Raw genomic sequence first — 57671 nt, 5'->3', positions numbered from 1 at the left:
GGGCATCACCCCAGAAATGGCAGCCGCGACCTCCAAGCTGATGCGCATGCAGGACCTGATCCTCGTGGGCGCCAAATGTGAAGTCGTGACTCGTTTCAGGAACACCATCGGCCTGCCCGGCACCTTTTCCGTACGCCTGCAGCCCAACCACCCCACCGACGACATGAAAGGCATTGCGGCATCCACTCTTGACGGGCTGATGTATGGCTGCGGAGACGCTGTCATCGGCATCAACCCCGCCACCGACAATCTCGATAACATCACCAAGCTGCTCTGGATGCTGGATTCGGTGGTGCAGAAGCACGAAATCCCCACCCAAACCTGCGTCCTGACCCACGTGACAACAACCATGGAAGCCATTGAAAACGGCGCGCCTGTGGACCTTTGCTTCCAATCCATCGCTGGCACCGAGCAAGCCAACGCCAGCTTCGGCATCAACCTCAGCCTGCTCAAGGATGCCCATCAGGCCACCCTGTCCCTGAACCGTGGGACCGTGGGCAACAACTGCATGTATTTCGAAACAGGTCAGGGCAGCGCCCTGTCCGCCAACGCCAACCACGGCGTGGATCAGCAGACCATCGAGGCCAGAGCTTATGCCGTAGCGCGGGCCTTCGACCCGCTGCTGGTCAACACGGTTGTCGGCTTCATTGGCCCGGAATATCTGTACAATGGCAAACAAATCATGCGCGCCGGGCTGGAAGATCATTTCTGCGGCAAACTCATGGGTCTGCCCATGGGTGTAGACATCTGCTACACCAACCATGCCGAGGCCGACCAGGATGACATGGATGTTCTACTGACCCTGCTGGGAACAGCGGGTTGCAAATTTGTCATGGGGATTCCCGGCGCCGACGACATCATGCTCAACTACCAGTCGACCTCGTTCCACGACGCTGCGTATCTACGCAAATTGCTGAATCTGAAACCGGCTCCTGAATTCGCCACATGGCTTGAATCCGTTGGTGTTCATGACCGGGAAGGGCAACTCCTGCCCATTTTGAAATCCAACAACCTTCTAGGCCTGTCGGACGGTCTGAAATGAGCACCAGGAAAACACCTGCAACAACACAAAAGTCGACGGACAGCAGCCAATTCGTCACCGCCGATCCCTGGACCGAGCTGAAATGCTTCACCGATGCCCGCATCGGACTCGGACGCTGTGGAACAAGTTTGCCACTGTCCGAGAGCCTCTCCTTCAAGCTGGCTCATGCACAGGCCAGGGATGCCGTTCACCAACCCTTCAAAATTGACGAGTTGGCGCACGGACTCGAAATCGCAGGGATACGGCATCTGCGCCTAAATAGTGCTGTTGCAGACCGGGAGGAGTACCTGACTCGCCCGGACAAGGGCAGAAAACTCAGCACGGTCTCACGCGAATTTCTGGAGACGCAGGTCAAGGACTTCGACCTCTGCCTGGTCATCGCGGACGGTCTGTCTTCCCGCGCCATCCACGAAAACGCTCTCAGCTTTGCACGTGGCTTTCTGGGGCTGACCAAACATGCCGCCCTCAGCGTCGCACCGGTCTGTCTGGTGGAAAACGGGCGTGTGGCCGTGGCCGACGAAATCGCCAGCATCCTTCAGGCCGAGGTGGTCGTGATCCTGATTGGTGAACGCCCGGGCCTCAGCTCCCCCAACTCGCTGGGGGTCTACATGACCTATAACGCCAAGCCGGGCACCACTGACGAAGCTCGCAACTGCATCTCCAACGTCCGTGAAGGCGGCCTCTCCATCAAGGACGGCGTGCAAAAACTGGCTTACCTCATGGAAGAAGCCCTGCGCATCAAGACCTCGGGCGTGGCTCTGAAAGATAAAATGCCTGCAAATCATCTGCCCTTCGGCATTGCCCTGACAGCCCTGACCAAGTCCGAGGACGCCCCTGCCTAATCGCACCGGAATCGAAGTGTCCACACTTGGCACGAGCTAGGCGCATCATTATCGCCCCTTTCAAGGCCCCGCGCGGGGCCTTTTTTTCGCCAGTTCCCAATCGGTGCCTAGGGCACTTATCGCTGCCTTCTTGCCCAAATGAAACCAACCCCCTATACAATGGGACAAGAACCCCAACACGGAGGATACACGATGAACAATTTCACTTTTCATATCCCCACACAGGTGCATTTCGGCGTTGGCCAGATTGCTGCCCTTCCTGAAGCCCTCAAAGCCCACGGCGCCACACGCGTGCTGCTGGCCTATGGCGGCGGCTCCATCAAGAAGTACGGCGTCTACGACGAGGTGGTGCGGGAATTGAACAACGCGGGGCTGCCCTTTGCGGAGCTGACAGGCATTCAGCCCAATCCGCGAGTGGAGAGCGTGCGCGAAGGGATCACCATGATCCGCGACCAGAATCTGGACTTCATCCTGGCTGTGGGCGGTGGATCGGTCATTGACTGCTGCAAGGCCATTGCCGCTGGTGCCCCATACTTGGACGGGGACGTCATGGACCTGCTCACGGGCAAGGCCATGGCTCAAACCACCGTCCCACTGGGTACGGTGCTGACCCTGGCTGCGACCGGATCAGAGCTGAACAACGGAGCGGTCATCACTGCTGGCGAGGACCACAAGAAACTCGTACTTTTCCATCCCGGACTCTTCCCGCGTTTCTCCATTCTGGACCCGGCTTACACCGCAACCCTCCCCCCCAAGCAGACTGCCGCGGGCGCTGCAGACATCCTGTGTCACCTGATGGAGCAGTACTTCAATCCCGCTCCGGGGACACAAGTGCAGGACCGCATGAATGAAGGCCTGATGCGCGTGGTGTTGGACAACGCCGAAACTGCGCTGGCTGAACCGGACAACCTTGAGGCACGCGCCAACCTGCTCTGGGCCAGTTCCATGGCTTTGGCAGGGCTGCAACTGATGTTGGGCAAGCCCATGGCCGGCTTTCCCATCCACTTCCTGGGGCACGAACTGTCCAGCCTGAACGACATGACCCACGGAGTTTCACTGGCCCTGTTGACCCCGGCCTGGATGCGCCTTGTCATGCGAGAAAACCCAGAAAATATCGCCCCGCTAGCCGCCTTTGCACGCAACGTCATGGACGTGACCGAATCCGATGACATGACTGCCGCACAGCAGGGCATCAAGCGTCTGGAAGACTGGTACAAGCGCATCAACATGCCCGCCAATCTGCGCGAAGCGGGCGTCCCCGAGGATAAACTCCGCTATCTGGCCGACAAAGTCATGGAAGGGCGCCAACCCTTTGGCCCGCTGACGCCCATTGATGCGAACCGTGCAGAGGTCATCTTCCGGGAGGCCTTCTAGGCCGCACAACCCGACAGCACGCATTCACTCATGGCGGCGAAGCATCTCATGCTTCGCCGCCATGTTCTTTCCATCACAAGACTCCTTTCTCCACTTTTTCTTTTTTCCTGCTCGGCGTATGCTGCTCGAAACTTTGATCTAACCCCAACGGGAAGAACGATATGAATATCGGTGAGTACACGTTCGAGGAGTTCAAGGAAAAAGCTCGCGAGTTCCATGGCTATCCGGCACCGGGACTGCTCATTGGCGGCTACATGGTAGAGGAAGCCAAGAAACGCCTGCCCAAGGACACACTGTTCGAGGCTATGGTGGAATCCGGCAAATGCCTGCCCGACGCCGTACAACTGCTGACATTATGTTCTGTGGGCAACAACTGGATGAAGGTCCTGAACCTGGGCCGCTATGCCGTATCGCTCTACGACAAATTTACGGGCGAGGGCTTTCGGGTGGCCGTGGATGCCAAGAAACTGGAGAATTGGCCCGAAATCCGCTCCTGGTTCCTGAAGCTGAAGCCCAAGGCCGAGCAGGACACCGAAAAACTGTTTGCGGAGATCGAAACCGCCGGCCCGTCCATCTGCTCCATCCAGCCCATCGTCATCGACAAGCGCTGGCTGGGACATGCCCACATGGGCGGTGTCCATGTCTGTCCGTCCTGCGGCGAGCCCTATCCCGGCAAGGACGGCGCCATCTGCCGAGGCTGCCAGGGTGAAGCGCCCTATCAGCTTACGGATGCCGCCATTCCCGAGCTTCCGTCACAGAGTGCTCCAGAGCTAGAAGCTGTCGCCGTTGAAGACGCCGTGGGCGGCAAGGCCCTGCACGACATGACCGAAATCAAGCCCGGCGAGACCAAGGAACCGGCCTTCAAGGCCGGGCAAGCCCTGACTGCAGGAGACGTCTGTCGCCTGCAGCAGATGGGCAAACACCATGTCTATGTGGAAGGGGAACACCCCGGCGACGAATGGGTGCATGAAAACGATGCGGTGGAGGCTTTTGCCAAGCGTATCGCCGGTGACGGCATCGCCTATGACCTCCCGGCCTCGGAAGGCAAGATCAATTTCCGCGCGGAGCATGGTGGGCTATTGTCCATTGATCTGGAAGCACTGACGCGTTTCAACATGGCGCCCGACGTGATGTGCGCCACCCGCCAGGGCGACCTGCTTGTCGAGGCAGGCAAAGACGTAGCGGGCAGCCGCGCCATCCCCCTCTATATCTCGCGCGACAACTACAGCCGCGCTCTTGCCGCACTGGGCGACGAGCCACTGCTCTCGGTGCTGCCCCTGCGCAAGGCAAAAGTTGGTATTCTGGTCACGGGAACCGAGGTCTTCCAGGGGTTGATCGAAGACAAATTCGCACCCATCATCACCAGCAAAATCGAGAAACTTGGCAGCGAGGTCCGAGGCAGCCTGCTCGTACCTGATGACCGGGAGAAGATCGCCGACGGTGTCCGACAACTGATCGTCCAGGGCGCAGACCTCATCGTGACTACAGCGGGCATGAGCGTGGACCCCGACGATGTCACCCGCCACGCCCTGGCTGACGCAGGAATGGCTGCCGACGCGCTCTACGGCATGCCGGTATTGCCCGGAACCATGACCCTCATCGGCCACATCGGCCCGGTGCAGGTGCTGGGCGTCCCGGCCTGTGCCCTGTTCTACAAGACTACCGGATTCGACCTGATCCTGCCGCGCCTGCTGGCGGGCAAGCGCATCACGCGCGCGGATCTGGCTCGCCTGGGCGAGGGTGGCTTCTGCCTGCAGTGCAAGGCCTGCACCTTCCCCAAGTGCCCCTTTGGCAAGTAAGCCCAACGTAGTCGGGCTACCGCTGGCGCGAATGATGAAAGTGCATCAGGAACGGTGAACCATTCAAGCGAAGAAGGACGTTATGGGCGCGGAGGAGAACCTGCATGATAGAAGGACTCAGTCATATCACGTTCATCGTGCGCGATCTTGAGCGGACGTCCAGATTCCTGACGACCGTATTCGACGCCGAGCAGGTTTACGCCAGTGGAGAGGAACTCCACTCCATCGCGCCGGAACGTTTTTTCATGGTCGGTGGTGTCTGGATAGCGATCATGGAGGGAGAACCTCTGCCTGAGCCTTCCTACAACCATGTCGCGTTCAAGGTTTCTGAAAATCTCCTGGAGACATACGCGCAACGAGTTCGTGGCATGGGACTTGAGGTTCATGCCGGTCGCCAGAGGATTCCGGGCGAAGCTCAGTCGCTGTACTTCCATGATTATGACGACCATCTCTTTGAGCTGCATACCGGAACTCTGGACCAACGGCTGAAGGCCTACAAATAATATTCATATCTTTAATTTCTGCCGCGGTGAGGAGTGGCTTTTGCACCCGCATGCACTCAAAAAGCATATACAAGGCCCGACAAACGCTACCCGAGCTAGACAAAAGCACATATTCCCAACAAAAAAGTACAACCATTGTTGGATCTCCTTTTATTATTCCTACGGCCGATGAGGACTCCGACTTGACTCAACCACCTTCCTGATTATATCCATTCAGACCCGCAACCGTTCGTTTGACGGAAAAAACAGCGGGCAGACCGTCATTGATGGAGGATTCATGGCCAAGGAAGAAGCAATTGAAGTTCAGGGCACAGTCGAAGAAGCGCTGCCTAACGCGACGTTCCGAGTCAAACTTGAGAACGATCACGAAGTGTTGGCACACATTTCCGGCAAGATGCGCAAGTTCCGCATCCGTGTGCTGCCCGGCGACAAGGTCACAGTGGAGCTTTCTCCCTACGACCTGACCCGTGGCCGCATCACCTACCGCCCGCGCTAATTAGCAACGACGCTTTCGATACATTTTTCAGGCTGCTAGCTGTTGATGAAGTCCTCATTCCAGACTGTTCAAGAATAGTGGGATGGGGGACGCAAAAAAGTTCAAGCTCGCCACGTATACGACATACGAAAGAGTTTGAACTTTTTGCAGCAACACAGCAGATGACTGTTCTTGGACAGTCAAAAGTGCAGCTTTGATGTGTTCGCAATACAAAAGCGCGCTCTGGATACACCAGAGCGCGCTTTGTTTGTTGATTCATTTCAAACTAGCCTACTGAAGGCTATCCAACCAGTCCGTCAAATCCATAATCTGACGATCCACTGATTCCGGACCGGTTCCACCAGGGGCCTCGCGGCGGGCCACGGCGGTTTCGTACTGAAGCGTCTCCATCACATCCTCTTCGATCAACTCCGAGAATGATCTGAGTTCGTCCAGAGTCAAATCCTCCAGCCCCTTGCCTGCGCGCTCGGCATAGCCTACGGCTGCGCCGGAGACATGGTGCGCGTCGCGGAACGGCAAGCCCTTGCCTACCAGATAGTCCGCCAGTTCGGTGGCATTCAGAAAGCCCTTGGACAGAGCCTCTCGCATGGGGTCCTCGTTGAAGCCCATCTCTTCCAGCATATCAGCCATGATGGACAACGAAGCGCGCACAGTCCGATCGGCATCAAAGAAAGGTTCCTTGTCTTCCTGCATGTCGCGGTTGTAGGCCAGCGGCAGTCCCTTGATCAAAGTCATCAGAGTGGTCAGGGCACCATAGACCCGCCCGGTCTTGCCGCGCATCAGTTCGGCCACGTCCGGGTTCTTCTTTTGCGGCATGATGGACGACCCGGTGGCAAAAGCATCGGGCAGATCCAGAAAACCAAAGGCAGGGTTGGCCCAAATGACGAACTCCTCGCACAGGCGAGAGAGATGGGCCATGGTCAACGAAGCGGTAAACACGGCCTCGATGGCGAAATCACGGTCGGACACGGCATCCAGCGAATTGGCAAAGGCACCGTTCATGCCCAGTTCCTCAGCCACGAAGGCCGGGTCCAGAGGATAGGTGGTGCCTGCCAGAGCTGCTGCTCCCAAAGGAGAGATGCGCGTGCGTCCGATACAACCCTCTACTCGCTGATGGTCACGCTTGAACATCTGAGCATAGGCCAGAAGATGATGAGCCAGAGACACGGGCTGTGCAGGTTGAAAATGCGTGCAGCCAGGCAGCAGCACCTCGCGATTATCATCGGCCTTGTCAGCCAGAACGGAAACCAGCGTTGCCAGCAGATCCTTCCACTCGTCCAGACGACGCGCCACGTATAGCCTGAAATCCAGGCAGACCTGATCATTACGCGAACGACCAGTGTGCAGCTTGCCGCCCAAGGGGCCGATCAGCTCGGTCAGGCGCGACTCGATGTTCATGTGCACGTCTTCCAGCTCGCGCTTCCAGACGAACTCGCCGGCCTCGATCTCGTCACGCACACGGCCAAGGCCCTGGACGATTTCTTCGGCTTCATCGGACGTGAGGATACCCTGGCGTGCCAACATGCGAGCGTGCGCCATGGACCCCTGGATATCCTCTTCGTACAGGACCCGATCGTAACTCTGGGATTCGGTATATTCTTCCACCGAGGCAGCAGTGCCCTCGGAGAAACGTCCGCCCCACATCTTCTTGTCGGCCATTTATTCTCCCTTGGTGCCGTAGCCGCGCAACCTGAGACCCTGCAGGGTGATAAACCCGGCGGCGTCGGCCTGATTGTAGACCTGATCCGTCTCAAAGGTCGCCAGTTCCTCACGATACAGCGAATATGGGGACTTGCGGCCCAGCGGAATGGCCTGCCCCTTGTAGAGCTTCAGGCGCACGGAGCCGGTAACGCGTTTCTGGGTGTCGTCCACCAGAGCCTGCAAGGCCACACGCTCGGGGGCAAACCAGAATCCGTTATAGACCATTTCGGAATAGCGAACGATCAAGCTGTCGCGCAGATGCATGACCTCGCGGTCCATGGTGATGCCTTCCAGATCACGCCGGGCCGAGAACAACACGGTTCCACCCGGGGTTTCGTACACGCCACGGGACTTCATGCCCACGAAGCGGTTTTCCACCATGTCCACACGGCCGATGCCGTGGCGTCCGCCCAGCTCGTTCAGTTTGATCATGATGGCAGCGGGGCTCATGCGCTCGTTGTTCACTGCAACAGGATCACCCTGCTCGAAATCGATGGTAATGATCTCGCCCTCGTCGGGGGCCTGCTCCACCGGCACACACATGGCGTAGGAAAATTCGCCGGGCTCGTTCCAGGGATCTTCCAACTCGCCGCCTTCGAAACTGCAATGTAGCAGGTTGCGGTCACAGCTGTAAGGCTTGGAATGCGAAACAGGGGCGTCGATGCCATTGGCTGCGGCGTACTCCAGGCAATCGGTGCGGGAGGTCAGATCCCATTCACGCCAGGGGGCGATAGTCTTCAGGCTGGGGTCAAGGGCCGCAGCGGCCAGTTCGAAACGCACCTGATCATTCCCCTTGCCGGTGGCGCCGTGGGCGATGGCCTGGCAACCTTCGGCATGGGCAATATCCACCAGACGCTTGGAGATCAGCGGGCGGGCTATGGAGGTTCCCAGCAGGTAACGGCCCTCGTACAGGGCTCCGGCACGCATCATGGGGAAAATGAAATCCCGGGCGAATTCTTCCTGCAGATCCTCGACATAGGCCTTGATCGCTCCGGTCTTGAGAGCCTTTTCCTCGATGCCGTTCAGCTCCTCGCCCTGGCCGAGGTCGGCAGTCAGAGTCACGACCTCGCAGTTGTAGGTGTTCTTGATCCAGGTCAGGATGACGGAGGTATCCAGGCCACCGGAGTAAGCCAGGACGACTTTTTTGATATCACTCATTACAAACCTCTAAATATTGAATGGTCTCCCGGCCACCCGGGGTGTTTTTTGATGTTGGCTCAACGCCATAAATCTACCAGCGTTTCGGACCCTTATTCAGGCCGTTCAATATGTGCTGGTGCGCGGCGCAAGGGAAATTCAAGACCGTCGCGCATATTCCAACAATTTATTACTCGCTGAAAATCCATTCCATGATGGCCTTCTGCATGTGCAGACGATTTTCCGCCTGATCGAAGACGATGGAACGTTCGCTCTCAAAGACCTCTTCAGAAATTTCCTCACCGCGATGGGCGGGCAGGCAGTGCATGACCTTCACTTCAGAGTCGGCAACAGCCAGCATATCATCATCGATCATGAAGCCAGCAAAGGCAGCCTCGCGCTGCTTCTGCTCCTCTTCCTGTCCCATGGACGCCCAGACATCGGTATTGACGTAATGCGCCCCTTCACAGGCCTCCTCAGGCGTGCGAACCAGAGTCACACGTGCACCCTCGGCCTTGGCGTGAGCCATCAGATTGGGATCGGGGTCATAGCCTTCGGGACAGGCCAGAACCAACTCGTACCCGAACAGGATCGCTGCATTGATGAACGAATGAGCCATATTGTTGCCGTCACCAACCCAGGCAACCTTGAGATTCGCCAGATCGGGAGTGCGTTCGTACATGGTCAGCATATCGCTCATCACCTGACAGGGATGATACATGTCCGTCAGGGCATTGATCACCGGGACCGAGGCATAATGCGACAGCTCGTCCACGATCTCCTGACCAAAGGTCCGCACCACCATTCCCGCGCAGTAGCGCGACAACACGCGCGAGGTGTCGGACAGGGGCTCGCTTCGGCCCAGCTGAGATTCCGCAGGGGTCATGAGCAGCGAGTTGCCGCCCAGATGATTGATGCCGACTTCGAAGGACACGCGGGTTCGCGTGGAAGCTTTCTCGAAAATCAGGGCAACGGTCTTGCCGGCCAGCAGATCACTATGAAAATCACACTCTTTCATCTCCTTGGCGCGTTTGACCAAGGCATGAGCGGTGTCTTTATCCAGATCCAGAATACTCAGAAAATGTCTGGGCATGGGAATGATCCCCTTGTTGTCGTTCAATTTGCCCCCTTCCAGCGGAGGAAAAACGAATAGTTAACCCCGAAGCACAAGGGTTGTAAAGATAATAGATGAGTGGAAAACGGGAGTAAAGACGCGAGTTCAGCGTACGCCTTGGGCATTGAGAAATGGCCCCAGAGGTTTGTCTGTGCCATTGATGTGATTCACCAGCCACTCGCGCAAAAATTTCAAGACCTCTACGGGACGATTTTCGTCATCATCGGGGGCAAAAGCCAAAGACATGGTCTTGTCGATAAACGCTTCATGCTCAGCCACATGGCTATCGAATTCCGGGTAGCCATAGCGGTTCATCAGGCCTTCTTCGGCATTGAAATGAGTACGGGCGTAACCGATCATCTCATCAACCAGAAGGGTCAACTGAGATGTGCCTCGCCTCATTTCAATGGCCTTTTCCAGGCCGTTGATCATGTCGATGAGTTTCTTGTGCTGTGAATCTATTTTTTCCACGTTCACGGCCAGGCCGTCGAACCAGTAGACAGGCATTCATATCTCCTTGTGTTCCCGGAACGAAGAGAAAACAACAAGAGACAGGATGAGTCAAATCACAAATTAGCGACAGAGGCCCGAAAACAGCCGGAATCAACCGATGATGGCATCCACTGCGGCCTCGGTCAGTTCGTCCATCTCCGGGCTGTGATCCATCCCCGCCAGATGCAGAAAGGAGTGAGCCATGAGCCGGGCCATGTGCTCCAAAGGAGGCTGGCCGTACAAATCACATTCCCGGGCCAGAGTGTCCACGGAGATGACCACCTCGCCCAGGTACTCCGGACGCTCGGAGTCTTCGTCATTGAAGGCCAGACCATTGGTCGGCCCGGTGCGGCCCAGAGTGGCCTGATGCAGGCGGGCCATCTCCCGATCATCGGTCAGGGTCAACTCCAACTCGGCATCATCCATGCCCAAAGCTTCCAGAACGCGAACAGCCAGAGCATGGGCCTCACTCTTCCCCACAATCATGGAGGGATTCAAGCCTGGTCGAACCGCCATGGAGATGACACTCATCGGTTGCCTCTGGTCTTGGAGAATTTCAGAACGTTAGCGCCATCACGGGCATCACGATGCGAGGTCTGCCCCGTGGGGTCCTGCTCGGGGTTATGACCACTGCGCCCCCCCTTGTCCTTAGCAGAGGAGACATCCTTCTCTTCGTTGGACTCGCCATCCGCAGACTTGGCAAGGCCAGAGACATGCGCTTCACGGACACCGGCACGCTGCACGTTCTTATCGACAGGAGTTTCGGTAGTTCTGGCATCCTGGTTTTCACCATTCTTCCCGGCGGGCCTATCGTCGGAATCCGCACTTTTATCCTTGTCTGCGCTGGGATATTCGATGCGTTGATGGAAGATACCCGTCAGAATGCGATGGAAGACCTCGGAGATCTCATGCATGTCCTTGAGGGTCAGCTCGGATTCATCCAACTGCCCGTCGGTAAAGATCTTCTTGATGATGGTCTCGATATGTCCCTTGATGCGGCTGGGCGTCGGCTCCACCAATGTCCGGCTGGAGGCCTCGATGGCATCCGCCAGAAGCAGCAGTCCGGCTTCCTTGGTTTGAGGCCGGGGGCCGGGATAACGAAATTCTTCTTCGCGCGGCGGCTCCTCACCCTTGGCCTCGGCTTGCTCCGTGGCCCGGTGGTAGAAATAGGAGATAAGCATTGTGCCGTGATGCTGCTGAATGAGGTCCTCGATCTCCTGCCCCAGCTTGTGCTCGCGGGCCATCTCCACGCCTTTCTTCACGTGACTGGTCAAAATCAGGGCACTCATGGAAGGCGCAAGCTTATCGTGCTTGTTCTCACCCCCCATCTGATTTTCAATAAAGTACAGGGGCTTGGAGAGCTTCCCTACGTCATGATACAGGGCCGCGACCTTGGCCAGCAACGAATTGGCTCCAATGGCACGTGCACCGGCCTCCACCATATTGGAGAGGATGATGGAGTGGTGGTACGTGCCCGGTGCGGTGACCATCAGTTCCTGCATCAGCGGCTGTTCCAGACTCATCAACTCCATCAGTCTGAAGCGAGACGTATAGCCCAGCAAGAGCTCCACGATTGGCGCCAGAGACAGGACAAGAATCAGGGAGACGACACCACCAGCCAGGACATATGCCCCACCTGCCAGGGCGTGGTTAAGCCCCTTGTAATCCATGAAGCTCACACCAATCCAAGCCAGTGAAAGTCCGGCAAGAAGAGGCAACACGCTGGCCAGGAGTTCACTACGAGTCTCGGCGCGCTTGACCACAAAGATCTGCAACAGCCCGCCCACGAAATAGAACGAGAACAGGGCCAGGTCACCGCCAGGCATCTGGGTGCATAAAAAAGCCACGATGATCAGGGAAAAAATGCTTACAGCATAAGGAAGGAACAACGCGAGAACACCCGCAGCAGCCGGAACAGGCAAGCTATAGGCCACAATATCACTGGCCAATCTGCCTCCCAAAGGATGCGCCGTCAGGGACAAAAACTTTGCCAGCCCACCAAACAACAGGAGCACCATGGACAGCAACACATAATCCTTGGCACCCAGCGCCTGGCACAACCCGGCGCGCTGACACAGGGCCAGCCCAAGTCCCAGCAGGATGCTGATCATGAAGATGCCCACTGCACGCTGTACCGTATAGGCCTGCGGTGTGGCATTGAACATGGCCTGAAGCTTCAACTGCTGTTGCGTGGTCACGGCCTCGCCCTGACGGACCACGATCTGCCCTTCGCGCAACGGAATGTAGACCTGAGTCACGGCCTCCATGGCGCGCATCACCCGGGCTGAAGTCTCCGCTGGCGACGGAGCAAGGCTTGGCTGGACCAAGGGTCCCACCAACGCCCAGGTGGCTTTGCGTATGACCAAAGGTTTTTTGAGCTCACGCTTCATATACAGAGCCAGATCACTGCGCAGGCTCCGGATATCGGCCACAGCCCCCAGATCAGTGCGCAGGATCTCAGACTCCTGAACCAGATCGCGCATCACGAATCCGGATTTCAGATCATCCAGAGCAACGGCACTCTCCACGACCCCAGCCTGAAGATAATCATGCATCCACGGCAGAACCCGAGCCAACACGAGGTTTTGAAAATCCTCCCGCTGCCAGATGGCAACGGTGGATTTGCTGATTTCCGCGTTGAGATCCTCGGCCACTTGCCAGCGCACATCCTCCATGGTCTCCGTCGTGGCTGAATTCACAGCCAAAAACGCGGCGCGAACCCCCTGCTCCAGTTCAGCAAAGGGCTCCATATCCAGATCAAAAACAGAGGGTTGGGCCTCAGCCGCCTGCTGGCGTTTGAGTCGGGTGGCGTCCACATCCTCCACCAGGAGATCACGCTGAGCGGTCACATCCTGTTCGGCGATGTCACCCGCCAGATACAGCGGTGGACCAGAGCTGAATTTCACCCCTGCCAGTGCGGACAGCAGGAGCAACGTAAACAGGAACAAGCCCACTCCCGATGCCACTGTACGCGGCACGGAGGCAGGCTCGGAACGATTCGGGCGGTTGCCTTTCTTCTTAGTTCTTGGTTTTTTCGTAGCGCTCATAAGCCATGACTATCCTTCCAACGAGAGGATGACGAATCACGTCGCCCTCGTGGAATTTGATGAAGGAAATCCCTTCGACTCCCCCAAGGCAACTGGCGGCCTGGACCAGGCCCGAAGACGATTTGCCGGGAAGATCGATCTGCGTGACATCGCCCGTAACAACGGCCTTGGCTCCGAAGCCCAGGCGGGTCAAAAACATCTTCATCTGTTCAGGCGTCGTATTCTGCGCCTCATCCAGGATGATAAAGGCGTCATTCAAAGTGCGTCCGCGCATGAAAGCCAGGGGCGCAATCTCGATGATATTGGTATCCAGCATCTCCTGGACCTTTGCAAAGTCCAGCATATCATGCAGGGCGTCGTACAAAGGGCGCAGGTAAGGGTTGATCTTCTCTGCCAGATCACCGGGCAAAAAACCCAATCGCTCTCCGGCCTCCACAGCCGGGCGGGTCAGCACAATACGTTTGACCTTACGCGCCAACAGGCTGGATACGGCCATGGCCACGGCCAGATAGGTTTTCCCCGTTCCTGCCGGACCGATGCCGAAAGTCAGGTCGCTCTCGCGAATGGCCTGCAGGTAGTCGCGCTGTCCCAAAGTCTTGGGGCTGATCTGCTTCTTGGGGGAGACAACAAAAATTTCATCACGAAAAACATCTTTGATCTGGGCACCAGGGTCGGTGTTCAAAATTCCCAAAGCGTGATCCACATCTCGCGACGACACGGCATGTCCGGCTTTGACATGGGCATACAGCTGAACCAGCGCGTTAGCAGCCTGATTCAGGTCATCCTCATTCTCGCCTTTCATGAACACCTTGTTGCCGCGCGACTGAACATGCACCCCTGTGCCTTTGGCCACAGCAGCAAGATTGGCTTCTTGCGGGCCGAACAACTCGCGCACCAACTCATAGTCTTCAAACTCGAGAGAGCGTTCCTGACAACTCGTCTTCACCATGCAGTTTCCATCCGCCTTTACCGTTCGATGTGAACCATTATATAGTCATCATTGAGGCATTCGTCCAATCGTGCCGGGGAATCAGGGCCTGAGCCACCATTACTTTCCCCGCTCTCGCGGTGTACGCGGGACAGCCACACCATGCAAGCGAGGATACCATGGATTTCAAATTGTTCCTGACCACCTTTGCAACCCTGTTTCTGGCCGAACTCGGCGACAAGACTCAACTGGCCTGCATCATGATGACCGCCAAGACCCAAAAGCCCTGGACCGTGTTCATAGGCTCATCCCTGGCCCTGGTCACCGTGAGTTTTCTGGGCGTGATGTTCGCATCCCTCATCTGCGACAAAATCCCGGCCGATCTGGTCAAAAAGATCGCCGCCGCAGGATTCATGGTCATTGGCGGCTTGATGTTCTTCGACAAACTATAAACAGCTGAAAAGTGAACGTCTGCGGCGTTGCTGCGACTTTCTCAACCCTTGGCTTACGGAAGAGCAAGCGTCAGCTTTGAGAGAGTTTTGCACCTGACATCCACTCTCTTTTACGCTGTTTAGGCGACGATATTACGTTCATTTGCACGCTTTTGAACGGCTTACTCAAAGCAAGGCCAAATGCAACCAACCATAATGGTTACCCATCTATAGCGGCCTGCATCAGCCATAAGAAATCTTTCCCACGCAACCGCAGTGGTTGATTTTTAAGAATCAATCCACACCAAGGCGCTTTTCCAATTCAGGGTCCAGACTCACGCTCAAGGCCGCCACTTCCAAATCCACAGTCACCTTGCCGGGCCCAGCACCTTTGACGGCATGAACGTGCTTGACCTGGGCGCAGATCACCTCGGCACGGGCATTACCCGCCGCGAAACTCCGAAGTCCGGCGAGAGTCGCGGCCTGCTCCAGGCTACGCTGCGGGACATCCTGGTCCGGATAGTCCCGCCTCAGCACAACGTGTGACCCCGCACCACCTCGGGCATGAAACCAAAGATCGAAGGGACTGGCCACCTTGCGCACCAGATCATGATTGGCTTGGGCATTCTTGCCCCGGTACACGGCAAAGCCGTCCTCGGTTCGAAACGCGGACAACCCTTTGCGTACCGTGGGCGGAACCTGCCGCACCTTGCTCCGCTGCTCGCCCCGTTCCAGCCGCTCCATGATCTCGTCGGGCAGCCGTCCCTGCTCCAGTTCAGCCTGACGACGTAGAAGCTCCCTGCGTCTGATCTTCACAAATTCGAGGCCCCGTCGCCCCTTGGCTGCCAGCTTGAAAAAACGTTCCATGTTTTCGGCCACGGTCAAGCGCCTGTCCAGTTCCAAACACAACGGTTCGCCGTCGGGCCCCGGCACTTCCACTTCTTTAAGCTTCTCATGCTTGTCCAACCGATACAGCTCGCCACGCAGGGCTTCGCCATACCGCGACAGGGCAACCATCCCCTCCAGACGTTCCTGATCCCTATCCACAGAAGCCAGCGACCGTTTCATCCTCCGGCGTTCGACCTTCAAAGCACTCCGTTCACCGGCCTCGGCCAAATCCCGCAAATGCGGAAAGAGTTCCCCTCTCCCCAGTTCATCTGCCGCCTCAAGGGCACTTGCGTAGACACTCTCGCTACGGGAATCGCGCAGAGTCTCGGGCAAACGCCATGGCAACAACTGTGGCCCACCCGCGCCCTGATACAGGAAGAATTGCGAACAACCTCCCCGACGCACAGCATCAAGCACGGCCTGTCCCCGCCCCTCAGCCATGGTACTCAACAACCGCCGTAGCGGTGGAGTCAGCTGCGGGTAACTGAGCCAGGCGTCTTCATCTGCCAAGGCCCTGAACTCGGGCCACGGCGGTTCGTCGCCAAATCCAGCAGGCAGCTGATCTACCAGGGCTGGAGCTCCCTGTGGAGACAGCATCAGCCAGTTTCCTTCACCCGGAGACAAGGCAAAGGCCACGGCCCGCGCTGTCCAATCCACGCAAGCATCGAGCAGGCGACGATTTACAAGTCGCTTCCTGAACCACATGCATTGTGCCGAGGGGCTGGCCGGATTTGCCGGTTTTTCCGATGTCAGAAACAGGAGTCCCTGGCGCTGACTTGCGCGCAGGAGCAAAAACGAAGCGCCCCCATGTGTCCCGACCTTGAAGGTCCAGACATCGGGGGCGGGATTGTATATTTTGTCGACGCGAGAGCCCGACAATTCTCGGACCAGATCGCGCGCCAGACAGCGGAAGAAGTTGGCTTCCATGATGGCAGTCTACAGGCGGGGTTTAGTCGCCGCGGACCTTTTCCTCTTCTTCCTGACGGCTCTTGCATTCAATGCATAGCGTAGTCACCGGGCGGGCCTTTAGACGTTCCACGCTGATGTCATCGCCGCATTCTTCACAATAGCCAAATGAGCCATCGTCAATACGACGCTGTGCAGCCTGAATCTTCTTGATCAGCTTGCGCTCGCGGTCGCGAAGTCGCAGGGTAAAAGAGCGGTCGGACTCCGCAGTGGCCCGGTCAGCCGGGTCTGCGTAGACCTCACGCGTCTCGGTCATGTCCTCGATGGTCTCCTCGCCCTTGCGCAGAATATCATCAAGTTCCTGAGTCAGATACTTCCGAAAGAATTCGAGATCCTTGGCTTCCATATGTATCCCTCCGTTCAAGAGGCTCAACGGTCGATTGCCCAACCATCAAAACCGATATCAAGAGCGACGTTTTAATTCATAACGCCTTGAAAAGTAAAGTCCTGCGTATTAGTTTCATGTTTCTGCGATGTTTCCCTGTTTTTTCGGGCATTCCGACAGATTGCCCTGGGTGAACCCCCGCATCGCGTAACTATCAACCGCCGGAATGCTCAATGCCACAATCGCCAAAGCATACCACCCAACATCGCATACTGAAAGATATTCTCGCTGACCTGCAAAACGCGGAGGCTCCAATCACCAAAATATCCATTGGTTCGCATATGGTCGCCGTGAGCTGTGGCGACCAAACCGGACTGGCCTCATGCCAGGGATCACATGGTCTTGGCGACTTGAGTCAGCCAGACTTGAGTGAGTTGCCTCCTTCCGGCCTGGAGCTTGCCCAGTGGCTTCTCCATCCACCCAATTTCATCCCGCAGGCCCAATCCCTTGGATTGGCGGCAGCCAACGCCCTGATGCCGGAGCCCCCCATCCTGAAACAGACCAAGGGCCAGGGATTGATCCTTGAACATGGTATTGGCCGAAATGTGGTCATTATCGGGCACTTCCCTTTTGTGGAACACATGCGACCCGAGTTTGCGCAGCTCTCGGTTCTGGAGCTTGCCCCACGTCCGGGTGACCTGCCCGCAACCGACGCTCGTCTGGTTCTCCCCGAGGCTGATGTGGTTGCCATCACCGGCACTGCCCTGCTCAACGGCACCCTTGCCGACCTGCTCAACCTGTGCCGCAATGACGCCTACATTCTGATTCTAGGACCAAGCACCCCGTTTGCGCCCAGCCTGTTCAATCTTGGGGTTAACGCCCTGGCCGGAGCGAGAGTCGATGACGCAAGTAAAGTACATACAGGTATTTTGAAGGGGCAGTCCTTCAAGGCCCTGAACGGAGCCAACGCCCTGGTCTGGCAAAAATCATAATTTTTTTAGTTTTTCTGTTGACAGTTGGAGGCCTGTCTGGATAGAAGACTTCTCGCTTCAACGACGAAGCACCACGTGAGCGGGAGTAACTCAGTGGTAGAGTGCAACCTTGCCAAGGTTGAAGTCGCGAGTTCAAATCTCGTTTCCCGCTCCACGAATTTCCAAGGCCGGTCAATGACCGGCCTTTTTCATTCCTACCAAAAAAATCGCGCACAACGGCATTTTGGGGCTTGCCCACCGGCGCAGGAACAGGTAGGTTCCCACCGAATCGATGGGGATTTGAATTTCTTCCAGATGATCATTGACAGCATCAAATCTCTGGACTATACGCTCAAGTCCTCGGTTCATGGGGCGGCATAGCCAAGTGGTAAGGCAGAGGTCTGCAAAACCTCCATTCTCCAGTTCAAATCTGGATGCCGCCTCCACAAGCGGGAGTAACTCAGTGGTAGAGTGCAACCTTGCCAAGGTTGAAGTCGCGAGTTCAAATCTCGTTTCCCGCTCCATAAAAATGAAACGCCGGCTTTTTGAGCCGGCGTTTTTTTTATTCCCCGACCAGGTCAAACCGGGAGGACCTTACGTGAGTACCAACGAGACCATCTCTCTGGCCGCACCTCTGGACGAACTGCTGGACTATGCAAGCCAGCGCTTTGAAGTCGCCTTCGAGCCGGTGTCCGCAGGCGGGCATACCCTTCAGGTTTTGCAGATCACCAACATGATCGAGTACGTGGAGCGCATCGCGTCCCACGCGGGTCGAGACGGCATCGAATTACCCTTCTGGGCCAAGATCTGGCCTTCATCCGTTATCCTTGCCCACATGATCGGAACCCTGCCCAAAACAGACAACGCCACATTGCTGGAAATCGGTGCTGGCGTCGGCGTTTGCGGACTGGCAGCCGGAGCTTACGGTTTTGAATCCGTCATCACGGACATCAATCCCGACGCCCTGATCTTCTCGCAAATCAATATTCTGCAAAACGGCCTGAGCGACCGAGTCAAGGTGCAACGTGCTGACTTCAGTGAAGATCGCTTGGGCAAACGCTTCAACTACATTATCGGAGCAGAGGTCCTGTACATCGAAAAGCTGCACAGGGGTCTTGCCAAATTCCTGAATGCTCATATCAAACATGAAGCCGAGGCCCAGATTCTCATTTCCCGGGATCACAAACGCAAGGCTATGCGATTTTTCAAGCTCATTCAACAGGATTTCCATCAAGCCTCCAAGACCATCGGTTGCAAGACCACCGAGGATGGCGACACCGAGCGCTTCCTGTGCGACGTCATTCGCATGACTCCACGCAAACTCGCAGGATAATTTGATGATCGAACTCAAAAGCTGCATCAAGACCTATACTACCGACCAGGACAAGGCCATTGCACCCGAGGATACCGTTGCCCGCGTGCGCAAGCTGCTGGAAGACTATGGCAACGACATCCTCGCCGAAACCAGACGCATCGATACCGGCCGCCTGGACATCCCCGTGTTTCTTTCCATCACTGGCCCAGGGGCACGCAAGGTCATGCCCACCCGCAAGCAGATGGGCAAAGGAGCCTCCCCCATCCAGGCCGAAGCCTCGGCATTGATGGAATTGACCGAACGCTTCAGCTACTTTTCCTTCTGGGATGATTATGGCGACTTCACCACCGCCACCTGGAGCGAAGCCCTTGATAAGTGGCCCGGCAAGGTCATGGACATCACCCAGATTATCAAAGCCGCCGGAGACGACATCTCCGCGGCGAACGCGGTTCGCATCCTTGATCTGGTGCAGTGGAAGTTCACACCGGTAACCAATATTTCCCAGGGGCGTGAAGAATACATTCCCCTGGACCTGTTCAAGAAGCTCAACGAATTCAACGGTTCCAGCGCAGGAAACACCTATGAGGAGTCCATTGCGCAGGGAGCAGCCGAACTCATCGAGCGGCATGTCTGCGCCGTGACGGATCGCACCACCCCGGAAATGCCCACCATCGACCTCGACGCCGTTGAGGACCCTGTCTTGGCAAGGCTCCTCGCCTGTTTCCGGGACAACGGCCTCAAAGTCTGGCTCAAGGACATGACTCTGGGCTTTCCCGCGCCAACAGTCGCTGCCATCGCATACGACCCCGCGACCTTCCCTGAAAAGAGCGAGATCGTTTACACGGCAGGAACAGCATCGTCTCCGGCCAAAGCCGCCATCCGAGCCCTGACAGAGGTTGCGCAACTGGGAGGCGACTTCGAGACCGGTGCCAACTACGAAGCCTCCGGCCTGCCCAAGTATCTTGCTGTCGAAGACTTCAAGTGGCTCACCGAAGGCCCCGTTGTCCCCCTGAGCAGCCTGCCCACTCTGGAGAGCGACGACATTCTGGATGAACTGATGGGCCTTACCCGCGGCCTTACAGCCATGGGCTACACCCTGTACAGCGTAGCCACGACCCACCCGGAACTTGGCATCCCGGCCAACTACAATCTCGTCCCCGGCTTCCTGTTCCGCGAGCGCACCGAACGCGCCAGCCTGGGCATGTTCGTGGGACGCATCCTGGCCGAGGACATGCCCGTCCCCGTGGCCGAAAAGAGCCTCGACATTCTGGAAGAAATCTACCCTGACGCGCATTTCATGCCATTCTATCGGGCCATGGTCGCCTTGAAGGGGGGCGACATGCCCCTGGCAACAGAACTCTTTGCCATGGCCGAGCCCCTGCAGGATGACTCCGAGGATAAAGGACTGGCTGCATTCTATCAGGCCTTCGCCCTGACCCAGGCCGGAGACTTCGAAACCGCATTGCCCCATCTTGATCGGGCCATCAGTTTCTCGGACGAGGTCAAGGAGTACTTCAACCTGCGTGGTGTATCCCACTTCAAGAGCGGAAGATACGAAACCGCAGCCAAAGACTTCAAAGCTGCCCTGGATCTGGATTCAGGATCAGCCATGGACCTTGCAAATCTGGGCCTGTGCTACAAATTCCTGGGGCAGACAGAAGAAGCCCTGCATTGTCTGGCCAACGCCCTGCAACTGGATGCTGACCTGGACTTTGCACGCGAACATATTGAAGAACTACTGGGAAGCTAAGAGATCGGAATTGAAGTCACTCTTCAAGAACGATATTTTCGACGATTTCCCGGTAGAATCCATTGACAAAAAACCATGAGCGCCATTAGACTCACCTAACTTTTCACCGGCCAGTTCGGAGAAAACACAACGGAGTTGAGTAGCGGAAGCTGCTTGTTCAATAGGTTGCCGGTTTTCCGGCTCAGGTTTAACTCTGGCATTCGTCAGTTTTTTTGGGAACGTCTTTGATACGTTCAAACACCTCAAAGGAGGACGAACATGGCTACTGTTGAATTTAAAGGCAAAAGCTTTGAGATTGATGAAGACGGTTTCCTGCAGCGCTTTGAAGACTGGAGCCCCGAGTGGGTTGAGTACGTTCAGGAGTCCGAAGGCATTAAAGAGATGTCCGACGAGCACCAGAAGGTTCTCGACTTCTTGCAGGACTACTACAAGAAGAACGGTATCGCACCCATGGTGCGCATCCTCTCCAAGGTCACTGGCTTCAAGCTGAAGCACATCTACGAGCTGTTCCCCTCCGGTCCCGGTAAGGGCGCTTGCAAGATGGCTGGCCTGCCCAAGCCCACCGGCTGCGTCTAAATCGCATTCGGATTTGATTCTTGAGCGGGAGCTTCGGCTCCCGCTTTTTTTTGGTCAAAAAAGAGCGGACAGACAACTGCCCGCACGCAAAAGACCATTCATCTCGTTCCGGCTATCTCCTCCGAGTTTTGGCCTGCCGAGTCTTGGCCTGCCGAGCCATGTGCTTCTTGGCCAACTCCTTCTGCTCGTCAAAAAACTTCGCCTTGCGTTTTTCAAAGACCAGAGCCGTTTTGAGCAACGAAACAGTAAACGCAAGCACACTCACGACAATGATCAACCCCTTCTGAATCCCCCAGCGCTGTCCCTCGATGAACTCGGTCAACCATGCGTAATGAAAATTCTCACCCACGACGACAGCCACGGGCATGGCAACCAAGGCCAACCCCAGCCCTACGATCTCCATCCACATAAAACTCTTGCCCATGAGTAAGGCAAACAGAGTAGCATCCCGTACAATCCTCAACGTGACCAGGCGCGACGACAGACGTTTGAGATTCTCGTCCACCTGTTTGAAGAACTCATGGCTCATGCGGAAATTCTTGGCCACCTTGAAATGCTGCTGCTTCACCCAATTCAACTTGGTCACACAAAAATTGAAATCCCTGTTGAACTCACGCAGGGCACGAGGAAAAGGAAACCATGATATCTCCTCATGAATGCCCTTCAATCGCTTACGAAACTGCTCGGCCTGCTTTTGCAGGACCTTTACTTCCTTGTCCACGTTAGACTTCAACGAACGACTGACGTTGAGTTTCCCGGAAATCAGCTTGTTGAAGACCACATAGTTCTCAATTTCGGCCAGCTGGAGAATGTTACCAATCTGGCGTTTCATTTTCATGCTGTATTCATGGTCTTTGCCAAACCAATCCTCAACCTCTTCGATCAGGCTTCGCAGCTTCTGCTCTCCATCCTTTGCCCCTTCCTGTGCAGCAACCCAACGCCCATGGAGGTTGGCCAAAATCTGCACCACTCCGCGCTCGGCTTCGGGGTCAATAATGATACGATTGAAAAGGTTGGCATCATCATCCAGCAGCTGATCAATCAACCCCACGGCATGTTCCGAAAAACCCATCTTCACCATGCAGACCGCCTGACGGTAGTGCGGCTCATCCCATTTCGGGCACAATGCGTAGGCTTCCTTGTAGAGATTCATGGCTCCGTCAAAACGCCCCTGAACCTCCAAACCACGAGCCTGAAGATATTTGTGATAGGCAAAATGAATGGGGGAATCGCCCAGGGGTTCGGCTTCCTTCCAGTAACCGATAGCCCGGTCCAGGTCGCCGCGCTCCATCAGGAGGAACCCCAACAATGTGCGGTACTGGAAATCCCGAGGATTGCGCAACGCCCCTTCCTTGGCCTCATGCTCTGCCTCTGCGGCCTCACCAGCCAGAAACATGTCATAGGCCTTGGTCAGAGAACTTTTTTCCAAAGGCGCCAGCTTGTATAATCCCGCAGGCAAATCCTTCCCCAGAGAACGCCAGATCATTGGCATGTATCTCAATTGCACGGGGGCATTGATTTCGAACAGGGCCCGCAGCATTGTGCCTGCGCTTTCAGCTCCGCCCAAGAGCCGCTCCATGCCGGAAACAGGCTCATCCTTGACCGCCTCACCCAACTCCTTGAGATTCATATTGATGGAGTCCAGCCCCATCATGGAAATGTCCTTCCACACCTTGTTGTCCAAATCCTGCAACGTTCGCGTGGGACACTCGGTTTCGGTGTGGCTGCGCAGTCCACAATAGAAACAAGGCCGTTCCTTACCTGCCAGAAGCCCAACGGGCAGAGTGATGTTCAAACTGCCTTGTTCCTCAAAGATGGAATCCAGATCCGACATGTGAACGTAACACCAGTCGGTCATCCGGCTCCGCTCGAAGCTGTAGCTGACATCCTTGATCTTGTAATTATCACCCAGCAGAAAAGCCGTTCGATAACTCATGTGTGGAAAATCTGGAGCCATCTGATCCCATTCAATGGGAATCTTGTTGGGCAATTCGTCATTGAATTGATAGCCAGCCTTCTCCACGGCCAGCATGACGCTTGGCCAGTAATTGCATTCCTCGCAGTCCTTGGTTCCGCGAATCATCGTCAGAATTTCACGGCACCAGCGGTCCAGATTCTTGTAGGAATCCAACTCGAAGGTCAGGTAGCCCTCAGAAACAATGTACTTGAGCTTCAGGCGTTTTAATATCTTCTCAATCTCGAGGAAAAAATTGCGCCAGCCTTCGATGAAGGCCTTATCCATCGGATTGCCCAGAGGCTTCAGAATGAAAAACCAGCCCAGGGTCGAGGCAAATCCCATACGCGGGTCACCGAACAATTTTGTCCATGAGGCCGCCGCAATGCCCGAGTAGAGTTTATCGATCTTTTCAAGAGTGATGCCGGGGATACCATCCGCTTCCTGCCGGACCTTGGGGTGTACCCAGACCTCGAACTCATCGGGCAGATTGGATTGCTGAGAATAGAGTTCCGAAGAGATTGACAAGGCCATCTCCAACTGGAACCCTATTCCGAGATTGGCAGGCAAGATCTGGATATAGACCGGAAGGTCGTTCAGGTTGGCCCAGACCTGCAGCCGAGCCATGGCGTGGAAAACATCCTTGGTAAAGAAGAACCACAAGGAATGCTGATTTTCCGATGAGATTTCCATGCCACCGAAATCCCGGAAGGTAGACGGAATGGCATCGGTCAGTTCATCCGCCCAGACGATCCACACGGCAAAGCCGGAAGACGACATCCTGCTTTCATGCAGCGTCGGCAGATCCTTGAGCAGTGACGAAAGCTTGTACATCGTTCCCTACCATTTTCCGAAAGGAGTTAGCAGATGGATATCACTAAAACTATTGCCGAGTTAAAGGCCGATCCCGATTTCGCCAAGAACGTGGGCATGGTCCTTGTTCATAACGGCGTGGTCCGCGCCACATCCAGAGCTGACGGTGCCGAAGTCACCGGCGTCGAGGTCACCCCGGACCACGACAAGATTGCCGCCCTGTGCCAGGAATTCGAACAACGCCCCGGCATCTGGCGCGCCATGGCCGAGGCCAAATCCGGCTGTCTGAAGCCTGGCGACGACCTGCTCTTTATCATCGTGGCCGGCGATTTCCGCGAAAACGTCAAAGCCGCACTTGCTGAGCTTCTTGATCGCATCAAGGCCGAAGCCGTCAGCAAGAAGGAAGCTTGCCTGCGCTAAGGCCCACCCTCGTCATCATCACACAGCAGAGGTCCCGGCAGTTGCCATGGGCCTCTCTGCTTATCAATCCCAAGCCTCGCCATCTTGCCATTCTGACGACGAGGTGTCATTCTTTTCAAGCGGGTGCCGACGAAATCCCGTCGCCACTGACGCATCTCTTGCAAATCCCGTGCAATATCCATACAAAGCCGCATGCGCATCATCCAAGTCGCCAACGTCCGCTGGTTCAACGCCACCTCCTGGTACGCTCTGTACCTCGCACGCCTGTTGCAAGATGCCGGGCACGAATCCCTGGTTCTGACCCTGGAAGACACTGAAAGCCACGCCAAGGCTCAGGAGTGGAATCTTGACGTACGCACCTTGCCACTCAATTCGTCCAACCCACTGAAGGTGGCGCACGTCTATCGCGAGCTGTCGCAACTTGTGACGGAGTTCAAGCCACACGCCGTGAACTGCCACCGGGGTGAATCCTTCTGGTTGTGGAGTCTGCTCAAAAAACGCTCCAATTCCTTCCGCCTGATTCGTACGCGGGGCGATCAAAGGCTCCCGAAGCATGATCCCATCAACCGCTGGCTGCACGCCTCCGTGGCCGATGCCGTGATCGCCACCAATTCGGTGATGTACGGCCATTTCCGCGAACATTTCCCCATCCGGGACTGCAATCTGCACCGCATTCTGGGAGGAGTGGACCGTGCGCGTTTCGCCTTCTCGGTTGATGGTCGGGCCCGTGTGCGCGCCGAATTCGGCTTTGGCGAAGACGATCTTGTGGTCGGTTTGCTGGGGCGGTTCGATGAAGTCAAAGGACAGCGCGAACTGATCCAGGCCATTGCCAGCCTGCGGGCTGATGGCAACGTTCATCTGAAATTGATGCTAGCCGGATTCCCTACCGCCACGACACAAGAGCAAGTCCAGAACTGGATCAACGACTCGGGCATGAGTGACGCCACGGTCATTACCGGCAGCCGCCGGGATGTGGCAGACATCATCTCGGCCATGGACCTTGGAGTCATTGCCTCCAAATGGTCCGAAACCATCGCCCGAGCGGCTCTGGAAATCATGTCCTGCGGCGTTCCGCTCATCGGCACCACCGTAGGTGTGATGCCCGATCTCATTTCCGGCCGCGCCCTGTTCCCGCCGAACAGTGTTAAAAATATGGCTGAATCCATCGCCTGGGCTCAGCCGGAATCCACCCGTCGGGGACTCGTCTCCCAACAGGCAAAGACAATGGAAAATCTGTCCGGCGAGGCCTTTCTGGAACGTACCCTTGCCGTATACCGGGGAGAGCCGTCATGAGCGGGAATAACCGCATTGCCTTGATGCTGCCCAAACTGTCCACCTATGGCGGAGCCGAGGGCTTCGCCTTCCGCCTTGCCGACATCCTGACGGCCAATGGCTACCCGGTAGACTTCATCTGCGCCCGGCAGGAGACTGCAGAACCCAAAGGGGTCAACGTTGTTCCCGTGGGGCGCCCCCCTCTGGGACGCGCTGCAAAAATCGCCTGGTACGCATATGCCGCGGAACAAGCACGCAAACGTGGGGGCTACGGCCTGACCATTTCCATGGGCAAGACCGTCCGCCAGGACGTTCTACGCATGAGCGGTGGCCCCCTATCCGAATTCTGGAGACTGTCCAAACGGGCCTACGCTCAAGGTTTCGAGCGTGAATTCAAGATGTTGCGCAGACGATTGGCCCCAGCCAACCGGCTGATTCGACATCTGGAGCGACGCGCTCTGGAGAACCAGGAGCTGTGCATTGCCGTTTCGCATCGCGTTCAGGACTGGCTACTGGACGCCCATCCCTGGCTGGACAAGCGCCAGATGAAAGTCATCTACAACCGCCCGGACCTGACCAGGTTCACTCCGGCCAGTGAGGATGAGCGCACCCTCATTCGCAGCAACATGGGCCTGGGAGCAGCAGATCAGTTGATCGTGCTGGCAGGAACAAACTTTGCCTTGAAAGGGTTGGGCACCCTGATTCGGGCCTTGGCGCTGCTGCCACGCGAAGTGCGGGTCCATGTGGCCGGTGACCGTAATCCCGGGCGCTTCAAAGCCTTGGCCCAGTCCCTGGCCGTCCAGGATCGTGTGGCATTTTTGGGACGCGTGGACGACATGCCTTCCCTGTATCAAGCCAGTGATCTGTTTTGCCTGCCCTCATTCTACGACACCTGCTCCAATGCGGTGCTCGAGGCTTTGGCCAGTGGCACCAGAGTTATTTCCTCCAAGGACAACGGCTCAAGCTATTTCCTGCCCCCCGACCGCATAGTGGACGATTCCGGCGATGCCCAGGCTTTGGCTCTTGCCATCGAACAGGCACTCAATACCCCTCGCCCCCAGGGATTCCAATGGCCCGAGGATGTGGAATCCGGGCTGGAACCATACTTGGCCCTTGCACACGACCGTCTGGGATAAGCTCACATCCTCAACCTCCCAGGCTTGCTGATCAATTGCCTTCATTTGAAGTGCATGCAATACTTTCCCCTTGAGACAAGGGATGAATCTTGCATGCCTTCATCCCATGCCCACGCGCGCACGTAGCGTGCCACGAGAACTTTGATTCAACACCCCTCGATCACGGAGGATTCCGGATGAGGCTTCCGCGCATAGCCGTCATTCTACTGGCGCTGACCCTGACAGTAGCCGCCACCATGCTCAGCGGCTGTTCAGGAAAACGCAGCACCCCCAGAGCCGGTGCCCCTGCCTCTATGGACAGTGGCGAACCGTTCGAGGTGTTCTCCGGCGAATACGAAAACACCAAATTCATGGTGGACAATCCCCCGCGCACCTTGGCTGTTCTGCCTTTTGGCGGCGATCCGGCAGAGTGGTCTCTGGCTCCCGAGGCCGAGGACCCGCGAGATGTGGTTCGCCGGGGCATGTATAATCACCTTGCAGCCATGCCCTTTGCAGACCAGGAACTGCTGGAAACAGATGTCCGACTGTCCGGGGCCGAACTGGATACTTACCAGACCGTCAGCTCCCTGCTGGAAGAAAACCCGGCAAAGCTCCATTCCCTGCTGGGTGTGGACGCTGTTGTTATCGGCGAAGTCACGCATTTTGACCGCACCTTTGCAGGCATCGTTTCCCAGACGGCAGTGGGTTGCCGGGTCCGCATGATCGCTCTGCCCTCGGGCCAACTGCTCTGGCGTGCCGTGCACGTCAGCCGGGGGTTCGGTGGCGGTGTATCCATCACCCCCGTAGGGCTGGCACTGTCCGCATTGTCCTCGCTCTGGAATCTACGCGAAGAACAACTGCTGCGAGAGACGGATGCCCTGTTCCGTGAAATAGTAGGCACCATCCGCGTCTCCTCCTCAAGTGGTCGATTCCTGGCAGCAGCCCCAGCGCTGGACCTTTTCACCACAGCCCAGGAAGCGTCCCTGTATCGCGAAGGCGAGCCCATGATCTTCCGGCTGGTGGGTGCGCCTGGCGCACGCGCCACAGCACAACTCAACGCGCAGGATGGCTTTTCGGAAACCGTCGAGTTACGCCCGGCCCCGCCATCGCAGCGGCGCGTCCTGCGCGGGCAAATCCTGAACGCATTGGAGGATCAATTCGAGGCGTCAGGCCTCACGCCGACACCTGAGGAATTGGCAGCGGCCATGCGCGAACTGGATGCCCGTGAAATCTATCAGGGAGCTTACATCCCCGAGCGCGGAATCGAAGCCTCGCGTATTATTGCTCGCGGCGTGTTGGTCAATGGTTCCGGCAACCGCAGCATACGCGTCCTGCGTCGTTCCTTATCCATCGATGCCTCCCCGCCCCCGGCACCGACAGACCTCGTCGCCACGGTTCAGGATGGCCGCATCCTGCTCCGCTGGTCGCCAGTGAATGTCTCTGACCTGCAAAACTATGAAGTCTGGGCTTCCCCCAGGGGTCTGACCGGTTTCACCCTTGCGCTACGTAGTGAAACTCCTAGCGCCACAGTGGATGACCTGGACAACTTCGACCCTCGCTTCCTGCGTGTCAGCGCCGTAGACAAAGCTGGCAATCGCAGCACCTTCAGCACTGGAATCAAGGCAACCCCTCTGCCGGAACCTGCGCTGGCCGCAGCCGCAGTAACCTCATCCACCCTTGGCGGCACGGTCCCCGAGCTTCTCTTTCTGGGACCGGAGTACAGCCCGTATCTCGTCAGCAGCACATTGATCGTGCCCACGAATTCCGCCCTGCACATTGCCCCCGGTGTAATCATACGGTTTACACCCGGCAGCGGAATCACCGTGAGCGGAGGAAAACTTACGACTTACGGCACAGTTGAACAGCCTGTGCGTCTGGTGCCCGAAACCCCCGATTCACGCCCCGGATCGTGGGAAGGCCTGACACTGAGCCAGGACTCGCGGGTATTGCTCAGCCATGCCCGCATCCTCGGAGCCCGCATTGGCCTGAACATCCAGGAGAGTGCCCCCCGCCTGATCGGAACCGTCATCCGTTCGTCCAGCCAGGCCGGCATGCAGCTGTCCGACGGCGCAGCACCGGACATGACCTGTTCACTTATCAAGGGCAACGGCGGAATGGGCGGCATCGTGGCCCAGGGCACAGGTCTGGCCCCGAGCATTCGCCAAACAAGCTTTTCGGGCAATGCTCCTTTTGACGTTCAGAATTTTTCTTCCACTGCACTGGATTTACGTGAAAACCATTGGGAAACCGACCCTGGAATTTCCGTGCTCGGACCGGTACTGCTGGCTCCTGCGCTGGAAGCTCCGGTTGCGGGTTGCCCGCTCCCATAGGAGATCGCCATGCACCACCCCACGCGCTCCCACAACTCAACCGCGGCACTCATGCTGCTGGCGCTGTTTGCCGCCTTCCTCGGCATGAATCACTCGGTGCCCCCGGCATACGCGACCACCTCGGCTGCTGCCCAGGAGGCCAGTGTGGAATACGTTGCAGGGGTTGGTTTTATCGACTGGGAAGACGCCAAGGCAGTGGCTTCGGGCACTGGCGCTCCCCCTGCCAACGCCGCCAATCTGGCCCAGGCCCGGGCTGCGGCTCGACGAGCTGCTGTCCTTGATGCCCGGCGCAATCTCATGGAAGTAGTGGGCCAGGTACGCATCGACTCCCAAACCACCGTTCGCAATCTGCTGGTGCAAAACGACCTGGTCACTTCGCGTGTGCAGGGCATCCTCGCACACTCGACGATCGTGGCTGAGCAAATGCTGGCTGACGGATCGGTACGCGTGACTGTAAGCGTTCCCCTGACCGGAGAGCTGGCGCGGGAAATCCTTGATCGCGGCAGTCCCACGGCACCTGCTGGCGTCAACCGCACCAGCCCGCTGGAAGAACGGGTACGCATTCTTGAGGCACGAGTGGCCGCTCTGACCAATGCCTTGGAGACATTCTCCAACGACTCGGGCACCAGCCCTGCCACCGGTAATGATCCCTTGGATATGCAAACACGCCGGAAATTTTCCGAACTGGACACCCGTCTCCGTCAACTGGAGAACCGAGGATCTCAACAACCACCCGCAGCAGCGCAGCAACGCAGCAGCGCCCCCTCCCTGCCTCCAGCAGTCCGAGCCGAAGCACGAGCCACGACAGGGCTGATTATCGATGCACGCGGAACCGACTTCAAACCCACTCTGCGGCCCAACATCGTCAGTGGAGACCGACTCCTCTACCCTGCCGACTCGGTGGATTTTAAAAAAGGTATCGGACAAGGATTTGTGCGTTACTACCGGGAACTTGCTCAGGCCCAACAAAGTCAACGAGCCGGTGCCGCCCCTAAAATCATCCGCGCCCAGGCTGTAGATGGAAAGCTGCAAATTCCTCCGGCGGATGCCGATTTCCTGCAAAACGTCCTTGCTGAATCCGGCAACTTTCTGGACCGCTGCCAAGTCGTGGTGGTCTTCTAGCTGCACGTTGCAGGGCGCTGCCCCTCATGCTGGACCAGCCCGGAATATCCTATTTCGGAATCTGCGAAGACCGGACTTGCATCCGCTGAGATTTTACAGCACCGTGGGCACTGTATGCCCAAGCAAAAACAAGAACACGTACACACTGGCACCCACCGTGATTACCGCTCTGGAATCACTCCGGCACAAGGAGAAACCTCCTTCCAGGTTGTGGTCGAGGAAACGGACCTGCTCGTAGTGGCGCAGTCTGACCTGAGCGCCGAGGTCTCTCGAATCGTGACCGGCCTGCGCGGCCAGATCAAGGCCTACATGGCCCTCAATCCTGCCTTCGGGCCCAGCCTGACGCCTGTGGATGTGCCAGAATCCGCCCCAGCCCTCATTCGCTCCATGGCCGACGCCGCCCAGCTGTGCGGAGTTGGCCCCATGGCAGCCGTGGCTGGCACTGTAGCCGAATTCACTGCTCGTGCCCTCATGGACCAAAGCCCGGACATACTGGTGGAAAACGGTGGGGACATCTACCTGTGTTCCACCCGCCGCCGGGTAGCTGCCATTCTGGCTGATCCGACCGGAGGCGCCAGCCTTGGGGTTGCTCTGGAGCAGGATGATTTTCCTTGCTCCCTGTGCGCCTCCTCGGCGACCATCGGCCATTCGCTCTCCCTTGGACGCGGCGAACTGGTTGTTGCCCGCTCACACAATGCCAGCCTTGCCGACGCAGCCGCCACGGCACTGTGCAATATCCTTCGGTCACAGCGGGATCTGGAACGGGTTACAGCTCGCGCCGAAGCGTTCGGACTGGATGGAGTCTTCGCCCAATGCGACGGCAAGATCACCGTCTGGGGCAAGATGGAATTGGTAGCGCTGGAAGCCTGATCACCATGCGCCTCGTTCGGCACACGCCCAGGCCCCCCTGAAAACTCGACCTGAGAAGCCCTACACCTGGCTTGCACCAAAACGGGCAGCTCTTCAGACCGGTTCCCCCGGACAAAAGTCCATGGGGAGCGCCAGGCAAGCTCCCTACAGCCTGCCTTTTGCTCCCTACAAACGGATCCTTATGCCCTTTATGAGGTCTTGATCTTCTGAACGACGGTGTCGAGCTGGCGCCCGAGGGGGGTTTGAAGGCTGATTTCGCGTTCCACGTTGGTGATGCCCTTAAGGACGGTGGAATGGCGACGGTTGAAATGGGAACCGATCTGCTTGAGTGGCATATCGGTGTACTTGCGGGTCAGGAAAAATGCTGTATTCCGAGCCTGAACGATGTCCCGTTTTCGAGATTTTGACGCCAACTGCTGTTGCGATAGCTCAAAATACGAACAGACATGACTCACGATCTTCTGGAACCCGATGGAACTGACATCCGCAATGGTATAGTTCCGGAGTACGCTTTCCGCCAAATCCGGGGTAATGCCGCGCCCCAGAAGACGGGCCTTGAGCACCAGACTTTGCAGGCAGCTCTCCAGTTGGCGAACATCATCCTTCAAATTTTCGGCCAGCATTTCGGAAACGTCTCGCGGAAGCTGCACCTGATGCAACTTGGCCTTGGACTCCAGAATATTGCGTCTGGTCTCCAGGCAAGGGCGATCAATGGTGGTCAGAAAGCCCGAGCACAAGCGCGAAGCCAGATGATCATCAACATCCTTCAACTCGCGCGGCAAGAACGAGCTGGACATGACCACTTTGCATCCCCGGGCCTGCAAGGCCTTCAAGGTCTCCAGCAGTTCGTCTTGCGTGTGTTCCTTGCCCTGCAGGAAGTGAATGTCCTCAAGAAGAAGAACATCGAGCTTCTCGCGGAACTTGTCCTTGAAACGGTCCACCTGGCGCGACTTGAGGGAAAGGATCAGCTGAGTGGCAAACTGCTCGGCGGTCAGATATCCGACTCGCACGTTTGAGCGGTTGCTGCTCCTGGCGATCTGCCTGCCAATGGCCTGCAGCAGATGAGTCTTGCCCAAGCCGGGAGAGGAATTCAGAAACAACTGGTCAAAATCCATCCCGGATCGGCACATGCTCTGGGAAGCCACAAAGGCCAACTCATTACATGGTCCCACCACGAAATCATCGAAGCTGAACTGCCAGTTGCAACTCTTCAGGCTACTTGGCGCCAGATTGGGCAATCCAAGGAGCTTGGCCTGAGTACGGTCACCAGTACGCCTGGTACTGTTTGAAGCAACAGGCGTTGAATCCTCTGTCGGACAAGGGGCGGACTGCATGGCCTTGGGCCTGACAGCCACTTCGATACTGGGCCGAGAGCCCATGACCTGAGTCGCCGCCTCTGCAATGGAGTCGGATAACCTGTCGCGTACCCACGAAGCCACAAAGGGATTCGGGGCATAGAGCTTAAGAAATCCGTCTTTCACCTCTGCATCCAGTGGTTTGATCCAAACCTGGTACAGCCCGGGATTGAGAGTTTTCTCGAGGATATTAAGTATCTGGGGCCAAGCATTCAGCATGTTGTGATTTCTAGGTCCTTGTTCATGCTTTCGCAACAGGGGTTATCCGGGTGTTGCAGGTTCGTAACAATCACTGTTCTCCCCACCTCATTTTCACATAAACATCTAATATACATAACAATACCTGTAAGCGCCCGTTTCACCGTGACTCGGGGGGAAGCACCGCAGGTCAAGGCTTTCCCGGGGTCAAGATGTATTTGTATGGAAAAGTTATCCACAGGGTATCCTCAATTTTTAATCAAAATCCTAATAATTTATTCTGAAATCATTTCTTTAAGCTCGAAAATGTCGGCTTTTTGATTCTCTTTATTCTTGACAGGTGGGAGCCCACGGCCCGCAAGCACTCCCACAGACCTCCACTTTACATCTCTTAACACAGAAAATTATCGCTTTGTTTTAAGCACGAAAAAAGACGAATGGTCCTTGGAATCCAACGGTTTTCATGAATGCGTGAAACATCCCGCATGTGAAACACAAGCGGGCCGAAGAACAAATTCAGGGGGAGGAAGAATCGATGAAGCACTGCCAACCGCCTTCGCCATATCCGACAACAGCAGTCGGTTATAAAGACGATTACGGCGATTAGCAGCGATTAGAGACGATATGTCAGGATCACAGAAGCGGATAGTTCTCTTTGTGAAGTTCTTCAGGATAGGGTTCAGGACTGTAACGCTGCCAGACTGTCTTGGAGACCTTCAGCTCTACAAGAATCTCTACAAGCTTTTTGCCACCGCCCCACCAGCAGTACTGTTCATCGCACTGCTTGGGAAAAACCAGATTGCCTGTCTCATCGACATACGGCTTGCAATCGGCATGATCATCCATCATGTGCTCCTAGGATTCGACCAAGGGCTTGAACTTCTCGATGGCCGGGGCGAACTGCTCACGCAGGTCTTCGAATAAAGCAGGCATGCGCCGAGCGAATTCATCCAAAAGCGGCAGCATGATTTCCCGAATCTGAGGATGTGCCGGGCCGCTACAGCGCAGGCGGAAGACATGCCTCCACTCGCGCAGATTGGCGGTCATCACAATCTCGGTCTTCAGGCTGTTAGGTAAGACACTCCGTGCTTCTTCAGGGCGTGCACCGTTGGCGATCATGTCCAGATAAGCCGCTTCTGTGGCTTGCATGGCCCGTTTCCAGCGCTCGTACTCGGGGGTGCCTTCTTTCCAGAACACGGGGCGGATCACGGTAATCTCATTACCGAACTTGTCCTTGGAATAATTGGCGTAGCGAGTGGATTCCTGGCTATAGGCCGCAATGCGATGACGGACCAGTTCATGGGTCACGCCCCGGTCGCAAATAAAGCGCACCGTAGCCGAGGCATGCTCCACAACTGACTCGTGCCCGCTCTTCAAGATCATCTTCACAAACTTGGCGGCCGAATCCGGGGTAATCTTGTCCTCGGACTTGTAGCAGGTCCGGCCAGCGGCCTCGATATGCTTCAGAACATCCTCGCCATCAGGCATGGACATGATATCAAAAGATGGACTTACGACTTGCATAGGTTCCCTTGGTCGCCTGGGGCGGCGGAAATCAGGTTCAGATGCGCATAGGCGCGGGGTGTAGCCACCCGCCCTCGCGGGGTCCGCTTCAAAAAGCCGCACTGCATGAGATACGGCTCATAAATTTCCTCGATGGTACGCACTTCCTCGGAGCAGGCCACGGCCAGAGTTTTCACTCCCACGGGGCCACCGCCATAATGATGAATCAGTGTCTCCAGGATCTTGCGGTCCATATAATCCAAGCCGGAATCATCCACGTCCATGCGCGCCAAAGCCTGTTCGGCGGCCTTGGCATTGACCACGCCATCGCCCTCGACCAGGGCAAAATCACGCACTCGGCGCAGAAGTCGGTTGGCGATACGCGGGGTGCCACGCGAGCGACGCCCAATAACCATGGCTCCGTTCTCGGACAATTCCACATCCAGGATACCTGCCGCGCGGGTCACGATGCGGGCAAGGTCTTCTGGCGAATAAAACTCCAGACGAGAAATCACACCGAAGCGGTCACGCAGCGGCGAAGTCAGCAGTCCGATGCGCGTGGTGGCCCCCACCAGGGTGAATTGTTCCAGATCGATCTTCACGGTGCGCGCGCCCGGTCCCTGCCCGATGACAAGGTCCAGTTTGAAATCTTCCATGGCAGGATAGAGGATCTCCTCCACGGTGGGCGGCATGCGATGGATCTCGTCCACGAACAGGATATCGTGCCGGTCCAGATTGGTCAGGATGGCCGCCAGATCGCCACTTCGTTCCAGAACCGGTCCAGAAGTACTGATCAGATTCACACCCAGCTCGGCAGCAATGATCTGGGCCAGAGTGGTCTTGCCCAGCCCCGGACAGCCGTAAAGCAATGTGTGATCCATGGCCTGCCCGCGTTCCAGAGCTGCAGACATGAACACGCGCAAATTGGAACGCAATTCATTCTGACCTATGAAATCATCCAGCCGTTTGGGGCGGATGGTCTCGTCCGGGATATTCACGACGCGGCTCATGCTCGCCTCTTGGCAATGCGTTTCAAGGCCTCGCGCAGGGCGGACCCCACATCCAGATCAGCCTGATCGGTGAATACCTCTTCCAAGACCTTTCTGGATTCACCCTCGTCGTAGCCTAGGTTGGTCAGCCCTGCCAAAGCATCACGGAAGGCGTTGACCGCGCTACCATCCAACGACGGCAGAGACGGTGCAGGGCCTGAAGCGCCCTGCCCTTCGAGCTTGAACTTCAAATCAAGGAAGATGCGCTGAGCACTCTTCTTGCCAATTCCGGGCACCTGAATCAATCGGGTATAATCATCGGTCAGCACCAGGCGACGCAGATCGTCCGGGGTGAATACCGCCAAAATGGCCAGAGCTGTCTTGGGTCCCAATTTATTGATGGAGAGCAGAGTCGCAAACAGCATCCGCTCATCCCACGTGGTGAACCCATAAAGCTCGATGGCATCCTCACGCACAATGGTCTGCACGAATAGCTCCACCTCGCCACCGACCTTGGGCAGTGAGGCAGCAGCAGCCAGGGTCATGCCGACTTCATAGCCAACGCCACCGGAGGTCAGCACCACGCATCCACCTTGGGTGCGGGCGGCAACAGTTCCTGCGAGAAACGCAATCATGAAGCCTCCCCAATAAGCCGATTCATCCGCCGCTGGTTCAAGTGGCACAACGCCACCGCCAAAGCATCCGAGGCGTCCTCGGGCCAACCGGGGTTCTTCATGCCCAGAGAATTGGCCACCATATAGGCCACCTGGGATTTCGCAGCTCGTCCCGTCCCCACGAGGTTCTTCTTGACCACCGTGGGTTCATAGGCCGCCACCGGCAACCCGGCCACGGCGCAGGCCGCAATGGCGGACCCGCGCGCCTGCCCGAGCTTCAAAGCGCTCATGGTGTTTTTGGAGACAAAGACGTTTTCCACGGCAGCCTCGTGCGGACCGTGCTCCTCGATAAGCGCGGCGATGCCCGAGTAGATCTTGCCCAGGCGCACTCCCAGGTCCTTGACGGACCCGGTGCGCACCGTTCCGGTGGCCACCAGAGTCGCCTGACCTGAAACCTCGCGCACCAGGCCATAGCCTGTCACCCGGGATCCGGGGTCGATCCCCAGGACAACGATGCCACGATCTGCCATAAGAGTGACCAGCGGGCTAGCCCGCCATCTCCTCGAACAGTTCGTCGGGCAACTCGGCATTGTTGTGCACATTCTGGACGTCTTCGTTGTCCTCAAGCATGTCGATCAACTTGATCAGCTTGCGTCCGGTGTCCAGGTCCACATCAACGTTATTCTGCGCGATCATGCGCACCTCAGCGCTGGCAGGCGTCATGCTTGCATCGTCAAAGGCCTGCTGCACGTCGGCAAAATCCTCGGGGGCAGTACGCACTTCCCAGGCCTCGCCATCATCCAAAACATCCTCGGCTCCGGCTTCCAGACCCACTTCCATCACGGCGTCTTCGGTGAAGTCTTCCTTGGGGAAGTACAGGGTGCCTTTCTTGTCGAACATCCAGGCCACACAACCAGCCTCGCCCATGCTGCCGTTATTGCGGGTCAGCAGGTGGCGAATCTCGGCCACGGTACGGTTTTTATTGTCTGTTGCGGCCTCGACCAGCAGGGCAATACCACCGGGCCCATAGCCCTCGTACTGCACCTCGAACATATCGCCACCCTCAAGCTCGCCGGTGCCTTTCTTGATGGCATTCTCGATCTTGTCCTTGGGCAGGTTCACAGCCTTGGCTGCGGCGATGGCGGCGCGCAGACGGGCGTTCATATTCGGATCGCCACCATTCTTGGCTGCGATGATGATTTCCTTGGCGGCCTTGGTGAAGAGCTTACCGCGCTTGGCGTCCTGACGCCCCTTGCGGTGTTGAATGTTGGCCCATTTACTGTGTCCAGCCATGATTCCTCCAAAAGGTATTGATCCGCCCCCTCCTGCGGGGAGCGTGGTTATTGCTGATCGGGTAGGCCCTTGTAGCCCATCCCCACATAGAACATTTCCTTGCTTTCCGAACGGGAACTCTTGGGCTTGAAGGTCTTGACCCGGCTAAAGAGCTTCCGCATGGATTCACGATAGATCTGGTCCTCTGGTCCCTGGAAGACCTTGACCACAAAATGACCGCCCTTTACCAAGGTTACACAAGCCACGGCCAGGGCTTCCTCGCACAGGCTCATGGATCTGGCTTGATCGGTAAATTTATGACCAGTAGTCTTTGGGGCCATATCCGAAAGGACGATATCAAATGGTCCCGTGGAGGCCAGGGCAGCCTCAAATGTCTCGGACCTGTTGAACACGTCCTCCAGCATAAAGACGGTGTTGTCCGCAAAATGGGTATCCGTATCCTGAATGTCCGCGCCCAGAACACGCCCCTTGGGGCCGACCTTCTTGGCAGCCCACAGGGTCCAGGAGCCGGGAGCGGCCCCGAGATCGAGCACAGTCATGCCGAGCTTGAACAGCGAAAAACGTTTGTCCAGCTCTTGCAGCTTGTACACGGAACGCGCCGGATAATTATCCTGCTTAGCGCGCTTGAAATAGTGATCACGGTAATTCTTCATAAGGATATTAGCCCACGAGATTTCATCTTGTAACAGGCGACCGCACATGGCCGCAACACCTAGCCGCCCGTTGAAAGAATTCATCTCTTCAGGCAGGTTAGAAACAAAGTAACAACAACCCGGTCAGCAGCATGAACAAACGACCACAGCGCATTCGCATCAAAAACGAGTTGGGCAAGCTCCAGAGCCTGCCAGACGGCCCCACCCAGTACGAACGACTGCCCGGTGGCTCCGAAGTCGTTATCCTTGGCGTGGGTCCTGACCCGTCCGAACTTGCCCTGCTGGCCGGCTCGGGAAAGGCCGTATACGTCATCGAGGCCCCAGAGTACAAGGGGCAGATGCCCCCCCAGTGGCAAGCAGCTCTGCCGAGCCATTGGAAATCCATTGATCCCGAAGACCTGGACGATGATTTGCTCGCCCGCGCCAAAATCATCATTTATCTGCCAGCCGTGCGCATGTTCCCCACCTTCTGGGGAAGGATCACGGGCCGTTGCCGATGGCTCAAGGCCACAAGCGGCGTGACGCCCCGCCCTGCCCGCACGGTGATCCTGCCCACCACGCAGGCGGACCTGCTGCACAACGAGTTGGAAACTGCCCTGACCGGGGCAGGTTTCGAAGTGCTTCGCCTCACCCCCAAAGCCGTAGGAGCCGAACTTCCGGCAATCCTGCGCAAACAGCAACCCGCTCTCTTTCTGTCCGTCAACTTCCGGGGCCTGGACCCGCACGGAGAGGTTTACCACCTGCTGGAAGCCGCAGGAGTGACCGTCTGCGTATGGTGCGTGGACAATCCCTTCCACCTGATCAGCGGCCTGCGCTCTCCATTCTGGAAACAAACCCACCTTGCAGTCACGGATTCCTGGTTCATTGACCCGCTTGCCCGCCACGGTGCCCAGAAGCTGTGGCACATGCCTCTGGCAACCACCCCCTCCCTGTTTGCGAGTCCAAGACAGGGAAACGAGGACCTTTCACAGCGGATCGTCTTTGTGGGTCGCAGCCAGTTCCCTTGGAAAAACAGCTTCTTCGCAGGCTGCAAGGTCCCACGCTGGCAATGGGAAACCGCCGAAAAACTACTGAGAGATGGCGGGCGCCCCGACTACGCATGGTGGCTGGAACGCCTGGACATCTGGCCCCTGTGGCCGGACAAGGATTCGCGGCGCGTGGGACTGGGGGCCGAGGATGCCAGCCGGGAGCGACGCCTCGCCTGCATCGAATCCGCTGCGGCCCTGCCCATGACCGTTATTGGTGACAGCGACTGGGCCGATCTGCTGCCGGCCTCGGCGGAACTGCGTCCCCCTGTGGACTACTACGGCGAGCTGCCCGGCATCTATGCAGGGGCTGGCTGGAACCTGAACGTGACCAGCCTGCTGCTCCCCTCGGGGCTGACCCAACGCCATTTCGATGTCTGGGCCGCTGGTGGATTACTGCTCAGCGACGACACCCCCGGGCTCTCCCTCTTTCCCGAGGAACTGACTCACGAAATCAGCTTTGCACGCCCGGTGGACATTCCGAAACTAGCCAAACGACTGGCACCGGGGACGGCACTGCGTGAAGAGCTTATTCAGGCCTGGCGTGATGAAATCCTGACCAACCACACCTACGAGGTGCGCACGGCCGCGCTGCTGGATTGGCTGGACACCTAAGCAGCACCCTCATGATCAATAAAAAAAGGACGGGGAAAACCCCGCCCTCATTTCTTGTCATTCCATTTTACTTAAGCGCTCTTGAGTTCCTCAATGAGTGCCCGCAGGTCAGCCGCAAGACGCGCCAGATCTGACACAGCCTGTGCCGATTGATTCATGGCGTCCGCCGTCTCAGCCGCGATACGGTTGATTTCCTCGGTTCCCCGGCTGATCTGCTCACTGGCTGCGGACTGCTCCTCGCTAGCCGTAGCAATGGCGCGAACCTGGTCAGCAGTGGACTCCACGATACTGACAATAACGCCCAGGCTTTCGCCCGCCTTTCCAGCCATCTCAGTTGTCTTGCTCACTTCCGAAGCGGCCTTACCCATCTCATCGATATTACGGCGCGTACCGTCCTGGATGGCGTGCACGGCCTGTCCGACTTCCTGGGTGGCCTGCATGGTCTTTTCTGCCAACTTACGCACCTCGTCAGCCACAACGGCAAACCCGCGCCCGGCGTCACCAGCCCGTGCAGCCTCAATGGCGGCGTTGAGTGCCAGCAGATTCGTCTGATCCGCGATATCAGTAATCACCGTCATGATCTGCCCGATACCTTCAGCCTGTTCGCCCAACTGGTTCAGATTCTGCACCATCTCGTTGGCCGTCGCGCTCACGGCGTTGACGGATGCCACCACATTTTCCACGATCTCGCCACCCTCTTCGGCATTAGACCGGGCATTGTCGGCGCTCACGGCAGCCTGGGAGGCGTTCTGAGCAACCTCAAGCACAGAAGCATTCATTTGTTCCATGGCCGTGGCGGATTCAGTCGTGCGCTCACGTTGAACCTCGGTTCCACGACTGGACTCCTCGATCTGGGCCGCCAATTCCTCAGAAGAGGATGTGACCTGCTCCACAATACCTTCAAGCTGCGCAGCAGCCTGGAGCATCCCCTCGCGCTTGGCGCGTTCAGCCTGTGCCTTGGCCGCTTCGGCTTCCTTCAGAGCCACTCCGGCCGCAGCGGTCTGCTCTTCGGCTTCCTGTGTCTTCTGTTCGGCGGTGCCAATCAATTCCACAAGGCTTTTGACCATGGAGGACAAAGCCTGGTGCAGAGTCAACAACTCACCACCAAAACCCTTGTCATCCGGCATGGAATCAAAATCACCATCGGCGATGCTTTCTGCTGCGCCAACGAGTCGTCCGATGGGGTTGGCAACGCTTCGAGCCACAAGCAATACGGCAGCGAGCATCAACACAAAAGCAACGCCAGAAATGATCAGACTGACGATGAGAAAATTATGTGCGGCTTCATTAATTTTTTCCGAAGGCAAAGCGATGCAGATGGACCAGGGAGTTGACGTCCCGGAAATCTCTACAGGTTCGAACTGGTAATAATACTCCTTGCCACTCACGGGGGAGACTATTTCCACGGAATAACTCTGCCCCCTGGAAATGGCGTCCTGAATCGCTGATTGGTATTCCCGCGGGAAGGCCTCCGCAATATTCGTTCCCAACAGCTTAGATTCAGGATGTGCGACACAGTAGCCCTTGTTGGAGGCCAAAAAGGCATACCCCGTCTCCATGGGGCGGATGTCATCCACCATGTCCTGGAATTCAGCAAGAGTGAAATCAATACCAACGATGCCAAGAAACTTTCCGTCTCTCAAAATGGGCACGCTCACCGTGGCCATATTCACCTTGGCAACCTCGGTATAATAGGGCTCGGTAATAATGGGAGCCTTCGCGTCGCGTGGCCCCATGTACCAGGCACGGGTCTCACCGGGATTATACTGGATCAAATCCTGAGCCTTCAGCACTCCGCTTTCACGCCAGAAATATGGACCGTATCCGCCCTTGGCGCCATACCACTCGACCTGCCCTGCGAAATCGGCGTCGCGACCGTCCAAGGCATTGGGCTCCATGACGACCTGCGTGCCAAAAAACGTATCATCCGAAAGAGTCACTTCCTTGATCATCGTATCGGCAAGATTTCGGTCCACTGCTTCAGGATGCATGGTCAGAGACTTGAATGACGCAGCCAATGCCAGCGAAGCATCCAAAGCCTTCTCAAGGCTTCCCGTCACCTGATTACCGTAACGTCCGGCCATCTCCTTTGCCATCTCATGCGCTTGCTGCGTTGATATCCGCCGCGTCTCCATGACTGAAAATGTGGTAAATGCAGCAAAAACGATCACCATAAGAGTACTCACTCCTACAGCAATTTTAACGCCGATACGCATATTCCTGAACATACAACAACCCCACTACCCCGGAATAAAATGGAATAGACACCCAATAAAAAACAACAAATCACAAAGTTAAAGTAAAATAACTGACATATCAGTACCATGCAACGCATTTTATCAACTACTGCAATATTAGATCAATCTATACAATCCAGGCTAAACTCAGCAGCATCGACAAGACTGCACATTCGCGGAGTTTTGCCCTTGAAGACAAGGAGACATCCCGACCACAGAACCAACAACAACGTCAGATTATCAGCTAACCGAACTAATCAACCCTCAAAGCCACACCCAATTATTCACCTAAACACTAGGGCCATTAACTATAGCAATGACACTCTGGGGAATTTTCCCAACCAAACATCCTGACCACTCCCATTATATCCGTGCGACGAAAGCCTTCCCCTCTCGAAATTTCATCATCTCAAGCAGGATTTATGGCCTCACGCTCACCACACCTTTCTGCCTCCTCCAAATCAAAAACACAGCACTTCATCGGCACGACACCTCCAAGGGCGACATTCTTGCCAGTGTGCCCATGCCAACACGAATCAAGTGACAATTCTCGGCCAAAAGCGATGCCTTGCCCTCTCTTTTCCCCTTGCTAAGCCACATCTGAGCGTGTAAAAGTCCTTTTCCGGTTCGCCGGGATCAATCGTGGGGATGTAGCTCAGCTGGGAGAGCACTGCCTTCGCAAGGCAGGGGTCGAGAGTTCAAATCTCTTCATCTCCACCACGAATTTCAAGGCTCGCATTTATGCGGGCCTTTTTCATTACACACCAAGCGCATTTTCTATTACCCCCGACTTTTCCATGCTATCCTTCCTGCCAACATCGCAGGAGGTTATCACATGAAGATTCCCAGAACGATTATTGCCTTGGTCATGGCACTGATTCTGGCGTTTGCCATCACCCCAACAGCCCTTGCAGCCTCTCCCAAGCGCATGGTCGCCAGTGTCACCACGGCTGACCTGAATCGCGCAGCCATGGCCATCAAATTCACCCACTCGGCAATGAAGCAACAAAACGTCACAGCCACGCTCTTTTTCAATGTGGATGGCGTGCGCCTCGTGAACAAGAATATCCCCTCGCCCACCTACCCCAACGGCGAGACCATCCACAGCATGATCGCCAAATTCATCGAAGACGGTGGCGCAGTACTGGCCTGCCCCATGTGCATGAAAAATGTTGGAGGCATGACCACCGTCGATCTCTTACCCGGAGTACAATCCCAACCCGGAGCAGGGCAGAAGGCCATGTTCGCGGAAGACACTTTGGTCCTGTCCTATTAGTCAGGTCTTTGCGCTCCACCTGCCAGCCAGGGTGAAGCGCAAAAACCTGAACAGCACAGGCTGACAGCCATCGTTCAACTCTCAATTTCATAATATTTTGGCGACCTGTTAAAGCCAGTGGAATTTCGCATCATTCAATATCACAGTGCAATATTGCGTTTTACAAAACCGAACCTGACTTCACCGATCTTATTCGCAATTACAACCGGGCAAAACCACTATTTCGCAAAGCCCCGGCCCCCTTGACACAAATACGCAGAACGGGCAGCGTCGCATCCTTTCGGACACATTAATGACAGTTCCAAAACTAACAGCTCACAGCACGGCGACCCCATGAATATCGGATGCATTGGCCCTTCGGACTCTATTGCCATCGTTAAGGATGTCATTGATCGCTGCTGTCCTGAGATCACCCTGAACACTTACATCCGTGAACGCGCCGACGATTCGTGGGAAGTTTTGGATGAGTGCCAACGCGAAAACCAGGGAATCCTATTCAGCGGCATTGCCGTGCAGGAAGCCGCCAAGGCCCGTGGCACAGTGACACTGCCCTACGAGCATATCCCGCGAGGAGCCTACAGCCTATTACGTGTCCTGTCCGACATCCAGCGCAGCGGGCTGAAACCCAGCAAAGTTAGCATTGACGTGGTCAACGATGACATTCTGGTGGAGGTGGTCAAGGAATTCGGCGTGGAGTTTGAGAATATCCACTCTATGCCCTTCGCACTGCACCACTGCGAAGAAGACTATCAACAGCGCCACGAAGACCTTTACGAAACAGGACAGACCGATGCCATCGCCACCGGGTTTGGCTACATCTACAAGAATCTGAAGCAAAAAGGCCTCCCTGTTTTCAGGCTCTACGCCAGCACCCTGCAAATTCGCGATGCCGTCAGCCTGCTTGTGGACAAGATCCACACCAAGAGCCTGCGCTCGGCCGGAATCGCCATCCAGCTCATCAAGCTCAAGTCCATTACCCGCAGTTCCATCAACCAGTATGATGACATGAAGAACGGTGGAATCTTCTATCTTGAGCTGCTCGAATACGTGCGCACGATCCAGGGTAGCCTCTTCAATTTCGGTACTGAGGAGTACGTCATCTTCGCCACGCGAGGCATCATCGAGGGTCAACCTCACCAGGAGCATTTCAAGCGACTGCTGGCCTGGGGGCGCAAGCGCAACATCATTTTCGCATCGGGCATCGGCATCGGAGCCACGGCCTTCGAAGCTGAGAAATCTGCCAGAAAGGCGCTGGACAACGCCATGCAGCTCCCCGAGGGCGGCTTCTACATCGTCACGGGCAAGCAACTGCGAGGCCCCATCGGAGAAACTGACGAGCTGGAGTACAAAACACACGTCGTGGATGCACGCCTTCTGGAGATGGCCAAGGAAACGGGTATCAGCCCCAGCTATCTCGACAAGATCAAGGCACTGATGAACAAAACCCAAAAGGACACCTTTGATGCATCCGATCTGGCAGCGTGCCTGGGCATTGGACAGCGAAGCGCCCGGCGCGTCCTGAAAAAGCTACTGGACAGCGGGCACGCCGAACTGAATGGGGTCGAGACCGCACGCCACGTGGGCAGACCCAAGAGAGTCGTCAGGATTTTAATATAGGCCATAAGGGGTAATGGCTCCCCGATTTCAAATAGTTTAGGCGCAATTTCGGACACATTAATGACATGACCGAAACAATCTTGAGCACCCCTTCCAACGCAAGGTTCACTTGCAGCAGAAGGGATCAGCAGGAAGAGGGATCAACTTCGCACGGGCGAAGGCGCTTTCACCATCGCAGTTCATGGGCTGCTACAACAGGAGGAATTTATGAGTGATGCTGTCAAAAACGTGAAGCTGCACCTGGTCGTTTTGGGACTGGTTGTGGTTTCGGAGCTTATCGGAATTGTCGCGTTCAAGGTGGGGCCTGGCAAGCTGGTCCTTCTGCCCATGCTCTACGCGATGTTCATGGGCATTTTCACCGGCCCCAAATTCACGAAGATTTTCAAGGAAAAGGAAATGATCCAGGCAAGCACGCTGGTCGGACTCACCCTGCTCCTGCTCATGGCCAGATACGGCACCCTTGTGGGCCCCAAATTTTATGAGATTCTCAAGGCTGGCCCCGCACTCGTCCTTCAGGAATTCGGAAATATCGCCACCCTCTTTATCGGAATCCCCATTGCCATCTACCTCGGCCTCAAGCGCGAAGCCGTCGGCGCTGCACACTCCATCGCCCGCGAGCCCAACGTCGCACTCATTGGCGATATCTACGGCCTGGACTCGGCCGAAGGCCGTGGCGTCATGGGCGTATACATTTGCGGAACCGTGTTCGGGACGATCTTCTTCGGACTGCTGGCCTCCTTCCTTGCCGCCTTCAACATCTTCCATCCCTACGCCCTGGCCATGGCCTCCGGCGTTGGCAGCGCAAGCATGATGACCGCTTCCATCGGCAGCCTGAGTGCCTGCTATCCAGAAATGGCTGAAAACATCCAGGCCTTTGGTGTTGCCAGCAACACGCTGTCCGGGCTTGACGGTGTGTACATGTCCCTGATCCTGGCTCTGCCCATCTCGAACAAACTCTACGCCTATCTCTACAAACTCAAGTACAAGACCAGCGAGGTGGAAGCATAATGACTGCCAACCGTTCTCTCATCGAGTCCTGCATCGTGCTCATCATCGTCAGCGTGATCACTCTCATCGGCAATGCCGTGGGATTCAACAACGGCATCATTGAGTCCCTGCCTGGCATGGGCATCCTGCTGCTGCTCTGTATTGCCGGTGTTGCGACCAATATGTTCGTCTTCAAGAAGATTCCGTCCGTGCTGTTCGTCATCACCTACGGCGTCATCATTACCCTGCCCACCTTCCCGTTTGCCCCTGCCGTGAACGCCTACGTTTCCAAGGTCAGCTTCCTGGCCCTGACCACCCCGATCCTGGCCTATGCGGGCATCGCCATCGGCAAGGACCTGGCAACCTTCAAACAGAGCGGATGGCGCATCGTGGTCGTGAGCATCTTCGTCATGATCTCGACGTACGTGGCTTCCGCAGCCATTGCCCAAGGCGTACTGAAGTACATGGGAGACATCTAGGATGACGGCAGACAAGGAACTCTCCGCCCTGGTGGCGGAATACTCGGCTTTGCGCCGGAAACTTCATCAACATCCCGAAATCGGGCTGGAAACCATCGAGACTGTTTCCCTCGTGAAAAGCAAGCTCGGTGAATACGGAATCCAGCACGAGGATATCGGCGTCAATTCCCTTGTTGCCAAAATAAACAAGGGAACGGGCGACGCGACCGTTGCCTTTCGTGTGGACATGGACGGACTTGAGATGAGTGAAGTGAACGATTTCGCTCACAAGTCGCGAGTCGAGGGGCGCATGCACGCCTGCGGGCATGACGGACATTGCACGTCGTTGCTGGCCTTTGCCGCGCTGCTTCAGAATATGGAGTTCAACGGCACCGTACTACTCCTCTTCCAGTCCGGAGAAGAGGGCTACGAAGGCGCTCTGCGGGTCATCGAAGATGCCTTCTTTACGAAGTACAAGGTGGATCACATCTTCGGCTACCATACGATACCGGGAGTCGAGACAGGCAAAATCGTCGTCCACAAGGGCGCCTGCATGTCCTCCGAGGATCGGATCGATATCCAGATCACCGGCAAGAGCGGCCACGCCTCCATGCCCCACGTCTGCAACGAGCCCTTTGCGGCCGTGGCGGACATCATCAAGGGCCTGCAGTCCATCGTCGTCAGGAAAATCCCTTCCCACGAGCGCGGAGTCGTCAGCATCACCCAGGTGCATGGCGGCACCCTGCGCAACGGCATCCCCGACTCCGTCATGATTCAGGGCAATGTGCGCACGAACAACGTCGCCGTGCAGGACCTGATCGAAGACAATGTCAGGAACATCGTTTCCGGCGTTTCCACCATGTACGGCGTCGAGGCCGAACTGGAATACGACCGCAAGCATCCCGTGTTGGTCAACTCCGAACCAGACCTCGCAATCAACGCGGCCCGCAGGGCCGTCGGAGACGCGAATGTCATTACGGACATGGAGTCATCCATGGCCGCTGAGGACTTTGCGTTCTTCATGGAGCACACCAAGGGCTGCTACGTCTGGATTGGAAACGGCAAGGATTCTGCACCACTGCATAACAGCAGATTCGACTATAATGACGATATTCTGCCCGTGGTTCTCGGCTTCTTCAGTGAGGTCGTCAGAGAGATTCTCTAATCACGGACATAAATCCCAGAATAGACAAAAGCCCCGTCTCCCTTTTCAGGAGACGGGGCTTTTCCCATGCTGTCTTCAGCTAGATTCCATACAAATAATGGCAGACCCGGCAGGCCTCAGCAGGAGCAGGCATGGCCTCGCGCCCGGCCCGGAGCACTTTGTGTCGATCCATGGGCACGCCTCCGGCCATGGAATCGAGTACTGCGCGCTCGTAGGCCTCCACGCGCGACCGGAACGAGTTTCTGAAATACAGGCAGGTTTCCGTCTCCCAGACCTCACTCAGGGAATCCTCAGGCAGACGGCCATAATGCACAGAGGGCATCACAGCGTCCTGACCCAGGAATGTCGTAGGGCCGCCATAGGCCATATTGATACAGGGGGAGACATGCCCATCGTGACGCACGAACAGGGAGGTGCGCGGGTCCTGTTCACAGACCGGAAGCTCCGTGGGAGTCAGGGAGAACTCATAGGTTTCCACCCCCAATCTCTTCCCTTCGCGCCGGGCCTCGGCCAGGGACTGCTCAACGTCCACGACCTCGCCACCTTCAGTTGAAAATACACCCAGCCCTTTGCCATGCTCACCACGAATGACGTCGCATTGCTTGAAGGCGACTTCGTCCACTCCCAGTTCCGCAGCCAGACGCACCAGCGGCGCACATTGATGCGCGTTGGAGTGCATCACCACAAACTGAATCAATGTCTTGGGAGCGCCCGCAGTGCGTAATTGCGCCACACGGGCCAGATTGGCGCAGACACGCTCGAAATTGGAACCCCGGCGGATGCCCTCGTAGATTTCTGCCGTTGCACCGTCCATGGACACTCCGAGCCAGGTCAATCCTGCATCCAGAAGCGCCCGCAGACGATCCTCCTTCAGAATCAGGCCGTTGGTCAGAAACCCGGTATCACAACCGACTCGGCTGGCGTCGGCAACCCACTGCTCGAGATGAGGCTGCAGCAGGGTCTCGCCACCGCCGGTGAAGTCCACGGATTCGATTTGAGGCAGAGCCTCGCGGATGCAGGCCCAGGCCTCAGGCCGCATCAGGGCCTTGGCCTCGCCCGCTGCCTTGCGGATGTCCACCCAGGGGCACATCACACAACGCAGGTTGCAGGCCAGCGCAACTTCCACCTGTAGCAGACGCCAATGGCGCGCAGGTTCTGGCGCTCCTCCCCCTGCCCGGAACGGTTCCAAAACGCGATCCCGGAAGCGCGGCCACAAGCCGCGCCAGCCGTTGTTCTCGCTTTCCGGATTCCGTTCCGCCATGGCTTGAGCCCTCCGATCAGGAATAGAGAGTCTTTGCGATCAGATAGAAGAGATAGCCAAAATAGATCAGCAGCAGCAATGAACCTTCCTTGCGCCCCACGGTGTAATCCTTGCGCATCATGATCCACGGCAGGAAACTGGTAAACATCATCACCAGGTAGTCGATATACAGGCCCGAGGCAAAGAACCCGCCAGGAATCCCGATGGGCTTCACCAGCGATGCAGCACCCAGCACGCTCATGATATTGAACACGTTGCTGCCCACAAGGTTGCCGATGGAGATATCCATCTCCTTGCGGATAGCGGCCACGACACTGGTGGCCAATTCAGGCAACGAAGTTCCGAAGGCCACGATGGTCAGGCCGATGAACTTCTCGGACACACCCAAGGCCTGCATGATGGCCGTGGCGGAATCCACCACCAACTGAGCGCCGCCGACCACGCCCGCGATCCCCACCAGCACAAAGGCGATCATCTTGGGTCGCGAGTCGATGTAACCGATCTCGTCCAGTTCCCCGGCTATGCCATTCATGGCAGAACTGTCACCCAGAGATGCCTGGCGCTTGGCTGACCAATAGTTGAACAAGGTATAGGCGATGATGCCCGTAAACAAGGCAAAGCCTTCAAGGCGTGAAAGCACGTCGTCCATGGTAAGAAACAACAGGATCAGCGATATTCCCAGCATGATGGGAATATCGCGCCTAACCACCGATGGGTTGCAGACGATGGGGTTGAACATGGAGGCAAGGCCCAGCACAAGAGCGATATTGCAGATATTGGAGCCAACCACATTGCCCACGGCGATCATGGATTTGCCGTCGAACGAAGCCACGAGGCTGACCACAAGCTCGGGCGCGGATGTACCAAAGGCAACCACCGTCAGACCGATGACCACGGGCGTAATATTGAAGCTTCGAGCCAGGCTCGACGAGCCTTTGACCAGCCATTCCGCCCCGTAATACAAAAGAGCGAAACCAACGCCGCACAGCACCCAATGCAACAGCATGAAAAAGCCTCCTCATTGACGGGTCATCAGACCCTGCGGGACTCTAGTGGTCCCAGAATATCATTCCGGCCTCATGGGCGCGGATGCGGATGGTGGATGCGCGAACCTTGTCGATGAAACCGGTATCCGCTGCATCTCCCAGCATCTCGCACGACGCCTGATAGACCTCATCCTCAATCATTTCGAGTTGTTTCAAAAAGGCCTCGTACCGGCCTCGCTTGCCATACGCAGACGTGACCAGTTCGGGATAGGCCAGCCCGTCGGCCTTGAAAAGACTGACGAAATGATCCAGAAGCAGCCTGACTTCCTTCATCTGGCAGGCCCTTATGGATTCGCAGTAAACCCCGGCGGTATGTGCGACCAACGTCTGTTTCGTCATCTCGTCGATCCCGCCAAGGACCTCTTTGCGAACGGCGTTGTTGCGCATTATTTTTCGCGCCCCGTCAAGGGCTAATAGCTTGGTATACAAAAAATTACCCACAAACAATTCCCGTTTCTTCTGAATGGCAGCGAAGCGAAAAATAAAAACAATGGGGATCAGAACGTCCCATACAGACACCTTTTTGGCCCCGATCAAACCACCAGCGATAGTCTGTGCAATGCCCCTCTCCCGCCTGCGAATGGCGGCGTACTTCCGATTCACAATCTTGGACATCAGGCTCCTCGCGAATTGTTGCGATGATTGGAGAATTCAGTTTCATGCGTCCAGGTCAGGGAAAAACAACCTCACACTCACGTCTTCGTCTGGCCGCACGCTCCTGGCAGTGGGCCTCAAGTTTGGCCCTGTCACTTTTGCGCAGAGGAATTTCATCAACCAGAGTCTGTTCCGCACGCCGTTCGGCCTCATCCAAAAGGGACAAAAAAGCCATATACGCACCGCGCTCATGATAGGCCTTGCCCACCAATTCCAGATAGCCGACGCCGTTCACGCCCAGAATCCTGACATAGTGGTCAGCCAGCAGTCCCGCCAGCTTGGCGCACTCCTCCTGCAGGGGCTGCGATACGGGCCAGAGCGAGGCCAGTGTTCCGGCCACGCCCTTCTCCAGATCGGAAAGAACCTCCTCCCGGGGATGGCCCTCAACAAGAGCCAGAGCAGCGTCAAGGGCAGGCTTGCGTATAGCCATGCAACGAGAGGTATGCTTGCGGGTGTCTACAAGGCGTTCCAGAAAGTCGAACAGAAACATCCCGGGAACGACCGAACGCCACCACGCGGGTGGACGTTTGACCAACACGGCAAGTGCCGATTCACGGGCCAGGGCCTTTTCCGCTTCGATAATCAGATCAGCTGACTGCATGGTCTCCGGTTCGGGCTAAGGTTGCCCCCGGGGCCGGGAAGCCCGACCGACGGGGCTCGAAACCAGAAGAATGGCCCAAGGAGTACCCTTGGGAGGCGGGAGGCGCCAAAAGCGCCTCCCGCATAGAGGCATATCAGCTTCGCACGCCTAGTCGGGTAAAATCGGCGGTACGAAGAAGGTTCCAGACCATAAAATCCAGACAATAAACAAGGTCCAGACCGCATTCAGTGCTTGTGAAATCCAATAGGCAATGGCCGGGCGACCACCTCCAACGGAGACCAACTCCTTGAAGTCGGTTTCCAAACCAATGGAAACAAAGCAGAAAGTGAAGAACCAGCTACGATAGCTCTTGGTCGCCTTGGCGACACCCTTGGCAAACTTGTTGCCATAGACAGGCTCGACCAGGAAGGAAACGATCAACGATGCAGCCATGAAGCCCACCACGAACTTCGGGAAACGGTACCACACTTCCATCAGCGTGGGTGCTTCCATTCCCTCTGCACGTTCCAGCTTCATCGTTGCCCACAGAGCCATGCCAAAGGCCGCAAAGCCGATCAGCACGTTCTGAGCCATCTTGACCATGGCCGCAGCATCAACAGCTGCCTTGCCACCGACAACCTCACCCGCTGCGATAACCGCACCGGTGTTGTCGATAACGCCACCAAGCCAGGCACCCGCCATGTTGTTGGGTAGCCCCATCCACACCGCCATGGGCGGCATGACCAGAATAAGCACCACAGCACAGACCAAAACCCAGGCAACCATATAGCTGATTTCCTTGGGATTACCCTGAATGGCACCGCCAGCCGCGATGGTTGCGGAAACACCACAGATGGCATTGGCCGAGGCGATGATCGCCGAGAACCGTTCGGAGACCTTGAACCAACGGCAGATGTGATAGGTCATGAACCAGACAGTGGTCGCAACCAGAACAGCTTGGACAACGCCAACCAGACCGGCCTTGAGCACAACCGAGAACATGATGGTCGCACCCATGCAGACCAGGCCGATCTTGACGAAAAACTCCGTCTGTCCTGCGGCCTTGAGAAAGTCAGGAACTTTAAACAAGTTGCTGATAACCAGCCCGAAAACCAACGCAAACAGGACGTAGGATATGCCCCATTCGTTGATAAACTGCTGCTTGGCAATGACCATTGAGATGAAACTCAGCAGGAAGATACCAAGGAATCCAGGGATATATTTCTTGAGATCGAATTTCAGATAGATACCAGCAATGTAGGTAGAGACGAGAGAGACAAGGAAGAATAAGGCAGTCGTCGTCAGGGTACTCCAACCCTTTGGGAAGATTTGAGACAGTTCAGTCCAGGTGCCAATTTTAGGTGCAGCCGGCAACAAATGGAACGTTGCCAGCGCGATAAACAACCAGCCGATGAAACAAGACCACCAGTCCTCGTTCTGCAAGACCGGGGTTCTGTCTTCGCCGTTAGCCATACCTCACCTCCTAAACGTTAAATCACTCCTGTATGCCTCCTTCTTGCACCGAAGTGCAATCACCCCACTTCTACGACGAGCCTTGCTCTACGGGTTGAGCGGCTCCGGCCATGTTCAGTTTCAGCACCCGTGAAATATCACTTTAACCATCTGTCCCAGTGGAACTTTTGTTTTCCTGTACTATGCTCAAAAAAAGAGCGCAAGAACATTTCACAAAAAACTCAAGAGAATGCACCGACGGCAGGATCAACAGCAGCATCCATTTTTCTGCATACATAATCTGCAGAGACAGCGACATTGCAGATCGCACACCTCTTTCCCTCACAGAATACAGGTCAACAGACCGTCACCAGCCAAACCAAAGGTTATGCACCCGACAGGAGACCACGTCCTGCCTCGACAGATCGGTCAACGCGATGTACACCCCGCTCATGCGAGTACTGTCGACACTGCTCTTCACTCTGCTGACCTTGGCAGCGATGACGCCAGTCCGGGCCGAGGCCTTTCTGTATCCACAGATGTTTATCCATGAAAACCCTGCGCAATTGGTGAAACAAGGCGATCAAGCCGCCTCGAACAATCAGTGGGACGAAGCTGTACAGGCGTACTCCAAGGCTATCAATACGGGAGACCTTGACCCTGTAGACATGGCTGCCGCCTATGAAAAACGCGGAGAGCTCTGGCTCAAGTTGGAAAAACCACACCAAGCCTTGGCAGATTTCCGTCGCAGCATCGAGATAGCCCCCGGCAGGGCAACAGCCTTTCTGGCCCGCGCAAAAGCATGGCTCGCCATTGGTGCAAAAGCACAGGCCCAAGCGGATACCGCCGTTGCCCGTAGACTCTGCCCGGACTGCTTCGCTGCAACAGGCAAGCAGTAACACGAAAGAGGCTAACCACTCCCGCCGCCCCCCCCTGAGCAAACAGTTTTTGTCATCACGAGCCAACATAATTATCCTGATAATTCCAACGTTTTCCCACTGTCACGAGCATTATCAATAGCCAAACAATCACAAGGTGTTGCCCATACGCCCTCCGAACCCCCTAGGCGATATATGCCCAGCTCACACCTCTTCTCTCAGGCAAAACAGCTTTTGCCTCAGGCCAAAAACGCCGTCTAAACTTCCTCCGCCCAGTGCCGATTAAAGTGTGTATGAAACAGCGGCACGAAAATATGGAACTCATCAGCCTCGGATTGGGCGAGCACGATGAGCCCACCTACACCGAGGAAGAACGCCAACGGGACAGGGCGGAACTCATCGAGCAATTACGTTCGCAAATCGAGTCCGGCGAGTACAAACCCAGCATCGGCCGCATCAGCATGAATATATTCACTGACATCACTGGCGACTAACCTGTTGCCCCCCACAGCATTTACCAGGCCTCTGCATTGACGCGGAGGCCTTTTTCTTGCCAATCTCCTCGAACCATTAAAGCAGAAACAAAACACCGTTTACGAGACATCCAACCGTAGGTTGCCTCCGGTTCAACACATGTCCTGCCCAAGCAAGCAAGGAATCCGCCCAGCATGAGACAGACTAGCCAAAGACTTGCCAAGCGCATCGCCCTCTCGCTGATCATCCTTTCTGCCGCCCTGGCCATTTGTGCGATCGCCTTCCATCGTATTCACAACATGGATCAGGAGCGTGCCCTGGAGTTGATGGCCGAAACCGTTTCAATGCAGGCGATCAAAAGCGCCCACTGGCTGGACACTCAGGAAGCCATATTTCGCACCTTTGCCGCAGACGTTACTCTGGAACAGGCACTGGCCCCTGCCTCGGCCATGCACTTGACCACAGAGCTGCAATCCAAGGCCCCCTTGTACATTGACCTGTCGGTAGTAAACGACACAGGCCGCACCCTATGGGGAGGTACAAGCACAGGCTCCATGCATGGCAATTTCCTTTGGTTCAAGGATGCAACCGGGCCCGACCGCTTCGCAGGCGGGATATATCCAGCTCCGGACGGCACGCCACGGATCCTGTTTTCCCGCCGACTGACGGAAGAAGGGCGCGGCTGGCACCTCCGCGGTGAAGTGGACGCCACAGCACTAAGCACGCTCATAAGTTCGACTGAAGCAGCCGGGTGGGTGCTTGTGGGGGCACAGGGACCTGCCATATCGCTTGCAGGCATGATCCCGAACCCGGGACTGACACTTCGCCTGGGAGAAGCCTGCCGCGAGCCACTCCCCCTCGCAAAACGGCTGAATAACGGCTGGCTGGTTGCAGCAACGAACATCCCTGAACGGAAAACGGCCCTGGCAGTCGTCATGCCAGAGCCGTCCACTCCTTACAAAAACATCGGCCTGGCGTTGACGATCATGGCCGCCGTCTGCCTGGCCTATGCGGGCTACATCAGAGCCCGCGCACTTAAGAACTAAGTTTGGGCCAAAGCCACCTGATCCCTGCCGGAGGCCTTGGCCCGGTAGACCGCTGCATCGGCTCTGGCGGTCAGTGAATCAAGGCTATCTCCCTCGCGATATTCGGTAACACCGCAACTCACAGTCACAGGCATGCCACTCTCTTCATCGTCATCACCAAACGAGAGTCCGGAGACGCTCAGCCGGATGCGTTCGGCCAATGCGGCGACTTCACCCAAGCCCCCCCGGGCCAGAACCACGAACTCATCGCCTCCCCATCGGGCCAACAAATCGTCGGGCCGCAACATGCCTCGCACTCCGTGAGTAACTCCGGCCAGAACCTTGTCCCCCATCAGATGCCCCAATCGATCATTCACATTCTTGAAACCGTCCAGGTCCATCACGACGACCGAAAAAGTTCCGCCTCCCCGTTGGTATCTGGAGACAGCCCTTTCAAATCGGGTCTCAAGCTCACGCCGATTCGCGGCTCCGGTCAAAGGGTCAGTCACGGCCATGCGTTCAAGACGATTCTGATAATGATTCACCGCCAGGGCGGTAGTAACGATGATCACCAGCCAGGCAACGCATCCCACGATCAGAGTACGCATGAAGTTCATACGAGCTGCACCCAGAGCATCCAGTTCGTCCTGTTCAACCAGCAGGTACCAGTCAAATTCGGGGATATATCGAACAGAGAGCAGAAGATGACGCCCCTGGGTATCGTATTCAAAGGATGTCGGATCATCCCGCGTATCGAGAATGGCTGTGGCAATCTTGCCAATCCCCTCCATGTCGTGGATGGAGCTGCGGTTGATCAATGACTGGTCCGAGTGAACCTGAATCTTGCCGAATGGATCTACCAGATAGACTCGACGGCCATATTTCTCACGGAAGGAATGCAGGATTCCCGCGACCCAATCCAGTTTCAGGCCAACTCCGGCGACTCCCATCAAGGTTCCATCGTACCCCTCGACCCGGTAGTTGATGAAAAGGGTCAACTCACCACCTGAACCCTCATTGGTATCCACGTCCAAATCGTACTCCACGCCACGCGCCACGAACTCGTAGTACCAGACATCGTGCAGGTTCATACGTGATATCCGTTTCAGCACACCACTCTGATGGTAATACTTACGCGTTTGATCAGAGACGAAGAAAGAGGTGATAAAGCCATATTTATCATTTATTTCGAGTAGATACTTTTGAATCTTATCAATATCCTTTTCTCCGTTCAGCACCCAGTCCCGGAGAAAGGTATCGCGCGACATGAGGGACGACAAAAAAATGGGTCGCATCAGTTCTCGATGCAATTCGGAGTAGATATTGTCACGTGTAAGTGGCAGGCCGGAGGTCAACAGCTCCTGCCTGATGGACTCCCGTGAGACCTTGTAGTTGGCGACGCTAATCGCAGTGACGGCCACAAGCATAATCACGGACAATGCAAGAATGAGTTTGGACTTGATTGACAGAATATTCAGCACAAAAAACTCATCATTTTAGATAATTACAACAACACCCAAACAAAAGAAGAACCAGACCAGCACTTCACGCAAAGGCCCTTAGGCAATGCACCCATTTGTCATGGCGACAATCTCTGGAGTTTACTCTCCAAAGCTTATCAGCAACAATCGGCAATGACCAATCCAAAGGGATCATTAAGGAGATAATCATGTCGCAAACAATTCTCATCACTGGCGCCACATCGGGATTCGGCGAGGCCATGGCCAGGCGCTTCGCCGCCGAGGGCTGGAAGCTCATCATCACCGGACGACGCACCCAGCGCCTGAATGCGCTCGCAGCCGAGTTATCGCCTGCTCAGGTTCATACTGCAACCTTCGATATTCGCGATTCCAAAGCCATCAGTGACTTCGTGGCCGCCTTGCCTGAAGACTTCAAGAATATTGACGTCCTGGTCAACAATGCGGGCCTGGCGCTGGGCCTGGAACCTGCACAGCGTTGTGATCTGGATCTCTGGGAAACCATGATCGACACCAACATCAAAGGCCTGGTAGCCATGAGCCGCGCAGTCCTTCCCGGCATGGTCGAGCGCAGCAAGGGACTGGTGGTCAACCTGGGTTCCATCGCCGGCAACTGGCCCTATCCTGGAGGCAACGTTTACGGGGGGACCAAGGCCTTTGTAAAGCAGTTCTCCCTGAACCTGCGGGCCGACCTGCATGGCACCGGAGTTCGCGTAACCAACATCGAACCCGGCATGGCGGAAACCGAATTCTCCGTCGTCCGCTTCGAGGGCGACAAGGACAAGGCCGCTCAGGTCTATTCCGGCATGAAACCCCTGACAGGCGAAGACATCGCAGACATTGTGCACTATGTGGCCACGGCTCCGGCTCACGTCAATGTCAACCGCATCGAGGTCATGCCCACGGCCCAGTCCTTCGGCGGCTTCCCTGTACACCGCGAACAGAGCTAGGCCTCAACCTCGCCCTATCACTGCAACCACCACACGGGGAGTCCTGCGCAGGGACTCCCCTCTTCTTTCTTCAAATACAAGAAAATAAGAGATACAAGAATGGCTGGCGGCAGCAAGTCGCCGACCATCCTTGACATCAGGGCCGCAACCAAAGACCTTTGAGGTATTGCATAGTTCCAAATCAGAGACCCTACGGTCAACGAGGCCCACATGATCACCGCCATAGAAAGCAGCCCCCGAAAGGGCGGCAATTCCCACACCATGCTCCAGGCAGTCATCGCAGGTGCGAGGGAGG

Annotated in this window: 53 protein-coding genes and 4 tRNA genes (2 of these 57 running past the window's edge); 32 read left to right on the top strand and 25 right to left on the bottom strand. The window is 56.4% G+C overall.

Annotated features, from left to right (window positions below; all coding sequences use genetic code 11):
- From EL361_RS01335 to infA, 6 genes are all read left to right on the top strand, one after another.
- Positions 1-1042 carry the 3' portion of an ethanolamine ammonia-lyase subunit EutB gene (locus EL361_RS01335; RefSeq protein ID WP_126375811.1) on the top strand. 338 nt of this gene lie to the left of the window's left edge, so the window shows 1042 of its 1380 coding nt (coding positions 339-1380); the start codon falls outside the window, past its left edge; it ends in the stop codon at positions 1040-1042.
- On the top strand, positions 1039-1884 hold the full coding sequence (gene eutC, locus EL361_RS01330) for an ethanolamine ammonia-lyase subunit EutC (protein ID WP_126375809.1): 846 nt from the start codon (positions 1039-1041) through the stop codon (positions 1882-1884). The genes EL361_RS01335 and eutC overlap by 4 nt, the downstream gene beginning before the upstream one ends.
- Before the next feature lie 192 nt (positions 1885-2076).
- Positions 2077-3258, top strand: a complete 1182-nt coding sequence (locus EL361_RS01325; RefSeq protein WP_172961580.1) for an iron-containing alcohol dehydrogenase — start codon at positions 2077-2079, stop codon at positions 3256-3258.
- A 161-nt stretch (positions 3259-3419) separates the two neighbouring features.
- Entirely contained in the window at positions 3420-5057 is a 1638-nt protein-coding gene (locus tag EL361_RS01320) for an FmdE family protein (RefSeq protein WP_126375805.1), read from the top strand.
- A 104-nt stretch (positions 5058-5161) separates the two neighbouring features.
- Positions 5162-5560, top strand: coding sequence for a FosX/FosE/FosI family fosfomycin resistance hydrolase (gene fosX / locus EL361_RS01315; protein WP_126375803.1), 399 nt, complete (start codon positions 5162-5164; stop codon positions 5558-5560).
- A 277-nt stretch (positions 5561-5837) separates the two neighbouring features.
- Entirely contained in the window at positions 5838-6056 is a 219-nt protein-coding gene (gene infA / locus EL361_RS01310) for a translation initiation factor IF-1 (protein ID WP_126375801.1), read from the top strand.
- Positions 6057-6326: 270 nt separating this feature from the next.
- On the opposite strand, the gene argH is transcribed toward infA, so the two are convergent.
- The 7 genes from argH to EL361_RS01275 form a co-directional block, all read right to left on the bottom strand.
- Positions 6327-7715 carry an argininosuccinate lyase gene (gene argH / locus EL361_RS01305; RefSeq protein ID WP_126375800.1) on the bottom strand — a complete coding sequence of 463 codons (1389 nt, stop codon included), beginning with the start codon at positions 7713-7715 and terminating at the stop codon, positions 6327-6329.
- Positions 7716-8915 (bottom strand): argininosuccinate synthase, encoded by a 1200-nt coding sequence (locus EL361_RS01300; RefSeq protein WP_126375798.1) that lies wholly within the window; start codon positions 8913-8915, stop codon positions 7716-7718.
- 169 nt (positions 8916-9084) lie between these two features.
- Positions 9085-9987 carry an ornithine carbamoyltransferase gene (argF, locus tag EL361_RS01295; RefSeq protein WP_126375796.1) on the bottom strand — a complete coding sequence of 301 codons (903 nt, stop codon included), beginning with the start codon at positions 9985-9987 and terminating at the stop codon, positions 9085-9087.
- Positions 9988-10113: 126 nt separating this feature from the next.
- Positions 10114-10515, bottom strand: a complete 402-nt coding sequence (locus tag EL361_RS01290; protein WP_126375794.1) for a bacteriohemerythrin — start codon at positions 10513-10515, stop codon at positions 10114-10116.
- A gap of 96 nt (positions 10516-10611) precedes the next feature.
- Positions 10612-11031: an rRNA maturation RNase YbeY gene (ybeY, locus tag EL361_RS01285; RefSeq protein ID WP_126375792.1), complete on the bottom strand. Its 420-nt coding sequence runs from the start codon at positions 11029-11031 to the stop codon at positions 10612-10614.
- Positions 11028-13547: an HD family phosphohydrolase gene (locus EL361_RS01280; RefSeq protein ID WP_126375790.1), complete on the bottom strand. Its 2520-nt coding sequence runs from the start codon at positions 13545-13547 to the stop codon at positions 11028-11030. Before EL361_RS01280 ends, ybeY begins: the two co-directional genes overlap by 4 nt.
- Positions 13519-14496 (bottom strand): PhoH family protein, encoded by a 978-nt coding sequence (locus EL361_RS01275; protein WP_126375788.1) that lies wholly within the window; start codon positions 14494-14496, stop codon positions 13519-13521. The genes EL361_RS01280 and EL361_RS01275 overlap by 29 nt, the downstream gene beginning before the upstream one ends.
- A gap of 158 nt (positions 14497-14654) precedes the next feature.
- Between EL361_RS01275 and EL361_RS01270 the strand changes: the two genes are divergently transcribed.
- Complete coding sequence (locus tag EL361_RS01270) at positions 14655-14927, top strand: TMEM165/GDT1 family protein (RefSeq protein WP_126375787.1); 273 nt, start codon at positions 14655-14657, stop codon at positions 14925-14927.
- A gap of 273 nt (positions 14928-15200) precedes the next feature.
- Here the strand turns inward: EL361_RS01270 and EL361_RS01265 are convergent, their stop codons facing one another.
- Both EL361_RS01265 and dksA read right to left on the bottom strand, forming a co-directional pair.
- A complete protein-coding gene (locus EL361_RS01265; RefSeq protein ID WP_126375785.1) occupies positions 15201-16721 on the bottom strand; it encodes an NFACT RNA binding domain-containing protein in 1521 nt (506 codons plus the stop codon).
- Positions 16722-16743: 22 nt separating this feature from the next.
- Positions 16744-17106, bottom strand: coding sequence for an RNA polymerase-binding protein DksA (gene dksA / locus EL361_RS01260; protein ID WP_126375783.1), 363 nt, complete (start codon positions 17104-17106; stop codon positions 16744-16746).
- A 212-nt stretch (positions 17107-17318) separates the two neighbouring features.
- Between dksA and EL361_RS01255 the strand changes: the two genes are divergently transcribed.
- The 7 genes from EL361_RS01255 to EL361_RS01225 all read left to right on the top strand — a co-directional run bounded on the left by EL361_RS01255 (position 17319) and on the right by EL361_RS01225 (position 21697).
- Complete coding sequence (locus EL361_RS01255) at positions 17319-18077, top strand: Rossmann-like domain-containing protein (RefSeq protein ID WP_126375781.1); 759 nt, start codon at positions 17319-17321, stop codon at positions 18075-18077.
- Positions 18078-18156: 79 nt separating this feature from the next.
- Positions 18157-18231: transfer RNA gene (locus tag EL361_RS01250), tRNA-Gly, on the top strand.
- Positions 18232-18427: 196 nt separating this feature from the next.
- Positions 18428-18502, top strand: a tRNA-Cys gene (locus EL361_RS01245).
- Positions 18503-18505: 3 nt separating this feature from the next.
- Positions 18506-18580 (top strand) — tRNA-Gly (locus EL361_RS01240).
- Positions 18581-18654: 74 nt separating this feature from the next.
- Positions 18655-19389 carry a class I SAM-dependent methyltransferase gene (locus tag EL361_RS01235; protein ID WP_232034846.1) on the top strand — a complete coding sequence of 245 codons (735 nt, stop codon included), beginning with the start codon at positions 18655-18657 and terminating at the stop codon, positions 19387-19389.
- Positions 19390-19393: 4 nt separating this feature from the next.
- Complete coding sequence (locus EL361_RS01230) at positions 19394-21121, top strand: YcaO-like family protein (protein ID WP_126375777.1); 1728 nt, start codon at positions 19394-19396, stop codon at positions 21119-21121.
- Positions 21122-21379: 258 nt separating this feature from the next.
- Positions 21380-21697: a TusE/DsrC/DsvC family sulfur relay protein gene (locus EL361_RS01225; RefSeq protein ID WP_126375775.1), complete on the top strand. Its 318-nt coding sequence runs from the start codon at positions 21380-21382 to the stop codon at positions 21695-21697.
- 112 nt (positions 21698-21809) lie between these two features.
- On the opposite strand, the gene EL361_RS01220 is transcribed toward EL361_RS01225, so the two are convergent.
- Complete coding sequence (locus tag EL361_RS01220; protein ID WP_126375774.1) at positions 21810-24485, bottom strand: tetratricopeptide repeat protein; 2676 nt, start codon at positions 24483-24485, stop codon at positions 21810-21812.
- A gap of 33 nt (positions 24486-24518) precedes the next feature.
- Here EL361_RS01220 and EL361_RS01215 point away from each other — a divergent pair, with 33 nt between their 5' ends.
- The 6 genes from EL361_RS01215 to EL361_RS01190 all read left to right on the top strand — a co-directional run bounded on the left by EL361_RS01215 (position 24519) and on the right by EL361_RS01190 (position 31593).
- A complete protein-coding gene (locus EL361_RS01215) occupies positions 24519-24884 on the top strand; it encodes a molybdenum cofactor biosynthesis protein MoaE (RefSeq protein WP_126375772.1) in 366 nt (121 codons plus the stop codon).
- A 192-nt stretch (positions 24885-25076) separates the two neighbouring features.
- Positions 25077-26177, top strand: a complete 1101-nt coding sequence (locus EL361_RS01210; RefSeq protein WP_126375770.1) for a glycosyltransferase family 4 protein — start codon at positions 25077-25079, stop codon at positions 26175-26177.
- Positions 26174-27292 carry a glycosyltransferase family 4 protein gene (locus EL361_RS01205; RefSeq protein WP_126375768.1) on the top strand — a complete coding sequence of 373 codons (1119 nt, stop codon included), beginning with the start codon at positions 26174-26176 and terminating at the stop codon, positions 27290-27292. The genes EL361_RS01210 and EL361_RS01205 overlap by 4 nt, the downstream gene beginning before the upstream one ends.
- Before the next feature lie 176 nt (positions 27293-27468).
- Complete coding sequence (locus EL361_RS01200) at positions 27469-29601, top strand: fibronectin type III domain-containing protein (protein ID WP_126375766.1); 2133 nt, start codon at positions 27469-27471, stop codon at positions 29599-29601.
- 9 nt (positions 29602-29610) lie between these two features.
- Positions 29611-30723: a hypothetical protein gene (locus EL361_RS01195; protein ID WP_126375764.1), complete on the top strand. Its 1113-nt coding sequence runs from the start codon at positions 29611-29613 to the stop codon at positions 30721-30723.
- Between the two features lie 114 nt (positions 30724-30837).
- Complete coding sequence (locus EL361_RS01190; RefSeq protein ID WP_126375761.1) at positions 30838-31593, top strand: UPF0280 family protein; 756 nt, start codon at positions 30838-30840, stop codon at positions 31591-31593.
- Positions 31594-31781: 188 nt separating this feature from the next.
- On the opposite strand, the gene dnaA is transcribed toward EL361_RS01190, so the two are convergent.
- The 8 genes from dnaA to EL361_RS01150 all read right to left on the bottom strand — a co-directional run bounded on the left by dnaA (position 31782) and on the right by EL361_RS01150 (position 38198).
- Entirely contained in the window at positions 31782-33167 is a 1386-nt protein-coding gene (dnaA, locus tag EL361_RS01185) for a chromosomal replication initiator protein DnaA (RefSeq protein WP_126375760.1), read from the bottom strand.
- A gap of 612 nt (positions 33168-33779) precedes the next feature.
- Complete coding sequence (locus EL361_RS01180; RefSeq protein WP_126375758.1) at positions 33780-33995, bottom strand: hypothetical protein; 216 nt, start codon at positions 33993-33995, stop codon at positions 33780-33782.
- A 6-nt stretch (positions 33996-34001) separates the two neighbouring features.
- Positions 34002-34670, bottom strand: a complete 669-nt coding sequence (gene thyX / locus EL361_RS01175; protein WP_126375756.1) for an FAD-dependent thymidylate synthase — start codon at positions 34668-34670, stop codon at positions 34002-34004.
- Positions 34658-35659, bottom strand: coding sequence for a Holliday junction branch migration DNA helicase RuvB (ruvB, locus tag EL361_RS01170; RefSeq protein WP_126375754.1), 1002 nt, complete (start codon positions 35657-35659; stop codon positions 34658-34660). The genes thyX and ruvB overlap by 13 nt, the downstream gene beginning before the upstream one ends.
- Entirely contained in the window at positions 35656-36273 is a 618-nt protein-coding gene (ruvA, locus tag EL361_RS01165; RefSeq protein ID WP_126375753.1) for a Holliday junction branch migration protein RuvA, read from the bottom strand. Before ruvA ends, ruvB begins: the two co-directional genes overlap by 4 nt.
- Entirely contained in the window at positions 36270-36782 is a 513-nt protein-coding gene (ruvC, locus tag EL361_RS01160; protein WP_126375752.1) for a crossover junction endodeoxyribonuclease RuvC, read from the bottom strand. Before ruvC ends, ruvA begins: the two co-directional genes overlap by 4 nt.
- 16 nt (positions 36783-36798) lie before the next feature.
- Positions 36799-37545 (bottom strand): YebC/PmpR family DNA-binding transcriptional regulator, encoded by a 747-nt coding sequence (locus tag EL361_RS01155; RefSeq protein ID WP_126375751.1) that lies wholly within the window; start codon positions 37543-37545, stop codon positions 36799-36801.
- Between the two features lie 47 nt (positions 37546-37592).
- Positions 37593-38198, bottom strand: a complete 606-nt coding sequence (locus EL361_RS01150; protein WP_126375750.1) for an RlmE family RNA methyltransferase — start codon at positions 38196-38198, stop codon at positions 37593-37595.
- A 131-nt stretch (positions 38199-38329) separates the two neighbouring features.
- On the opposite strand from EL361_RS01150, the gene EL361_RS01145 reads away from it, so the two are divergent.
- Positions 38330-39838 (top strand): glycosyltransferase family protein, encoded by a 1509-nt coding sequence (locus EL361_RS01145; RefSeq protein WP_126375749.1) that lies wholly within the window; start codon positions 38330-38332, stop codon positions 39836-39838.
- A gap of 71 nt (positions 39839-39909) precedes the next feature.
- On the opposite strand, the gene EL361_RS01140 is transcribed toward EL361_RS01145, so the two are convergent.
- Positions 39910-42066 (bottom strand): methyl-accepting chemotaxis protein, encoded by a 2157-nt coding sequence (locus EL361_RS01140; protein WP_126375748.1) that lies wholly within the window; start codon positions 42064-42066, stop codon positions 39910-39912.
- A gap of 653 nt (positions 42067-42719) precedes the next feature.
- On the opposite strand from EL361_RS01140, the gene EL361_RS01135 reads away from it, so the two are divergent.
- The 6 genes from EL361_RS01135 to EL361_RS01110 all read left to right on the top strand — a co-directional run bounded on the left by EL361_RS01135 (position 42720) and on the right by EL361_RS01110 (position 47578).
- A tRNA-Ala gene (locus tag EL361_RS01135) sits at positions 42720-42795 on the top strand.
- Positions 42796-42910: 115 nt separating this feature from the next.
- Complete coding sequence (locus EL361_RS01130; protein ID WP_126375747.1) at positions 42911-43351, top strand: DsrE family protein; 441 nt, start codon at positions 42911-42913, stop codon at positions 43349-43351.
- A gap of 333 nt (positions 43352-43684) precedes the next feature.
- Positions 43685-44968, top strand: coding sequence for a hypothetical protein (locus EL361_RS01125; RefSeq protein ID WP_126375746.1), 1284 nt, complete (start codon positions 43685-43687; stop codon positions 44966-44968).
- Positions 44969-45175: 207 nt separating this feature from the next.
- Positions 45176-45976 (top strand): DUF3100 domain-containing protein, encoded by an 801-nt coding sequence (locus EL361_RS01120; RefSeq protein ID WP_126375745.1) that lies wholly within the window; start codon positions 45176-45178, stop codon positions 45974-45976.
- Entirely contained in the window at positions 45976-46434 is a 459-nt protein-coding gene (locus tag EL361_RS01115; RefSeq protein WP_126375744.1) for a hypothetical protein, read from the top strand. Before EL361_RS01120 ends, EL361_RS01115 begins: the two co-directional genes overlap by 1 nt.
- A gap of 1 nt (position 46435) precedes the next feature.
- Positions 46436-47578 carry an amidohydrolase gene (locus EL361_RS01110; protein WP_126375743.1) on the top strand — a complete coding sequence of 381 codons (1143 nt, stop codon included), beginning with the start codon at positions 46436-46438 and terminating at the stop codon, positions 47576-47578.
- A gap of 79 nt (positions 47579-47657) precedes the next feature.
- Here EL361_RS01110 and EL361_RS01105 read toward each other — a convergent pair whose 3' ends face one another.
- From EL361_RS01105 to EL361_RS01085, 5 genes are all read right to left on the bottom strand, one after another.
- Positions 47658-48839, bottom strand: a complete 1182-nt coding sequence (locus tag EL361_RS01105) for a radical SAM protein (protein ID WP_126375742.1) — start codon at positions 48837-48839, stop codon at positions 47658-47660.
- 16 nt (positions 48840-48855) lie between these two features.
- Complete coding sequence (locus EL361_RS01100; RefSeq protein ID WP_126375741.1) at positions 48856-49845, bottom strand: calcium/sodium antiporter; 990 nt, start codon at positions 49843-49845, stop codon at positions 48856-48858.
- Between the two features lie 43 nt (positions 49846-49888).
- Positions 49889-50500, bottom strand: coding sequence for an NF038143 family protein (locus tag EL361_RS01095; protein ID WP_126375740.1), 612 nt, complete (start codon positions 50498-50500; stop codon positions 49889-49891).
- A gap of 55 nt (positions 50501-50555) precedes the next feature.
- The gene (locus EL361_RS01090) at positions 50556-51140 is read right to left on the bottom strand and encodes an NF038143 family protein (protein ID WP_126375739.1); all 585 of its coding nucleotides are present in this window, start codon (positions 51138-51140) and stop codon (positions 50556-50558) included.
- A 147-nt stretch (positions 51141-51287) separates the two neighbouring features.
- Positions 51288-52592, bottom strand: coding sequence for a YeiH family protein (locus EL361_RS01085; protein ID WP_126375738.1), 1305 nt, complete (start codon positions 52590-52592; stop codon positions 51288-51290).
- Between the two features lie 416 nt (positions 52593-53008).
- Between EL361_RS01085 and EL361_RS01080 the strand changes: the two genes are divergently transcribed.
- The 3 genes from EL361_RS01080 to EL361_RS01070 all read left to right on the top strand — a co-directional run bounded on the left by EL361_RS01080 (position 53009) and on the right by EL361_RS01070 (position 54969).
- Positions 53009-53470, top strand: a complete 462-nt coding sequence (locus EL361_RS01080) for a hypothetical protein (protein ID WP_126375737.1) — start codon at positions 53009-53011, stop codon at positions 53468-53470.
- 293 nt (positions 53471-53763) lie between these two features.
- A complete protein-coding gene (locus EL361_RS01075) occupies positions 53764-53943 on the top strand; it encodes a flagellar biosynthesis anti-sigma factor FlgM (protein WP_172961579.1) in 180 nt (59 codons plus the stop codon).
- A gap of 174 nt (positions 53944-54117) precedes the next feature.
- Positions 54118-54969: a hypothetical protein gene (locus tag EL361_RS01070; RefSeq protein ID WP_126375735.1), complete on the top strand. Its 852-nt coding sequence runs from the start codon at positions 54118-54120 to the stop codon at positions 54967-54969.
- Here the strand turns inward: EL361_RS01070 and EL361_RS01065 are convergent.
- Positions 54966-56429 (bottom strand): sensor domain-containing diguanylate cyclase, encoded by a 1464-nt coding sequence (locus EL361_RS01065; RefSeq protein ID WP_232034844.1) that lies wholly within the window; start codon positions 56427-56429, stop codon positions 54966-54968. The two genes, EL361_RS01070 and EL361_RS01065, sit on opposite strands and share 4 nt — an antisense overlap.
- 188 nt (positions 56430-56617) lie before the next feature.
- Between EL361_RS01065 and EL361_RS01060 the strand changes: the two genes are divergently transcribed.
- Positions 56618-57376: an SDR family oxidoreductase gene (locus EL361_RS01060; protein WP_126375734.1), complete on the top strand. Its 759-nt coding sequence runs from the start codon at positions 56618-56620 to the stop codon at positions 57374-57376.
- A gap of 210 nt (positions 57377-57586) precedes the next feature.
- Positions 57587-57671: the beginning of a flavodoxin family protein gene (locus tag EL361_RS01055; RefSeq protein WP_126375733.1), read on the top strand. 497 nt of this gene lie beyond the right edge of the window; only the first 85 of its 582 coding nucleotides appear in the window; it begins with the start codon at positions 57587-57589; its stop codon lies off the right edge, out of view.

It is taken from the genome of Desulfovibrio ferrophilus, from assembly GCF_003966735.1.
Lineage (GTDB): Bacteria > Desulfobacterota > Desulfovibrionia > Desulfovibrionales > Desulfovibrionaceae > Desulfovibrio_Q > Desulfovibrio_Q ferrophilus.
This window is presented reverse-complemented; position numbering and strand designations above follow the sequence as displayed.

Bases quoted from the DNA above. Each gene is read 5' to 3' on its own strand.
- EL361_RS01085 (WP_126375738.1), bottom strand. From the start codon at position 52,592: ATGGCTAACGGCGAAGACAGAACCCCGGTCTTGCAGAACGAGGACTGG.
- EL361_RS01190 (WP_126375761.1), top strand. From the start codon at position 30,838: ATGCCCAAGCAAAAACAAGAACACGTACACACTGGCACCCACCGTGAT.
- EL361_RS01125 (WP_126375746.1), top strand. From the start codon at position 43,685: ATGAATATCGGATGCATTGGCCCTTCGGACTCTATTGCCATCGTTAAG.
- EL361_RS01215 (WP_126375772.1), top strand. From the start codon at position 24,519: ATGGATATCACTAAAACTATTGCCGAGTTAAAGGCCGATCCCGATTTC.
- EL361_RS01130 (WP_126375747.1), top strand. From the start codon at position 42,911: ATGAAGATTCCCAGAACGATTATTGCCTTGGTCATGGCACTGATTCTG.
- EL361_RS01210 (WP_126375770.1), top strand. From the start codon at position 25,077: ATGCGCATCATCCAAGTCGCCAACGTCCGCTGGTTCAACGCCACCTCC.
- argH (WP_126375800.1), bottom strand. From the start codon at position 7,715: ATGGCCGACAAGAAGATGTGGGGCGGACGTTTCTCCGAGGGCACTGCT.
- EL361_RS01200 (WP_126375766.1), top strand. From the start codon at position 27,469: ATGAGGCTTCCGCGCATAGCCGTCATTCTACTGGCGCTGACCCTGACA.
- ruvB (WP_126375754.1), bottom strand. From the start codon at position 35,659: ATGAGCCGCGTCGTGAATATCCCGGACGAGACCATCCGCCCCAAACGG.
- EL361_RS01095 (WP_126375740.1), bottom strand. From the start codon at position 50,500: ATGTCCAAGATTGTGAATCGGAAGTACGCCGCCATTCGCAGGCGGGAG.
- EL361_RS01275 (WP_126375788.1), bottom strand. From the start codon at position 14,496: ATGGTGAAGACGAGTTGTCAGGAACGCTCTCTCGAGTTTGAAGACTAT.
- EL361_RS01300 (WP_126375798.1), bottom strand. From the start codon at position 8,915: ATGAGTGATATCAAAAAAGTCGTCCTGGCTTACTCCGGTGGCCTGGAT.
- thyX (WP_126375756.1), bottom strand. From the start codon at position 34,670: ATGCAAGTCGTAAGTCCATCTTTTGATATCATGTCCATGCCTGATGGC.
- EL361_RS01110 (WP_126375743.1), top strand. From the start codon at position 46,436: ATGACGGCAGACAAGGAACTCTCCGCCCTGGTGGCGGAATACTCGGCT.
- EL361_RS01105 (WP_126375742.1), bottom strand. From the start codon at position 48,839: ATGGCGGAACGGAATCCGGAAAGCGAGAACAACGGCTGGCGCGGCTTG.
- fosX (WP_126375803.1), top strand. From the start codon at position 5,162: ATGATAGAAGGACTCAGTCATATCACGTTCATCGTGCGCGATCTTGAG.
- eutC (WP_126375809.1), top strand. From the start codon at position 1,039: ATGAGCACCAGGAAAACACCTGCAACAACACAAAAGTCGACGGACAGC.
- EL361_RS01080 (WP_126375737.1), top strand. From the start codon at position 53,009: ATGTACACCCCGCTCATGCGAGTACTGTCGACACTGCTCTTCACTCTG.
- EL361_RS01195 (WP_126375764.1), top strand. From the start codon at position 29,611: ATGCACCACCCCACGCGCTCCCACAACTCAACCGCGGCACTCATGCTG.
- EL361_RS01070 (WP_126375735.1), top strand. From the start codon at position 54,118: ATGAGACAGACTAGCCAAAGACTTGCCAAGCGCATCGCCCTCTCGCTG.
- EL361_RS01205 (WP_126375768.1), top strand. From the start codon at position 26,174: ATGAGCGGGAATAACCGCATTGCCTTGATGCTGCCCAAACTGTCCACC.
- EL361_RS01075 (WP_172961579.1), top strand. From the start codon at position 53,764: ATGGAACTCATCAGCCTCGGATTGGGCGAGCACGATGAGCCCACCTAC.
- EL361_RS01155 (WP_126375751.1), bottom strand. From the start codon at position 37,545: ATGGCTGGACACAGTAAATGGGCCAACATTCAACACCGCAAGGGGCGT.
- EL361_RS01270 (WP_126375787.1), top strand. From the start codon at position 14,655: ATGGATTTCAAATTGTTCCTGACCACCTTTGCAACCCTGTTTCTGGCC.
- EL361_RS01150 (WP_126375750.1), bottom strand. From the start codon at position 38,198: ATGAAGAATTACCGTGATCACTATTTCAAGCGCGCTAAGCAGGATAAT.
- ruvC (WP_126375752.1), bottom strand. From the start codon at position 36,782: ATGGCAGATCGTGGCATCGTTGTCCTGGGGATCGACCCCGGATCCCGG.
- EL361_RS01325 (WP_172961580.1), top strand. From the start codon at position 2,077: ATGAACAATTTCACTTTTCATATCCCCACACAGGTGCATTTCGGCGTT.
- infA (WP_126375801.1), top strand. From the start codon at position 5,838: ATGGCCAAGGAAGAAGCAATTGAAGTTCAGGGCACAGTCGAAGAAGCG.
- dksA (WP_126375783.1), bottom strand. From the start codon at position 17,106: ATGGAAGCCAAGGATCTCGAATTCTTTCGGAAGTATCTGACTCAGGAA.
- EL361_RS01060 (WP_126375734.1), top strand. From the start codon at position 56,618: ATGTCGCAAACAATTCTCATCACTGGCGCCACATCGGGATTCGGCGAG.
- EL361_RS01120 (WP_126375745.1), top strand. From the start codon at position 45,176: ATGAGTGATGCTGTCAAAAACGTGAAGCTGCACCTGGTCGTTTTGGGA.
- ruvA (WP_126375753.1), bottom strand. From the start codon at position 36,273: ATGATTGCGTTTCTCGCAGGAACTGTTGCCGCCCGCACCCAAGGTGGA.
- EL361_RS01090 (WP_126375739.1), bottom strand. From the start codon at position 51,140: ATGCAGTCAGCTGATCTGATTATCGAAGCGGAAAAGGCCCTGGCCCGT.
- EL361_RS01230 (WP_126375777.1), top strand. From the start codon at position 19,394: ATGATCGAACTCAAAAGCTGCATCAAGACCTATACTACCGACCAGGAC.
- EL361_RS01225 (WP_126375775.1), top strand. From the start codon at position 21,380: ATGGCTACTGTTGAATTTAAAGGCAAAAGCTTTGAGATTGATGAAGAC.
- EL361_RS01115 (WP_126375744.1), top strand. From the start codon at position 45,976: ATGACTGCCAACCGTTCTCTCATCGAGTCCTGCATCGTGCTCATCATC.
- EL361_RS01180 (WP_126375758.1), bottom strand. From the start codon at position 33,995: ATGATGGATGATCATGCCGATTGCAAGCCGTATGTCGATGAGACAGGC.
- EL361_RS01145 (WP_126375749.1), top strand. From the start codon at position 38,330: ATGAACAAACGACCACAGCGCATTCGCATCAAAAACGAGTTGGGCAAG.
- EL361_RS01320 (WP_126375805.1), top strand. From the start codon at position 3,420: ATGAATATCGGTGAGTACACGTTCGAGGAGTTCAAGGAAAAAGCTCGC.
- EL361_RS01220 (WP_126375774.1), bottom strand. From the start codon at position 24,485: ATGTACAAGCTTTCGTCACTGCTCAAGGATCTGCCGACGCTGCATGAA.
- EL361_RS01140 (WP_126375748.1), bottom strand. From the start codon at position 42,066: ATGTTCAGGAATATGCGTATCGGCGTTAAAATTGCTGTAGGAGTGAGT.
- EL361_RS01265 (WP_126375785.1), bottom strand. From the start codon at position 16,721: ATGGAAGCCAACTTCTTCCGCTGTCTGGCGCGCGATCTGGTCCGAGAA.
- EL361_RS01290 (WP_126375794.1), bottom strand. From the start codon at position 10,515: ATGCCTGTCTACTGGTTCGACGGCCTGGCCGTGAACGTGGAAAAAATA.
- ybeY (WP_126375792.1), bottom strand. From the start codon at position 11,031: ATGAGTGTCATCTCCATGGCGGTTCGACCAGGCTTGAATCCCTCCATG.
- EL361_RS01280 (WP_126375790.1), bottom strand. From the start codon at position 13,547: ATGAGCGCTACGAAAAAACCAAGAACTAAGAAGAAAGGCAACCGCCCG.
- argF (WP_126375796.1), bottom strand. From the start codon at position 9,987: ATGCCCAGACATTTTCTGAGTATTCTGGATCTGGATAAAGACACCGCT.
- dnaA (WP_126375760.1), bottom strand. From the start codon at position 33,167: ATGCTGAATGCTTGGCCCCAGATACTTAATATCCTCGAGAAAACTCTC.
- EL361_RS01255 (WP_126375781.1), top strand. From the start codon at position 17,319: ATGCCACAATCGCCAAAGCATACCACCCAACATCGCATACTGAAAGAT.
- EL361_RS01100 (WP_126375741.1), bottom strand. From the start codon at position 49,845: ATGCTGTTGCATTGGGTGCTGTGCGGCGTTGGTTTCGCTCTTTTGTAT.